At 73.4% G+C, this 49,824-nt stretch carries 49 protein-coding genes, 1 tRNA gene and 1 riboswitch; of the genes, 15 read left to right on the top strand and 35 right to left on the bottom strand.

The window, feature by feature from the left end; genetic code table 11:
• Both ACFU7Y_RS03790 and ACFU7Y_RS03785 read right to left on the bottom strand, forming a co-directional pair.
• A partial coding sequence (locus tag ACFU7Y_RS03790) for an MBL fold metallo-hydrolase (protein WP_380766383.1) occupies window positions 1-730 on the bottom strand: 730 nt, incomplete at its 3' end.
• A 246-nt stretch (window positions 731-976) separates the two neighbouring features.
• A complete protein-coding gene (locus ACFU7Y_RS03785) occupies window positions 977-1,168 on the bottom strand; it encodes a MarR family transcriptional regulator (RefSeq protein ID WP_224284985.1) in 192 nt (63 codons plus the stop codon).
• A 186-nt stretch (window positions 1,169-1,354) separates the two neighbouring features.
• Between ACFU7Y_RS03785 and ACFU7Y_RS03780 the strand changes: the two genes are divergently transcribed.
• Entirely contained in the window at window positions 1,355-1,813 is a 459-nt protein-coding gene (locus ACFU7Y_RS03780) for a type II toxin-antitoxin system PemK/MazF family toxin (protein WP_380766382.1), read from the top strand.
• A gap of 18 nt (window positions 1,814-1,831) precedes the next feature.
• Here the strand turns inward: ACFU7Y_RS03780 and ACFU7Y_RS03775 are convergent, their stop codons facing one another.
• From ACFU7Y_RS03775 to clpS, 7 genes are all read right to left on the bottom strand, one after another.
• Window positions 1,832-2,800 carry a PLP-dependent cysteine synthase family protein gene (locus ACFU7Y_RS03775; RefSeq protein ID WP_380766381.1) on the bottom strand — a complete coding sequence of 323 codons (969 nt, stop codon included), beginning with the start codon at window positions 2,798-2,800 and terminating at the stop codon, window positions 1,832-1,834.
• A gap of 75 nt (window positions 2,801-2,875) precedes the next feature.
• Window positions 2,876-3,154, bottom strand: coding sequence for a MoaD/ThiS family protein (locus ACFU7Y_RS03770; protein ID WP_224282816.1), 279 nt, complete (start codon window positions 3,152-3,154; stop codon window positions 2,876-2,878).
• A 119-nt stretch (window positions 3,155-3,273) separates the two neighbouring features.
• Window positions 3,274-3,393: a putative leader peptide gene (locus ACFU7Y_RS03765; protein ID WP_374120048.1), complete on the bottom strand. Its 120-nt coding sequence runs from the start codon at window positions 3,391-3,393 to the stop codon at window positions 3,274-3,276.
• 139 nt (window positions 3,394-3,532) lie between these two features.
• The gene (locus ACFU7Y_RS03760) at window positions 3,533-3,964 is read right to left on the bottom strand and encodes a Mov34/MPN/PAD-1 family protein (protein ID WP_224282815.1); all 432 of its coding nucleotides are present in this window, start codon (window positions 3,962-3,964) and stop codon (window positions 3,533-3,535) included.
• A 77-nt stretch (window positions 3,965-4,041) separates the two neighbouring features.
• Window positions 4,042-5,496 carry an amino acid permease gene (locus ACFU7Y_RS03755; RefSeq protein ID WP_224282814.1) on the bottom strand — a complete coding sequence of 485 codons (1,455 nt, stop codon included), beginning with the start codon at window positions 5,494-5,496 and terminating at the stop codon, window positions 4,042-4,044.
• A 199-nt stretch (window positions 5,497-5,695) separates the two neighbouring features.
• Complete coding sequence (locus ACFU7Y_RS03750; protein ID WP_224282813.1) at window positions 5,696-6,268, bottom strand: DUF2017 domain-containing protein; 573 nt, start codon at window positions 6,266-6,268, stop codon at window positions 5,696-5,698.
• Between the two features lie 145 nt (window positions 6,269-6,413).
• Window positions 6,414-6,707, bottom strand: coding sequence for an ATP-dependent Clp protease adapter ClpS (clpS, locus tag ACFU7Y_RS03745; RefSeq protein WP_224282812.1), 294 nt, complete (start codon window positions 6,705-6,707; stop codon window positions 6,414-6,416).
• Window positions 6,708-6,847: 140 nt separating this feature from the next.
• Between clpS and ACFU7Y_RS03740 the strand changes: the two genes are divergently transcribed.
• Both ACFU7Y_RS03740 and ACFU7Y_RS03735 read left to right on the top strand, forming a co-directional pair.
• Entirely contained in the window at window positions 6,848-8,182 is a 1,335-nt protein-coding gene (locus tag ACFU7Y_RS03740; RefSeq protein ID WP_380766380.1) for a nicotinate phosphoribosyltransferase, read from the top strand.
• A 207-nt stretch (window positions 8,183-8,389) separates the two neighbouring features.
• Window positions 8,390-8,980, top strand: a complete 591-nt coding sequence (locus ACFU7Y_RS03735) for an isochorismatase family protein (protein ID WP_380766379.1) — start codon at window positions 8,390-8,392, stop codon at window positions 8,978-8,980.
• Between the two features lie 138 nt (window positions 8,981-9,118).
• On the opposite strand, the gene ACFU7Y_RS03730 is transcribed toward ACFU7Y_RS03735, so the two are convergent.
• On the bottom strand, window positions 9,119-10,123 hold the full coding sequence (locus ACFU7Y_RS03730) for a hypothetical protein (protein ID WP_380766378.1): 1,005 nt from the start codon (window positions 10,121-10,123) through the stop codon (window positions 9,119-9,121).
• Window positions 10,124-10,379: 256 nt separating this feature from the next.
• Here ACFU7Y_RS03730 and ACFU7Y_RS03725 point away from each other — a divergent pair, with 256 nt between their 5' ends.
• Both ACFU7Y_RS03725 and ACFU7Y_RS03720 read left to right on the top strand, forming a co-directional pair.
• Entirely contained in the window at window positions 10,380-10,979 is a 600-nt protein-coding gene (locus ACFU7Y_RS03725) for a hypothetical protein (protein ID WP_380766377.1), read from the top strand.
• A 616-nt stretch (window positions 10,980-11,595) separates the two neighbouring features.
• Window positions 11,596-12,036, top strand: coding sequence for a hypothetical protein (locus ACFU7Y_RS03720; RefSeq protein ID WP_224283119.1), 441 nt, complete (start codon window positions 11,596-11,598; stop codon window positions 12,034-12,036).
• Between the two features lie 75 nt (window positions 12,037-12,111).
• On the opposite strand, the gene ACFU7Y_RS03715 is transcribed toward ACFU7Y_RS03720, so the two are convergent.
• The gene (locus ACFU7Y_RS03715) at window positions 12,112-12,702 is read right to left on the bottom strand and encodes a DinB family protein (protein WP_380766376.1); all 591 of its coding nucleotides are present in this window, start codon (window positions 12,700-12,702) and stop codon (window positions 12,112-12,114) included.
• Window positions 12,703-12,930: 228 nt separating this feature from the next.
• Here ACFU7Y_RS03715 and ACFU7Y_RS03710 point away from each other — a divergent pair, with 228 nt between their 5' ends.
• Window positions 12,931-13,512 carry a GNAT family N-acetyltransferase gene (locus ACFU7Y_RS03710; RefSeq protein WP_224283121.1) on the top strand — a complete coding sequence of 194 codons (582 nt, stop codon included), beginning with the start codon at window positions 12,931-12,933 and terminating at the stop codon, window positions 13,510-13,512.
• Here the strand turns inward: ACFU7Y_RS03710 and mycP are convergent.
• The 4 genes from mycP to ACFU7Y_RS03690 all read right to left on the bottom strand — a co-directional run bounded on the left by mycP (window position 13,506) and on the right by ACFU7Y_RS03690 (window position 17,608).
• Window positions 13,506-14,747: a type VII secretion-associated serine protease mycosin gene (gene mycP / locus ACFU7Y_RS03705; RefSeq protein ID WP_380766374.1), complete on the bottom strand. Its 1,242-nt coding sequence runs from the start codon at window positions 14,745-14,747 to the stop codon at window positions 13,506-13,508. The genes ACFU7Y_RS03710 and mycP overlap by 7 nt on opposite strands.
• 140 nt (window positions 14,748-14,887) lie before the next feature.
• A complete protein-coding gene (locus ACFU7Y_RS03700) occupies window positions 14,888-16,309 on the bottom strand; it encodes a hypothetical protein (RefSeq protein WP_380766373.1) in 1,422 nt (473 codons plus the stop codon).
• A gap of 38 nt (window positions 16,310-16,347) precedes the next feature.
• Window positions 16,348-16,797, bottom strand: a complete 450-nt coding sequence (locus tag ACFU7Y_RS03695; protein ID WP_380766372.1) for a hypothetical protein — start codon at window positions 16,795-16,797, stop codon at window positions 16,348-16,350.
• Between the two features lie 97 nt (window positions 16,798-16,894).
• Window positions 16,895-17,608, bottom strand: coding sequence for an endonuclease V (locus tag ACFU7Y_RS03690; protein ID WP_380766371.1), 714 nt, complete (start codon window positions 17,606-17,608; stop codon window positions 16,895-16,897).
• Window positions 17,609-17,831: 223 nt separating this feature from the next.
• Here ACFU7Y_RS03690 and ACFU7Y_RS03685 point away from each other — a divergent pair, with 223 nt between their 5' ends.
• The gene (locus ACFU7Y_RS03685; RefSeq protein WP_380766370.1) at window positions 17,832-18,104 is read left to right on the top strand and encodes a hypothetical protein; all 273 of its coding nucleotides are present in this window, start codon (window positions 17,832-17,834) and stop codon (window positions 18,102-18,104) included.
• Window positions 18,105-18,140: 36 nt separating this feature from the next.
• Here the strand turns inward: ACFU7Y_RS03685 and ACFU7Y_RS03680 are convergent, their stop codons facing one another.
• Together ACFU7Y_RS03680 and ACFU7Y_RS03675 are read right to left on the bottom strand one after the other, a co-directional pair.
• The gene (locus ACFU7Y_RS03680) at window positions 18,141-18,863 is read right to left on the bottom strand and encodes an RDD family protein (RefSeq protein WP_224283127.1); all 723 of its coding nucleotides are present in this window, start codon (window positions 18,861-18,863) and stop codon (window positions 18,141-18,143) included.
• A gap of 72 nt (window positions 18,864-18,935) precedes the next feature.
• On the bottom strand, window positions 18,936-20,576 hold the full coding sequence (locus ACFU7Y_RS03675; RefSeq protein ID WP_380766369.1) for an RDD family protein: 1,641 nt from the start codon (window positions 20,574-20,576) through the stop codon (window positions 18,936-18,938).
• A gap of 400 nt (window positions 20,577-20,976) precedes the next feature.
• On the opposite strand from ACFU7Y_RS03675, the gene ACFU7Y_RS03670 reads away from it, so the two are divergent.
• A complete protein-coding gene (locus tag ACFU7Y_RS03670) occupies window positions 20,977-21,393 on the top strand; it encodes an SsgA family sporulation/cell division regulator (RefSeq protein WP_224285073.1) in 417 nt (138 codons plus the stop codon).
• A gap of 128 nt (window positions 21,394-21,521) precedes the next feature.
• Here the strand turns inward: ACFU7Y_RS03670 and ACFU7Y_RS03665 are convergent, their stop codons facing one another.
• From ACFU7Y_RS03665 to ACFU7Y_RS03655, 3 genes are all read right to left on the bottom strand, one after another.
• A complete protein-coding gene (locus tag ACFU7Y_RS03665) occupies window positions 21,522-22,922 on the bottom strand; it encodes a glycosyltransferase 87 family protein (protein WP_380766368.1) in 1,401 nt (466 codons plus the stop codon).
• A 150-nt stretch (window positions 22,923-23,072) separates the two neighbouring features.
• Window positions 23,073-24,581, bottom strand: a complete 1,509-nt coding sequence (locus ACFU7Y_RS03660) for a sensor histidine kinase (RefSeq protein ID WP_380766367.1) — start codon at window positions 24,579-24,581, stop codon at window positions 23,073-23,075.
• On the bottom strand, window positions 24,578-25,282 hold the full coding sequence (locus ACFU7Y_RS03655; RefSeq protein WP_224285531.1) for a response regulator transcription factor: 705 nt from the start codon (window positions 25,280-25,282) through the stop codon (window positions 24,578-24,580). The genes ACFU7Y_RS03660 and ACFU7Y_RS03655 overlap by 4 nt, the downstream gene beginning before the upstream one ends.
• A gap of 134 nt (window positions 25,283-25,416) precedes the next feature.
• Between ACFU7Y_RS03655 and ACFU7Y_RS03650 the strand changes: the two genes are divergently transcribed.
• Window positions 25,417-25,950, top strand: coding sequence for a hypothetical protein (locus tag ACFU7Y_RS03650; RefSeq protein WP_380766366.1), 534 nt, complete (start codon window positions 25,417-25,419; stop codon window positions 25,948-25,950).
• Between the two features lie 27 nt (window positions 25,951-25,977).
• Here ACFU7Y_RS03650 and ACFU7Y_RS03645 read toward each other — a convergent pair whose 3' ends face one another.
• The gene (locus tag ACFU7Y_RS03645) at window positions 25,978-26,520 is read right to left on the bottom strand and encodes a VOC family protein (protein ID WP_224282880.1); all 543 of its coding nucleotides are present in this window, start codon (window positions 26,518-26,520) and stop codon (window positions 25,978-25,980) included.
• 204 nt (window positions 26,521-26,724) lie between these two features.
• On the opposite strand from ACFU7Y_RS03645, the gene ACFU7Y_RS03640 reads away from it, so the two are divergent.
• The gene (locus tag ACFU7Y_RS03640) at window positions 26,725-27,282 is read left to right on the top strand and encodes an Lrp/AsnC family transcriptional regulator (RefSeq protein ID WP_224282879.1); all 558 of its coding nucleotides are present in this window, start codon (window positions 26,725-26,727) and stop codon (window positions 27,280-27,282) included.
• Window positions 27,283-27,519: 237 nt separating this feature from the next.
• Complete coding sequence (locus tag ACFU7Y_RS03635; RefSeq protein WP_380766365.1) at window positions 27,520-27,732, top strand: hypothetical protein; 213 nt, start codon at window positions 27,520-27,522, stop codon at window positions 27,730-27,732.
• On the opposite strand, the gene ACFU7Y_RS03630 is transcribed toward ACFU7Y_RS03635, so the two are convergent.
• The 3 genes from ACFU7Y_RS03630 to ACFU7Y_RS03620 all read right to left on the bottom strand — a co-directional run bounded on the left by ACFU7Y_RS03630 (window position 27,701) and on the right by ACFU7Y_RS03620 (window position 31,452).
• Window positions 27,701-28,507, bottom strand: a complete 807-nt coding sequence (locus ACFU7Y_RS03630) for a S16 family serine protease (protein ID WP_224282878.1) — start codon at window positions 28,505-28,507, stop codon at window positions 27,701-27,703. The two genes, ACFU7Y_RS03635 and ACFU7Y_RS03630, sit on opposite strands and share 32 nt — an antisense overlap.
• Window positions 28,508-28,545: 38 nt before the next feature.
• Window positions 28,546-29,196, bottom strand: coding sequence for an IclR family transcriptional regulator (locus tag ACFU7Y_RS03625; RefSeq protein WP_049654777.1), 651 nt, complete (start codon window positions 29,194-29,196; stop codon window positions 28,546-28,548).
• A gap of 423 nt (window positions 29,197-29,619) precedes the next feature.
• Window positions 29,620-31,452: a DEAD/DEAH box helicase gene (locus tag ACFU7Y_RS03620; protein WP_224282881.1), complete on the bottom strand. Its 1,833-nt coding sequence runs from the start codon at window positions 31,450-31,452 to the stop codon at window positions 29,620-29,622.
• A 311-nt stretch (window positions 31,453-31,763) separates the two neighbouring features.
• Here ACFU7Y_RS03620 and ACFU7Y_RS03615 point away from each other — a divergent pair, with 311 nt between their 5' ends.
• Complete coding sequence (locus ACFU7Y_RS03615; RefSeq protein WP_380766364.1) at window positions 31,764-32,189, top strand: SsgA family sporulation/cell division regulator; 426 nt, start codon at window positions 31,764-31,766, stop codon at window positions 32,187-32,189.
• Window positions 32,190-32,313: 124 nt separating this feature from the next.
• Here ACFU7Y_RS03615 and ACFU7Y_RS03610 read toward each other — a convergent pair whose 3' ends face one another.
• Genes ACFU7Y_RS03610 through ACFU7Y_RS03600 form a run of 3 tightly spaced genes read right to left on the bottom strand, consistent with a single transcriptional unit; the run spans window position 32,314 to window position 36,850 of the window.
• Window positions 32,314-34,887 carry a phosphatidylglycerol lysyltransferase domain-containing protein gene (locus ACFU7Y_RS03610; RefSeq protein WP_380766363.1) on the bottom strand — a complete coding sequence of 858 codons (2,574 nt, stop codon included), beginning with the start codon at window positions 34,885-34,887 and terminating at the stop codon, window positions 32,314-32,316.
• Window positions 34,884-36,209 carry an esterase family protein gene (locus ACFU7Y_RS03605; protein WP_224283960.1) on the bottom strand — a complete coding sequence of 442 codons (1,326 nt, stop codon included), beginning with the start codon at window positions 36,207-36,209 and terminating at the stop codon, window positions 34,884-34,886. The genes ACFU7Y_RS03610 and ACFU7Y_RS03605 overlap by 4 nt, the downstream gene beginning before the upstream one ends.
• Window positions 36,206-36,850, bottom strand: a complete 645-nt coding sequence (locus ACFU7Y_RS03600; protein ID WP_224283961.1) for a class F sortase — start codon at window positions 36,848-36,850, stop codon at window positions 36,206-36,208. The genes ACFU7Y_RS03605 and ACFU7Y_RS03600 overlap by 4 nt, the downstream gene beginning before the upstream one ends.
• A gap of 404 nt (window positions 36,851-37,254) precedes the next feature.
• On the opposite strand from ACFU7Y_RS03600, the gene ACFU7Y_RS03595 reads away from it, so the two are divergent.
• A complete protein-coding gene (locus ACFU7Y_RS03595; protein WP_224283962.1) occupies window positions 37,255-38,553 on the top strand; it encodes a hypothetical protein in 1,299 nt (432 codons plus the stop codon).
• A gap of 3 nt (window positions 38,554-38,556) precedes the next feature.
• On the opposite strand, the gene ACFU7Y_RS03590 is transcribed toward ACFU7Y_RS03595, so the two are convergent.
• Window positions 38,557-39,996: an MFS transporter gene (locus ACFU7Y_RS03590; protein ID WP_380766361.1), complete on the bottom strand. Its 1,440-nt coding sequence runs from the start codon at window positions 39,994-39,996 to the stop codon at window positions 38,557-38,559.
• 94 nt (window positions 39,997-40,090) lie between these two features.
• Window positions 40,091-40,405 carry a multidrug efflux SMR transporter gene (locus ACFU7Y_RS03585; protein WP_224283964.1) on the bottom strand — a complete coding sequence of 105 codons (315 nt, stop codon included), beginning with the start codon at window positions 40,403-40,405 and terminating at the stop codon, window positions 40,091-40,093.
• Between the two features lie 43 nt (window positions 40,406-40,448).
• A riboswitch (guanidine-III (ykkC-III) riboswitch) is annotated at window positions 40,449-40,514 on the bottom strand.
• Window positions 40,515-40,600: 86 nt separating this feature from the next.
• Between ACFU7Y_RS03585 and ACFU7Y_RS03580 the strand changes: the two genes are divergently transcribed.
• Window positions 40,601-40,672 (top strand) — tRNA-Cys (locus ACFU7Y_RS03580).
• A 93-nt stretch (window positions 40,673-40,765) separates the two neighbouring features.
• Here ACFU7Y_RS03580 and ACFU7Y_RS03575 read toward each other — a convergent pair.
• From ACFU7Y_RS03575 to ACFU7Y_RS03550, 6 genes are all read right to left on the bottom strand, one after another.
• Entirely contained in the window at window positions 40,766-43,093 is a 2,328-nt protein-coding gene (locus ACFU7Y_RS03575; RefSeq protein WP_380766360.1) for a xanthine dehydrogenase family protein molybdopterin-binding subunit, read from the bottom strand.
• A complete protein-coding gene (locus tag ACFU7Y_RS03570; protein WP_380766359.1) occupies window positions 43,090-44,316 on the bottom strand; it encodes a 2Fe-2S iron-sulfur cluster-binding protein in 1,227 nt (408 codons plus the stop codon). Before ACFU7Y_RS03570 ends, ACFU7Y_RS03575 begins: the two co-directional genes overlap by 4 nt.
• Entirely contained in the window at window positions 44,313-45,179 is an 867-nt protein-coding gene (locus ACFU7Y_RS03565; protein WP_380766384.1) for an FAD binding domain-containing protein, read from the bottom strand. The genes ACFU7Y_RS03570 and ACFU7Y_RS03565 overlap by 4 nt, the downstream gene beginning before the upstream one ends.
• A gap of 302 nt (window positions 45,180-45,481) precedes the next feature.
• Window positions 45,482-47,092 carry a beta-N-acetylhexosaminidase gene (locus tag ACFU7Y_RS03560; RefSeq protein ID WP_380766358.1) on the bottom strand — a complete coding sequence of 537 codons (1,611 nt, stop codon included), beginning with the start codon at window positions 47,090-47,092 and terminating at the stop codon, window positions 45,482-45,484.
• A gap of 118 nt (window positions 47,093-47,210) precedes the next feature.
• Window positions 47,211-47,489 carry a DUF3039 domain-containing protein gene (locus ACFU7Y_RS03555; protein ID WP_224282582.1) on the bottom strand — a complete coding sequence of 93 codons (279 nt, stop codon included), beginning with the start codon at window positions 47,487-47,489 and terminating at the stop codon, window positions 47,211-47,213.
• 62 nt (window positions 47,490-47,551) lie between these two features.
• Entirely contained in the window at window positions 47,552-48,136 is a 585-nt protein-coding gene (locus tag ACFU7Y_RS03550) for a YqgE/AlgH family protein (RefSeq protein ID WP_380766357.1), read from the bottom strand.
• A 305-nt stretch (window positions 48,137-48,441) separates the two neighbouring features.
• On the opposite strand from ACFU7Y_RS03550, the gene murA reads away from it, so the two are divergent.
• Window positions 48,442-49,782 (top strand): UDP-N-acetylglucosamine 1-carboxyvinyltransferase, encoded by a 1,341-nt coding sequence (gene murA / locus ACFU7Y_RS03545; protein WP_224282584.1) that lies wholly within the window; start codon window positions 48,442-48,444, stop codon window positions 49,780-49,782.
• Window positions 49,783-49,824: the final 42 nt, after the last annotated feature.

Genomic DNA, 49,824 nt, shown 5'->3' with positions numbered 1-49,824 from the left:
CACCGGCCCGGGCGATCTCGACCGGGCCGGGGTAGACGGCCGCGGCGTCCCGGCGGTTGTGCTCGGCGTCGGTCCACGGGGGGATGTGGGTGAGGACGAGCCGGCGGGCGCCGGCCGCGGCGGCGTGCTCGCCCGCCTCGCGGCCGTTGAGGTGGACGGCCTGGTAGGTGTCGCGTCCGTCGATGTACGCGGCCTCGCAGAGGAAGAGGTCGGTGTCGCGGGCGAGTTCGACGAGTTCGGCGCTCTCGCCGGTGTCCCCGCTGTAGACCAGCGAGCGGCCGCCGTGCTCCAGCCGGAAGGCGAAGGCGTCGACGGGGTGGTTGACCTGGGCGACGGTGATCCGGAACGGGCCGAGTCCGAAGCTGCCGGGGGTGAGGGTGCGGAACTCGAACACCTCCTTCATCCCGGGATTCTCCGGCATGTCGTAGGCGCGGGCGAGCCGCTCGGCGGTGCCGGCCGGACCGTACACGGGCAGCAGTTCGGGGCAGCCCTCGGCGCGGTAGTTGCGGGCCACCCAGTAGGCGCAGAGGTCGACGCAGTGGTCGGCGTGCAGGTGGCTGAGCAGGACGGCGTCGACGTCGTAGAGGCCGGTGTACCTCTGGAGGGCGCCGAGGGCTCCGTTGCCGAGGTCGAGGACGACGCGGTAGCCCTCGGCCTCGACCAGGTAGCTGGAGCAGGGCGAGTCGGCGGACGGGAAGCTCCCCGAGCACCCCACCACGGTCAGTTTCATCCGAGCCCCTCCGCCCCGACACATCCTGGCTGCTGCTGGAAAACGGCATCGCCGTCCTCCACCGGAACCGCGTGGAAAACAGCATGGAAAACGGCAGGCCGGGGCCGGTGGACCGGCCGGTGGCACTGCATTGGTGTGTCGAGGGTAAGGGCGGAGCGGCACTTTGCCCCCGTCTCCGTGCCGGGCTGTGGGCGGAATCACCAGAACGCCCGGGGCGGGAGCGGGGGGCGGTTGACGGGCCGGGGATCAGCGGCGACCGGGCCGATTGCGGGCCCAGCTGCGGATGGTGGAGGGGTACCAGCGCGGGTGGCCGTTGCCGTCGATCACGTCCGGGTCGGGCAGCAGCCGGTGCCTGCGGTAGCTGCGGACGGTCGCGGGCCGGACGTTGATGTGACGGGCGATCTCGGCGCAGGACCACAGCTCGGGGCCACGGGTCACGGGGGCACCTCCGGGGACGGGGGCGGACGTTCGTGACGCAGCCTGGCCGGGCCGGTCGGAGCTCCGGGCACAGAACGGGCATTGTGGCAGTTCCGTGACGAACCGGGGGCAATGCGCGGACAATTGCCCAATCGTCACGGCCGCCGCGGTGGTGGCGTTCACCCTCGGCCCGGTACGGTTCGCCGCATGAACGGCATGACCGCTACCTGGCTCGTCCTGTCGCTGCTGGGCGTCGCGCTGCTGGCCGCCGCCGCGGCGGCGCTGGTGCGGCGCACCCGTCCGGCCCCGCGCCCGGCCGGGCCGACCCGTCCGCGGCCGCGGACGGGGGCCGGCCCGGAACCGCAGGAGATCTGGTGGGCGCAGGTGCCGTTCGAGGACGGGCCCGGGTCCAAGGACCGCCCGTGCCTGGTGCTGCGGGTGCACGGCCGGACCGCCACCGTCGCGAAGATCACCAGCAAGCACCACGCCGAACGCCCGGGCGTGCTGCCGCTGCCGCCCGGTTCGGTGGGCGACCGGCAGGACCGGACCAGTTGGCTGGAGACCGACGAGCTGCGGGAGGTGCCGCTGTCGGCCTTCCGCCGCCGGGCCGGCACGGTGGACCGGCAGGTCTGGGCCCGCACCCGGAAGGTGCTGGAAGGCCGTTAGGGATCTGGCAGGTGCGCCCTACGCCCAGAGCTGGCCCTGCAGCGCCTCGACCGCGGCCTCGGTGGACTCGGCGGTGTAGATGCCGGTGGACAGGTACTTCCACCCTCCGTCGGCGACCACGAAGACGATGTCCGCGCGCTCCCCCGCGGCCGCCGCCTTGCGACCGACGCCGATCGCCGCGTGCAGGATGGCGCCGGTCGAGACGCCCGCGAAGATGCCCTCCTGCTGGAGGAGTTCACGGGTGCGGCGGACGGCGTCCGCGGAGCCGACCGAGAAGCGGGTGGTGAGCACCTCGGCGTCGTACAGCTCGGGGACGAAGCCCTCGTCCAGGTTGCGCAGCCCGTACACCAGGTCGTCGTAGCGCGGCTCGGCGGCGACGATCTTCACGCCGGGGACCTTCTCGCGCAGGTAGCGGCCGACGCCCATCAGGGTGCCGGTGGTGCCGAGGCCGGCCACGAAGTGGGTGACGGTCGGCAGGTCGGCGAGGATCTCGGGGCCGGTGCCGGTGTAGTGGGCGCCCGCGTTGTCGGGGTTGCCGTACTGGTAGAGCATGACCCAGTCGGGGTGCTCGGCGGCGATCTCCTTGGCGATCCGGACGGCGGTGTTGGAGCCGCCGGCGGCCGGGGAGGAGATGATCTCGGCGCCCCACATGCGGAGCAGTTCGCGCCGCTCCTCGCTGGTGTTCTCGGGCATCACGCAGACCATCCGGTAGCCCTTGAGCTTGGCGGCCATGGCCAGCGAGATGCCGGTGTTGCCGCTGGTGGGCTCCAGGACGGTGCAGCCGGGGGTGAGCCGGCCGTCGGCCTCGGCGCGCTCGATCATGTGCAGGGCCGGGCGGTCCTTGATCGAGCCGGTGGGGTTGCGGTCCTCCAGCTTGGCCCACAGGCTGACCAGGCCCTCGGCGTTGCCGGGGAGGGCGGCGGACAGCCTCGGCAGGCGGACCAGCGGGGTGTTGCCGACGGCTTCGAGCGGGCTGTCGTAACGCAAGGGAGGCCTCCGGCCAAGGCGGTGGGGGTGGAGGAGCGGCTCCCCCACCGTGGGCGGCGGGGGGAGCCCGGGACTTCAGCGGGCGCCGCCGGCCACGGCGGGCAGGATGGTGACGCTGTCGCCGTCGGCGACGGCGGTGGAGATGCCCTCCAGGAAGCGGACGTCCTCGTCGTTCAGGTAGACGTTGACGAAGCGGCGCAGCTCGCCGCCCTCGACCAGTCGGGCGGCGATGCCCGGGTGGCGGGCGTCGAGGTCGGTGAAGAGTTCCCCGAGGTTGCTGCCGTTGCCTTCGACGGCCTTGGCACCGTCGGTGTAGGTGCGGAGGATGGTCGGGATGCGGACCTCGATGGCCATGAGTGCGCTCCTGTGCGAGTCGTGGAGTGGGTGGGCCGCAGCGGACGCGGCAGGGCGGGCGCCCGGGGGCTCGGCGGCGCCGGAGGGCGACGGGCCCCGGGTGAGGTGCGAAGCGGCTCTCAGCGCGAGCGCGCGGACGTACCGGGACAGATCGCGCCGGCGTGCCGGCACAGGTCGATGTGCAGGCGCGCCACGAGGCGGGTGCCCGGGGCCTGAGTGCTCACATCGACGGAACGCATGGGTTCATCGTATAGATTCCCGGGCCCGCTCGGACATGCCCGTCTCGGGATCCGGATGTTCGCGTCCCCAGGGCTGAGACGACGGCGGCCCGCCACCCCTTCGCCAGGAGTCGGCGGGCCGGGTCCGCGGGCGCACCGGTCAGGCCGGGTAGGCCTCGACCACCTGCACGTCTTCCTCCGTGATCTCGCCGTCCACGATGCGGAACGAACGGAACTGGTACGGGTCCTCCTCGCCGTTGCCCTCGGCGGTGGAGACCAGGACGTAGTGGGCGAACGGCTCGGAGGCGTAGCGCACGTCGGTGCGCGAGGGGTAGGCCTCGGTGGCGGTGTGCGAGTGGTAGACGATCACCGGCTCCTCGTCCCGGTCGTCCATCTCGCGGTAGAGCTTGAGCAGGTCGCCCGAGTCGAACTCGTAGAAGGTGGGCGAGCGGGCGGCGTTGAGCATCGGGATGAACCGCTCGGGCCGTCCGCTGCCGGCCGGTCCGGCGACCACGCCGCAGGCCTCGTCCGGGTGGTCGGCGCGGGCGTGGGCCACGATCCGGTCGCGGAGTTCTCGGGTGATGGTCAGCATGCGGTCAGGATAGCCACGCCCCGGCGGGCCCAGAACGGGTGTCCGGGCGCCGGGGCGTCCGAGGCGCGGTCAGGCGGTCAGTGGGCGTCCACGTTCCCGTCGCGGGCGGGCGCCCGGTCCGGGGCGGCGCCGCGGACGGCCTGCGGGTCGCGGCGCTTGAGCACCCGGTAGCCGATCACCAACAGCAGGGCCCAGCCCGGGAAGACGAACAGCGAGACCCGGTTGTCCCGGTCCAGGCCGATCAGCACCACGACCAGGGCGAGGAAGGCGAGCGCGGCCCCGCTGACCCAGGCGCCGCCGGGCGCCTTGAAGGTGGGCGGCGGCAGGTGGCCGGCCCGCCAGGCCCGGCGGTAGCGGATCTGGGAGATCAGGATCATCGCCCAGGTCCACAGGCCGCAGACCGTGGCGACCGAGGTGATGTACTCGAACGCCCGTGCCGGGACGACGTAGTTGAGCAACACGCCGACGCCCATCAGCAGGCAGGAGGCGGTGATCGCGAAGGCCGGGGTGCGGCGGGCGTTGAGCCTGGTGAGCCGCCGCGGGGCCTGGCCGCTCAGCGCGAGGTCGCGCAGCATGCGGCCGGTGGAGTACATCCCGGAGTTGCAGGAGGAGAGCGCCGCGGTGAGCACCACGAAGTTGATGATGCCGGCCGCCGCCGGGATGCCGATCTTGCCGAAGGCGGCGACGAACGGGCTGACGCCGGGCTGGAATTCGGTCCACGGCACGAGCGAGAGGATGACCACCAGGGCGCCGATGTAGAACAGCGCGATCCGCCAGGGCAGGGTGTTGATGGCGCGCGGCAGGGTCTTCTCGGGGTTCTCGCTCTCGCCCGCGGTGACGCCGACCAACTCGACGCCCAGGTAGGCGAACATGACGATCTGGAGGGTCATCACGGTGGAGCCGATGCCCTGGGGGAAGAAGCCGCCGTCCTGCCAGAGGTGGCCGATCGACGCGGTGTCACCGGCCTTGCTGAAGCCGAGGGTCAGCACCCCGACGCCGATCAGGATCATGCCGATGATGGCGGTGACCTTGACCATGGAGAACCAGAACTCGATCTCGCCGAACAGCTTCACCGAGATCAGGTTGGCCGCGTAGAGCAGGACCAGGAAGGTCAGCGCACTGATCCACTGCGGTATGTCGGGCGCCCAGAACCGCACGTAGACAGCGGCGGCGGTGGTCTCCGCCATGCCGGTGACGACCCAGAACAGCCAGTACGTCCAGCCGGTCACGTACCCGGCGAAGGGGCCGAGGAACTCGCGGGCGTACTCGGCGAAGCTGCCGGAGACCGGGCGGTAGGTGAGCAGTTCGCCGAGCGCCCGCATGATCACGAAGATCACCAGGCCGGCGACGGCGTAGGAGAGGATCAGGCTCGGGCCGGAGCGGGAGATCGCGGTGCCCGCGCCGAGGAACAGGCCGGTGCCGATCGCGCCGCCGATCGCGATCATCTGGATCTGGCGGCTGCCGAGCCCGCGCTCGTAGCCCTCCGCATCCGGCGTGCTGTCGACGATGTCGTCGTACGACTTCTCGGCCATGGTGCACCGTCCTGGTCGGTCTCGGGGGTGGAGAAGTCGTACCACGCGAAGTTCGTATAACGGTGTCCATCTGAGCGTTATTTGAGCATGACCTGGTATGTTTTGCCCGATTTTCATAAGAAATGCCCCGGCCGATCGTCCATATTCTGGACGAAATGGCCGGGGCTTGCCCGGAATCGGGCAGGATCTCCCGCCGGGCTCAGTCCGCCATCGCCTCCAGCAGCGACTCCTGCAGGGCGCCCAGCCACAGGTAGGCCATCACCAACGGCTTGCGCTCGTCACCGTCCGGCAACTCGTAGAGGCCGTCCTCGTCGTCCTCGGAGACCTCCAGCCGGACGCCGACGGCCAGCCGCAGGTCGTTCAGCGCGCCCAGCCAGCGAAGGCACTCGGGTGCGGCCAGCTTGAGCACCCCGCCGTCGCCGAGGCCGTCCAGCGCCCGGACGACGAACAGCGCGTCGTCCCGCTTGCGGGCCCGCAGGTCCAGCTCGGTGAAGCGACGGAACTCCCCGGACGCGATCCTGGCCTCCTCGCCCTCCGGCTTCTCCGGGTCGCGGTAGGCGTCCGGGAAGAGCCGGGCCAGCACCGGGTCGGCGGGCGCCTCGGTCGGGCCCTCGGCGAACAAGGCGGCCAGCGGGTCGCCGCCCTCCCCGCCCGGGCCGGGGCCGATCAGCTCCAGCAACTGCACTTCCAGCGAGCGCAGGATGGAGGCCTCCCACTCGTCCAGCGCGATCGCCGCGCCGCCACCGCCGGTGCTCTCGAACAACCCAGCCATCTGTATCGGTCAGCCCGTCTTCGTCGTCTTCGGTCGTACGGCCGGCGCTCCGGCACCGGTCCGGTCGGTGCCGGTCGCCCCTGCGCCGGTCGGGTCGGCGTCCGCCGAGCCGGCGCCCGTCCTGCCGGCGCCGGTCGGGTCGGCGTCAGTCGTGCTGCAGCGTCGCCCAGAGGCCGTAGCCGTGCATCGCCTGGACGTCGCGCTCCATCTCCTCGCGGGACCCGCTGGAGACCACCGCCCGACCCTTGGTGTGGACGTCCATCATCAGCTTCCGGGCCTTGTCCTTCGGGTAGCCGAAGTAGGCCTGGAAGACGTACTGGACATAGCTCATCAGGTTGACCGGGTCGTTGTGCACGATGGTCACCCAGGGCGTGTCCGGCTCGGTCGCCGGCAGCCCCTCGACCTCCGGGCGCTCGATCTCCACGGGCGCGACGCTCACGCCGGGTCCTCCTCGCTGCACAGTCGTCCGTAACCCCTCATGCCCCATGCTGCCATCCGGGGGACACCCGAGCGATTCCGGCCCACCGCACTCGACGAGAAATCGTCACTCTGACGCTAAGTGGTAGTAGCATCATCCGTATGGACGCCACTTCCGTGCGAGCGGCCGGCTCGACCGCCCTGCTCACCGACCGCTACGAGCTCACCATGCTGCAGGCCGCCCTGCGCAGCGGGGCCGCACACCGCCGCTCCGTCTTCGAGGTGTTCACCCGCCGCCTGCCGAACGGCCGCCGCTACGGTGTCATGGCCGGCACCGGCCGGGTGCTGGACGCCGTCGAGAACTTCCGCTTCACCACCCCGCAGCTGGACTGGCTGGCCGACCAGGACGTGGTCGACGAGGACACCCTGCGCTTCCTCGCCGACTACCGCTTCCGCGGCGACATCCACGGCTACCCCGAGGGGGAGGTCTACTTCCCCGGCTCGCCGCTGCTCACCATCGAGGGCAGCTTCGCCGAGGCGGTGATCCTGGAGACGGTGATCCTCTCGATCCTCAACCACGACTCGGCCATCGCGGCCGCCGCCTCCCGGATGACCGCCGCCGCCGGCGGCCGCCCGGTGATCGAGATGGGCGCCCGCCGGGCCCACGAGCAGTCCGCCGTCGCCGCCGCCCGGGCGGCCTACGTGGCCGGCTTCGTCGCCACCTCCGACCTGGAGGCCGGCTTCACCCACGGCATCCCGACCACCGGCACCGCCGCGCACGCCTTCACGCTGGTGCACGACAGCGAGCGGGACGCCTTCACGGCGCAGATAGCCTCCATGGGCAAGGGCACCACCCTGCTGGTCGACACCTTCGACCTGCGCGAGGCCGTGCACACCGCGGTCGAGGTGGCCGGCCCCGAACTCGGCGCCGTCCGGATCGACTCCGGCGACCTCACCCTGCTGGCCCACCGGGTCCGCCGCCAGCTGGACGAACTCGGCGCCGACCGGACCAGGATCATCGTCACCTCGGACCTGGACGAGTACGCGATCGCCGCCCTGGCCGCCGCCCCCGTGGACGGCTACGGCGTCGGCACCAGCCTCGTCACCGGCAGCGGACACCCGACCTGCGCGATGGTCTACAAGCTGGTCGCCCGGGCCGGGGCCGACGGCGGCCCGATGGTGCCGGTGGCCAAGCGCGCGGCCGGCGGCAAGACCAGCATCGGCGGCCGCAAGTGGGCGGCCCGCCGACCCGACACCGACGGCGTGGCCGAGGCCGAGGTGGTCGGCACCGGGCCCGTCCCGGACGAACTGCGGCCGCACCTGATGCAGGTGCCGCTGGTGCTGTCCGGCGAGACCGTCGGCCGGGAACCGCTGAGCGCCGCCCGCGACCGGCACGTGCGCGCCCGCGCCGCGCTGCCGCTGTCCGCCACCCAGCTGTCCAAGGGCGACCCGGTCCTGCCGACCGAACTGCTCCTGCCCGCCGGGCCGGCCCACTGAGCGGAGCCCGGGGCCGGGCCACCGGACCGGCTCCGGGGCTTCCGCCCCCGCCCGCCACTCCCTAGAGTCAGCCGTAGAGTTCCCCGAGTTCCCCCGGAGCTCCCCGAGGACCCCCCGCGCCCGGCACGGCCGGGCCGCGCACTCCCGAGGGCTCCCTCCACCGGGGCGCCGCCTCCCGCGGGCCCCCGAGATCCGAGGATGCAAGCCATGCACCGGGCACTGATCGTCGTCGACGTGCAGAACGACTTCTGCGAGGGCGGCAGCCTGGCCGTCGCCGGCGGCGCCGAGGTGGCCGCCGACATCACCGACCTGATCGCCGAGTCCTCCCCCGGCTACCAGCACATCCTCGCCACCCGCGACCACCACATCGACCCGGGCGACCACTTCTCCGCCGAGCCGGACTACGTCGACAGCTGGCCACCGCACTGCGTGGCCGGCACCGAGGGCGTGGGCTTCCACCCCAACTTCGCGCCCGCCGTCATCTCCGGCGCGGTCGAGGCGGTCTTCGACAAGGGCGCCCACTCGGCGGCGTACAGCGGCTTCGAGGGGCTGGACGAGAACAACCGCGGCCTGGTGGAGTGGCTGCGCGAACGGCAGGTCGACGAGGTCGACGTGGTCGGCATCGCCACCGACCACTGCGTCCGGGCAACCGCGCTGGACGCCGCCCGGGCGGGCTTCACCACCCGGGTGCTGCTGGACCTCACCGCCGGGGTGCACCCGGAGACCACCGCCGCCGCGCTGGCGGAGCTGAGGGCGGCCGGGGTCGAGCTGGTCGGCACACCGGTGGTCCGTTCGTAGCGGATTCCGGGGCCGTGCTGCGGCTCCGCGGTCGCGGGACCGTGGGTGCGGTGCCGTCGGTGCGGCTCCGCGGTCGCCGGAGCGTGCTCACGGTGCCGTCGGGTGCGGCTCCACGGTCCGGTCGGGCTCCGGGCCGGCTCAGACCACCAGCAGCTCCACCATGTCCGTCCCGCCGACCCGGTACGCCTCACGCAGTTCGCCGCCGACCGCGTCCGGGTCGGCTGCCAGCCCGGCCCCGGAGACGTACACCACCCGGATGCCCAGGTACTCCATCCGGTGCTGGCCGCCGCGCACCCAGGCGGCCTCGCCCTCGCTCACGCAGCGCAGCTCCGAGTCCACCTCCACCGCGACGCCCCGCTCCGGCCAGTAGAGGTCCGGGACGGCGATGTACGTGCCGCCGCGCATCCGCAGCTCGGGGGCGTTCAGCGGGGCGGGCAGCAGCCACTCGTCCACCAGGCGACCGAGTTGATCCAGCACCAGGTCGCGCTCTGCGGCGAGCAGTTCGTCCAGTGCGGCTCGCACCCGGGGCTCGCCGGTCAGCCCGGAATCGGTGAGCTCGACCACCAACTCCCGTGCGGTGCAGAGGTTGTCGGGCAGGGCGACGGCCTCCCGCAGCACCTCGCGCACCGGCGCCGAGTGCCCCGGCTCCGCCGTCCACTCGGCCAACGCGTCGGCGACCGCCCGGGCCACCGGCGCACAGGCCAGCCCGTGCACCGAGCGGGCCACCAACTCCCGTTCGGTGCGCCGGATCCGCACCTCGCCGACGTCCTTCAGCCGGCGCTGCCGGGGCACCAGGACGTCCACCTCGGTCACCGCGGGCAGCCGGGGCACGACGGTGAAGCCGTACAGGGCCAGCGCGGCCGCGCCGGTGATCACCGCGCCCTCCCGGCGACCCTCCTCGCGGCCGTTCTGCGCGGCGTACAGCAGCGCGACCCACATCCGCTGCTCCGGGGTGGGCTCGGCGGACTGCAGCAGGTAGACCCGGGGCAGCATCCGCCGCCAGGGGCCGCCCCGGCGGCAGTGCTCGGTGATGATCCGGGCCGGCACGCCCCGGGCGCGCAGCTGGCTCGCGGTGACGACGTTCTGCTGACGCTTCGCCAGTTCCTCCAGGGACGGCGGCGGCGACGGAATCCGGTAGCTCATGCCGACACCATCCCCAACCGCCCGGACCGGCGACCGGGGGCCTGATGCACTGTTACTCAACCGTCGCGAAACCGGGATCAGCCCGCACTAAAGTCCTCATACCCTCACTCATTTGGAGTAATTGACGCTCATCAGGTTGTCATATGTGATCGAGAACGATCGCCAACCTGGTCGCCTGACCCAGAGTGACCAAGGGCATACGGCGAGGGACCCCCAAGGCGTCAATCGCACCCCGGGAATTGCCTAGGCTTACGTCATGTCACGTGACGAGACCGCCGGCCTCCGCGCGGCCCAGCTCCGCCTCGGCCGCCTGCCCGGATACGTCCGCCGCCCGGACCCCGCCCGTCGCAGCGGCGAGAAGGGCCATACGTACAAGAAGGGCTGGGAGGTCCGCTTCACCGCCCGCAGTGAGGCCGAGATAGCAGAGATCCGCGACCTCGTGGTCGCCGCCGGGTTCGCCCCGGCCAGACCCTTCTTCAAGGGGCACCAACTCATCCAGCCCGTCTACGGCATGGCGGCCGTGCAGGCCTACCTGGCCGCGAGACAGGCCGCCGAGGAACACGCCGCCCGGGCCACGCTCGGCCGCCGACGACGAGCGGCAGGACCGACCACCGGGGGGCGCGCCTCCGGGGCGCTCACGGGCGGCGGGCACGCCCCCGGAGCACGCGCCACGGGCGCGGCGCACCGGTGCGAGCGCGAGGAGGCCGCCGCCGGAGCAGCTGCGGCGGCTGCGGCCGCGGCTGCCGCAGCGGCACAGGCGGTCCGGCGACGGGCCGTCGAGGCGTTCCCCACCCAGGTCGAGCGGGACACCGCCGCCGACCGGATCTCCTCCACGGAGGCCCGGACGACCTCCTGACGGGCGGCCGCTCCGCCCGTCCTCCCGCCCCGGCCGGTCCGGTCCAGACCGCCGGGGCGCGGTCGATGTGCACGGTGACCGCCGGCAGTCGCGGGGCCACCCGGACCGGCGCCCGCTCCGCCGCCCCGGGGCGCGGCAAGCGCCCGTCCGGCACGTCCGCAGCGCGCCCGTCCCGCCCACGCCGTCCACCCGCGCAGCGCGGCGTCACCGTGGTGACGACCATGACCCCGTCCGTGGTGATCTTCGCGATGATCGTGAGTACGGTTGTGCGGGTGGTTGTGCGGGCACAGGTTCACGCCCTGAGCGTGGACGCCAGCCTCCTCAGGGCCTACGGTGGCACATCAACTGCCTTGCAGTCACAGCCGTCCCACACCGGCTGACCAGCTGCGACGCGCTCGCACCTACGACTCTCCCGCCACTGTGCAGCACCGCCCCGCCGGCCCCCGCCCGGCCGTCCCGCCGCCGTGCCCGACGCCGGTCGCCACCGGAACCGGCCTGGCGGCGGCGGGTTCCGGGCATTCCATCGGATTGGTCACCCAGCGCACCTAGGGCCTACCGTAGAGTGAGCACAGATGATCGACCGCCAGAAACCCATCTCCCTTTCCGAGAAGCCGAGATGACCAACCGTCACGAGAGTTCAGCCGAGCCGCCCCCGGGGCCCGGCGAGCCGGCGGACGTACCACTGGAGTTCACCGCGTTCTGCGAACTCCACCGCCCCCGGTACCTCAGCTACGCGCGCGTGTGGCTGACCGAGCACAGCGCCGCGGCCATCGCCGTCCAGCAGGCCTTCGCGGAAATCGCGGTGAACTGGCGGGAGTTGATGGGCAGCTCCAACCCGACCGCGCACGCCTGGGAGATCCTGCGCGGCACCGTCGCCGAACACACCCGCCAGGTGACCGCCGACCCGGACCGCCACCCGGCCGACGACGACCTGGCGATCCTGCACTACGTCGTCGGCCTCGCCGCCCCCGAGATCGCCGACGTCATCGGCACCGACGCCGCCAGCGTCGCCGGACGACTGCGCCGCACCATGCTGCGGGAGGCCTCCGGCTGGTGACCCCGCAGCCCGGCCCTTCCGGGGACGGCCCTTCCGGGGACGGCCGTTCCGGGGGCGGCCCTTCCGGGGAGGGCCTCAGGCCCGCTCGCCCGTCACGTCGAACAGATGGTGCACCGGGTCGTGGATCAGGTACCGGGAGAACGACTCGACCGTGAACCGCGCCCCGTCGCTGCGGTTCCCGGTCCGCCCCCACTGCGCGCCGGCCACCCGCTCGAAGGCCGCGGCAAGCGTCTCGGCGGCCTCCTCCAGCTCCCCGGCCACCACCCGCGGGTCCTGCTCGCCGTAGCGCTCGGCGACGGCCGTCTCGTCCTGGTCCCAGTTGGGGAACAGCGGGCCGTCCTGGTCCAGCATCAGGTTCAGCCGGACGTGGAACAGCCGGAAGACGTCCCGGACGTGGCACGCGTACTCCAGGTCCGACCACACCCCCGGGGCCGGCCGCCCGCGCAGCCCGTCCGCGTCCCCCGCCAGCACCGTCAGCCAGCCCTCCGCATTGGCCCGGACCATCCCGGCGACGTCCTCCCGGACCACCTTCGGGGTGTCCAACCCGCAGTCGGGGCAGGGGCGTTCCAGCACCCAGGTCCAGTCCTTGGTGTCCGGGACGATCCCGTCGGTGGTGGTGGTGGCGATCGGCGCGTTCTCGACCGGCGTGCTCTCAGGAGTGCTCATGGGCCCAGCATCTCCGCCGCCCGGGGACCCCCACCAGCGGCAATGACGCCAGCCGTCGCCGAAATGCTGCCACCCCCGGCGCACTCACCCGGCGCAGTCCCCCATCACGCGCCCCCATCTCCGCGCGCACACCAGCCCGGTGCACGCCCGCACACCACCCGCCACCCACCACCCGCCGGGCCGAAAATGCATGGACGAACCGGAAACCGACCGTCCACCCTGACTACCATGACCGCCGACGCCGCCGATCGCACCGATCTCGCCGCCCTCGCCGTGAAGCCCACCCTGCACGGCCCCACCATCCGGCTCGTCCCCCTCGACGAACGGCACACCGACCCGATGTGGGAACTCTGCGCCGACGAGGCGACCAACCGGCTCACCGGCACCCGCACCGTCTTCACCCGCGACCGGATCCACCAGTGGTGCACCACCCGCCCCGAACAGCCCGACCGCCTCGACCTCGCCGTCGAAGACCCCGCCACCGGTCGCTTCCTCGGCGAGACCGCCCTCACCGACGTCGACCCGGACAACTCCTCAGCCAGCTTCCGGATCGCCCTCGCCCCGGACTGCACCGGCCGCGGCATCGGCACCGAGACCACCCTCCTGGTCCTGCGCCACGCCTTCGAGACCATCCGCCTCAACCGCGTCCACCTCGAAGTCTTCGAGTACAACGAACGCGCCGCCCACTCCTACCGCAAGTCCGGCTTCACCCTCGAAGGCCGCGCCCGCCAGGCCCACCACTGGGACGACCGCTACTGGGACGTCCTCCAGATGGCCGCCCTACGCGACGAATGGCTCGCCACTCACTGATACGGCCCCCCGCGCGGCGGCTGCTGATACGGCCCCGGCCCGTACGCCCCCGCCGCCGGCCGCCGCCGTGCCCGCACGACGAACACCACGACGAGCACCACAACACCGATCAGCAGGCCCGCCAGCCCCACCAGGACCCAGACCCCGATCGCACTGCTGCTGCCCGCGCTGTCCCCCTCAGGGACCATGGGCTCCACGGAGGGCTCGTCGGTCTCCTCATCCACCGGAGGCGGCGTGCCCTTCGCTTCCATCCGCCCGATCAGAGGGTTCTCCCGGGGCCCGTTGTCCACGGCGGGATTCACTTCCAGAGCCTTCGCCGGCGCGACGAGCCCGTAGCCGTAATGGTTGTTGGGCACCACAGCCCCGTTGGCTGGCGGAGTGGCCGATTTGATCATCCGATTGATTACCTGCCCGGCCGACAGGTTTGGATACTTCGCCCTGATCAGCGCGGCAGTGGCGGAGACATAGGCGGTTGAATCCGAGGTCCCGCTTCCGGTTCCATAGGCTGTCGGAGACTTCGCGGCCGCGTGGTTGATACTCACCCCGGGCGCGACAAGTGTCGTCTCGGGCCCCGACGTGGACCGATCCCACACAACGCCCTTGGAGTCCGCTGCCCCCACAGCCACCACTCCCGGGAAGGCGGCTGGGTATTCGACCCCCATGTCCAATCCGCTGTTACCTGAACCCGCCACCAATACGACGTCCTTCGACACCGCGTAGTTGACAGCCTTTCGCAGCTGCGAGTCGAAGCGGTAGGACCCGGAAAGGGAGATGTTGACGACCTTCGCACCGTGATCCACTGCAAAACGGATCGCCTCCGCGAAGCCGTTCTGATTCGCATCCGGGCTCTCCGAAGAATCAGGGTCCGGCAAAGGACTGGACTTGTCAGCGTCCGTTCTCACCTTCACCGGAAGGATCTTCGTCTTCGGTGCCAGCCCCATCACCCCTGCCTGATCGCCGTGTCCGTGCCCGGCAATCAGGCTCGCCATTGCGGTGCCATGGCCATCACTGTCCACACGCCCGTCCGTTTTGCCATCAGAGAAGTCGGCGCCGGGAAGCACCTGCCCGGTCAGGTCCTGGTGGTCCTGGTTCACACCGGTGTCGATCACTCCGACGATCACGCCGTCGCCTTGACTGACCGGCCAGACCTTCGCTTCCGCTTCGAAGGATTTCAACGCCCACTGCTGATCTCTGGTCTGGTCAGCCGATGCCACCGGCACGGCCAAGCCCAGCATCAGTACTCCGGCAGCCAGAGCCGCCGCACCGCGCGCCAACCGGCGGCTCGTCAAACCTGGTCACCCCACTCAGCGAGGCATCCCGCAGGCCACCGACCTGCGGGATGCGATCAGATCACCCGTCCGTTCACGGACCGGTTTCATTCCACCACGTTCGGATTCCTGGGCTCGTCCGACGCCCAGGTCCCCTCGTCCTCGACAAGATAGTCCGGCCGCTTGCCGTCCTTCTCCCGGTCCCTCTTGCGTCCTTGTGCTCCGCTCAGCGGGACACCGGACGTCATGCCGTTCGCGCTCGCGACGCCCGACTCACCCCTGAGCCGGTTTCGCGCTCCCAGCCCGGAGCCGCCTTCCGTGAATGCCTGCTTGCCCTGTGCTCCACCAGGCTTCGCCGCTTCTCCGGCAGCCCCTCCGGGTCGGGCCAGAGATCCCCCGGACTGCTTTCCGCCAGACACTCCGCGACCTCCGGCACCGATGCCCGGGTAGACCTCACCGGAGCCGCCGAGAGCCCGGCCACCACGCTGTCCAGAACCCTCGACCGGCGTCACACCAGCCGAGATCTCCTTACCTCCTGGGCCTGCCTTGCCCTGACCGACGATCGGCCCGATCGGGGAAATGGTCGTCGGGCCCGCAGCCCGAGGGGCCTCCGGCCCGCTGCCGCCCCCGAAGGGCCCGCCAGTGGGACCTCCGGTCGGCACGGGATCCAGTCCGGAGGTTTGGATCCCGGCAAGTGACGGACCCGGCACACTTCCAGTCGAAGGTGGCATTGGTCTGCCGTAGATACCTTCACCGGAACCGCGACTCGGGGAAACCAACGGCTTTGGTGGGGTTTGCGCCGTACCGCCCTTGATCCCCGAGTCGGTCGGAGCCGGCGCGCTCCTCGCCACGGACCGAGCCGTCATCGGCGGCTGGGAAGGCTTGTGCTGAGGAGGCGGGACGGTCGTCGCCCGTGTCGGTGATCCCGCCGCTCCCACCGAGGTGCCTGACACCATCGCCGCTGCCGCTGCCGCAGTCGGGTCGTCCTTCGATCCAGTGTCGGGAGACTCAATCTTTCCCGGGTTCTTCGGGTCGTACGGCGGCGGGGACTTCAGGGCCGGGGTGGCGATGCGGTAGTGCATGGCGAGGGTTTGCATGATGGCGGCCGCTTCGGCCTTCTTGCGGTCGGCGAGGGGGATGTGTTCGTCGTCGTCGCCGAAGAAGGCGTCGCCGACGGTGTCCTTGACCTTGTCCCAGTTGCCGGGTTCCTCGGGCATGTCGCGCTTGGCCTTGGCCATGGCCTCGGAGGTGTTGTGGAGGATGTTGGCCGCGTCGTTGGCATAGGCGGCGGCGTTGTTGATGCTGGCGGCCAGGGCGAGCATGCGGGTGTGGAAGGCGTCGCTGGTGGTGCCTTCCCAGGAGGTGGCGGCTTCGGTGCTGGCCTTGGTGAGGGTCAGGCGGATCTGCTTGAGGGTGTCGGCGGCCCTGCGCCAGGGGTCGCCGGCGGCCATCACCGCGCCGGGGTCGAGGGCCTGCGCCATCTTCCGGAGCTGGGCGTGGCTGTACTTGGTGAAGTCGGTGTAGACCACGGGCGGTCGGCCTCCGTTCGGGTCCGGGCGGGCGGCGGTCAGACGGTGGCGTTGCCGCGGTTGGAGGGGGTGTGGTTCTGCTGGGCCGCGGCCTGGCTGCTCGCGGAGGGGTGGGCGACGGACCAGCCGTCCTCGCCGAGCTTGAGTTTGGCGGCGGTGTGCTGGTCCTGCTCCTCGTAGTTGGTGGCGGTGAGGTCGGCCTTCTGCTGGGCCTCGTTCACGGCTTCCTGGAGCTGGTTGAGGACGTCGCGCAGCGCGTCCCGCATGGTGCCGTAGCGGCCGTGGATCTCGGTGGCCTCGGCGAAGGTCCCGAAGGCGTTCTTGCCGATGCCGCTGCGGCCGTACGCGTCGGTGCCGTCGGCGTGCTTCTGGAAGTCGGCGAGCAGCAGCCGTACTTGGCCGGCGAAGGTGCGGAGCTGTTCGACCTCGATGCGGTAGCCCTGTCCGGCTCCGCCGGTAGAACCGGTACCGGTGGTCCCTGATCCCATTTCGGCGCCTCCCCCGTGCGTCCGTCCCTGGCGGTCGGGGCCGGGCCCCGGTGTCTCATGTCTAACACACCGGGCCCGAATCCCGCCCGGGGCATGGTCAGTTCGCGGTCGTCCCGGTCCGCTGGGCGTCTGCGAGGGCGCGCCGGCAGAGGGAGTCCGCGTGCCTGGTGGTTTCGGGGAGGCGGTAGTGACGGGCGAGGTCGAGGGTGGTGCGGACGGCGGTGTCGAGGCCGGTCCGGTGTCCGACGGAGACGAAGACGGGCTTCACGCCGGCCCTGGTGCGTACGGCGCGGCCGACCTCCTCGCCGGTGGCGGGGTCGGTGAGCGGGGTCCAGGAGCCGCGTGCCGCGCCGGGTTCGTGGTGCTCGAAGGTGAAGGGGGTCTTGGCGACGCCGAGGGTGCGCAGCCCGGTGAGGACGCCGAGGTGGCTGGCGAGGCCGAGGCGGCGGGGGTGGGCGAGGCCGTAGCCGTCGCAGACGACGGTGTCGGGGGTGCGGGTGAGTGCGGCCAACGCGTCGAGGACGGCGGGGAGTTCGCGGAAGGCGAGCAGCCCGGGGACGTACGGGAAGGCGATCCGGCCGACGGCGGTGGCCTGTTCCACCACGTCCAGGGTGTCCCGGTCGAGCAGGACGGCCGCGGCGGCGACGAGGTCGCGGTTGTCGTCGTAGGCGACGTCCACGCCCGCGATCAACCGGCCGGGCCCCTCGTCGTCGCGCCCTTCGTCGTCGTGGGCCTGGACGAGCGGGCGCAGCCGCTCCTGTTCGGCGAGCGCCTCGGCCTCGGTGGTGGGCCAGTCGGCGGGGATGGGCATGGTCGGTTCCCCCGGGTGTGGTGGTGTGCGGTGGTGCGTGGTGTCGACATGGTTCCGGTTCACCGTACCGACCGGGCCGGACGACCCCGGGATGAGACCGTGCGCCCCCTGTGCCCCCGCGCCCGGCGTCTAGCCTGGACGTACCCGCTTCCCCCGCGGGGTAGGACCACCGGAACCGTCACCACTCCCGCCCGTTTCCCCCGACGTGCGAAGGACCTCTGCCATGCCGCGCCCCTCCGTCGCCCAGGCCTGCCTCGGCTCGTTCACCGTCGTCGCCACCACGGTGGCACTGCTGGCCGTCTCGGGCGCCTCGGGCGTGCTGGCGGTCTCGGTGCTGGTGGGGTTCGCACTGGCGCTCGGCACCGTGGTGACGCTGCTCTCGATGTCAGCCGCCGCGGCCGGGGCCGGAGCCGTGGAGGCGGGCCCCGCGGACCCGGCCGGGCCGGCCGGACCCGCTCCGGCCGCGGCCGGACACGCGTACGCCCGGCAGCGCTGATCCGCCGCCGGGCGCAGGCGCGTCCCGCGTCGCCGCTCAGACCTCCGTGGTGACGACCACGGTCTTCGCGGCCTTGTCGTGCAGGCACTGCCGGTAGGGCGTGTCGAAGACGCCGAAGAGTCCGTCGATGATCCACCAGAGCGCGGCGCAGCAGAGCACGGCCGGGACGATGAAGACCGCGGCGCGGGTCCAGGCGGCGGACTGGGTGGGCTTGTTCCCGTCGACGAGCATGGCGACGCGGATCTTCATCGCCTTCTTGCCGAGGGTCTGGCCGTCCCGGCTGAGCATCAGGGCCTCGTAGACGAAGTAGATGGTGCAGCCGAGCCAGAACGCCTCGGTGGAGCCGTTGCGCGCGCCGAGGTCGACGAAGGGCCCCACGATGATCACGGCGACGGCCTGCACCAGGACGTAGTCGATCAGCCGGGCGAGGATCCGCCTGGGCCAGGTGCCGATCGGCGGCATGCCGGGGACGGGGCCTGCGCCGGGGGTGCCGTACGCGCCGGGGCCGTAGCCGGGCGGCGGCTGGTCGTACGGAGGCCGGCCGTACGGGTTCCGGTAGGGGTCCTGACCGGGGGTCGGGCCGCCGCTCCCGCCGTAGGTGCCCTGGTAGGCGCCGGGGCCGCCGGACGTGTCGCTGGACGGGGTCGGGCCCGACGGCTCGCCTTCCGGCGTGCCGCCGCCCGGCTGCGGGGGCTGCTTGTCGAAGGAGGGCTTGCCGCCCCCCTCCGGCTGGGGGCCTGAGGGGTCGTGGGTGCTCATGCCCCCGAGTAGAACATCGCACATTCTGGATGTTCGGGACATTTTGTCCGTTTTGCACGGGCCCTGCGGGCCTCAGCCGCGCACCACCCGGGTACGGGCCGCGCGGTCCTGCCAGCCCCGCCGCGCCGTACGGTCGAACACCGGCCAGACCAGGCCGAGCAGCAGCACCGCACCCAGTTGCCGCACGGCCCACCGGAGCAGTGAACGGCCGAGGCTCAGCCGGGTCCGGGTGGCCGGGGCGGCGGCGTCCACCACGCGGATCCGGGCCAGCCGCTTGCCGAAGGTCTGGCCGGTGCGGGCGACCGGCAGCACCTCGTAGAGCAGGCTGACGAACAGCAGGATGCCGATCAGCACGGCGATCTTGCCCAGCACCACGTCGTCCACCAGCCAGACCTGGACCTGGCGCCGAGTGAGGGCGCTGGCCATCCGGGCCTGGTCGAGCTTCCGGTGGAGGTGGTCGGAGACCGAGCGGCCGAGCGGAATCCCGGCGGCGACCGCGACCACCAGCAGCACGGCGGTGTCCACCGTCCGCGCCGCCAGCCTACGGCCGAGACCGGCCGGCCTGGCGACCCGGGCGACCCGGGCGGTCCGGGCCGCCCGGGAGGGCGCGGGGGCGGGGCCGGCGGCGGACGGGCGGGGCTGGACGGCGGTCTCCCGGACCGTGCGCACGGCGGGCAGCGGGGCGGCGGGGCCGGAGGTGGTCACCGCGGCCGCAGCCGTGGGCTTCGAGGCGACCGTGACAGCGGCCGGGCCCGGGGCCGGGACGGACGCCGGGGCCGGAACCGCCTCCTCACCGACCACTGGCACCGGGCCCGAGGCCAGCACGGCCGGCACCGGCACCTCCCGCACCCCCACCCCCACGGCGGGAGCGCCGGCGGCGGCCAGTTCCACGGCAACCGCAGCACACTCGGGCTCCGCAAGCCCGTCCTCCGCTTCGGGCGCCTCCGGAAGCACCCCCCAGGAGACCCAACGCGGCGCGCCGCCCGTCTCCGTCAGGCCCCGCTGCGCCCGCGGATCGGCCTGCCACCCGGACTCCCCGGCGACCGGCACCGGGACCGGACCCGGCCCCGAAGCCAGGACCGGACCCGAAGCCGGAAGCGGGCCCGCCTCGGGCACCGCGCCGACCGCCACCGGACCGTCCGCCGCCCCGGGCAGCCCGGCGCCGGCGAAGCCCGACGACATTCCCGACGGCACCCCCGACGAAGCCCCCGGTCCGTCGACCGTCCGGAACACCGGCCCGCCGATCACCTCCGCCACCCGCGGCCCGAGCACGAAGGACGCCCCGCCCGAGGTCTGGTCGAAGTACACCGGCCCGGTGTCACCCCCACCCGCCGGCAGCCCGACCTGCACGTCCGCCATCGCCCCCGAGGCCACCGATTCCAGGGCCACCAGCCCCGGGGCCACCGCCTCCGCGGCCGCCATCCCGGGCGCCGCTGCCGCCGCCCCCTCCGGCAGCACCTCCCCCAGCAGCGCCGCCTCCGGCACCACCGGCGGCGGCACCACCCGTGCCGCTCCGTCCGGGGCGGACCGCCGGGTCGCGTACCGGGGCGGTGCCAGCAGCTCGCCCTCGGCGGGCGCGGGCCGGCTGGTGCCGGGCACCCAGGCCGAGCCGCCCCAGTACCGGACGAAGCCGGGAACGGAGGGGTCGGGGTAGTAGCCGGGCTCGGGTGCGACGGCCGGGTCGCCGTCGGCGGCGAAGGGGCGGTCCGTCATGGGGTCTTCTTTCCTGGCAGGTCCTGACGAGGTCGGTGCGGGCCGACCGGGCCCGACCACCGCAGACGCGTCCGCCCGCGCGCACGACCAGGCGCGCCCGGCACTCGGCGCGCGGGGGCACCACCGATGGGCGGACAGTCGCCGGGTAGTCACAAAGGGTAGTGCCTCACCGGAGCCGCGGCGGAAAGTTCGCGATTCCCCGGACGCCGAAGGGTCGTCCGAGGTAAGGAACGCAGCGCACGACGATTGCCGGCGCGCCGCGCCGCCCTCCGTTCACCACCCCTCACCGAACTTCCCGAAGAAATCCCGGAAACGTGTGTAAGAGCCGGTGCGGACCGCCCTCTCAAAAGTCACAGGGCCCGGAACCGGGCACCGCCCGAAGGCAGAGAGGAAGACGATCATGGAGCGTCCCGTCAGCGTCGTCGAGCACGAGCTGGAGCTCAACCTGGTGCTCTCGCCGGAGCAGAGCATCCCCGTCCCGGCCCGGCTGTCCTACGGCAGCCACGACCCGTACGCGGTCTACATCACCTTCCACCTGGACACCGGCTCCCCCGTGACCTGGGTGTTCGCCCGCGAGCTGCTGGTCGAGGGCACCTTCCGCCCGTGCGGCCAGGGCGACGTGCGGATCTGGCCGACCCGTTCGGGCCGGCGCAGCGTGCTCTGCCTGGCGCTGAGCTCGCCCGCCGGGGACGCGCTGCTGGAGGCCCCGCTGCCGGCGGTCGCGGCCTGGCTGGAGCGGGCGCACCGGCTGGTCCCGCCGGGCAGCGAGCTGGCCGCGCTGGACATGGACGGCTCGCTCGCCGAGCTGCTCGCGTAGGCGTGCGCCGCAGCGTGTACCGGCACGTACAGCAGCACGGGCACGACCGCCCGCGGGAACACGGGGACGATCAGCGGGCTCGGGGGCAGGAGCAGGAGCGGGAAGACAGGAGCGGCACCCCCGCCGGCTCAGCGGGCCGCGGGGGCCTGCTGACGACCGCGGGTGGCGTCCGGGCCGCCCGCGTCCCGCTGTCCGGGCAGCCGGACCAGCGGCGCGCCGGCCGAACGCCGTCGGGCCCTTATCCGGACGGCGGCCGCGATCAGGAAGCAGAGTCCGACCCACGGATAGACCGAGGTCGGCAGCTGGCGCCACGGTGACATGTCGAGGACGGCCAGGCCGACCGGCTTCGCGGCCCACATCGCGAAGGAGAGGAAGGCGACCAGCGTGGCCCAGAAGACGGCCCGCCAACGCAGCCGGCGGACACCGGCCGGGCGGGCGCGCTCGACCGAGGCCTCGGCGGCGAGCAGGACGAGCATCGGCACGCACCAGACCCAGTGGTGGGTCCAGCTGATCGGGGAGATCAGTACGGCGGTGACGGCCGCGCAGCAGACGCCCCAGGCCTCGGCCCGGGGCAGCCAGCGGCCGCTGCGCACGGCCCAGGCGGAGACGGCGAGGCCGGCCAGCGCGATCAGGCCTGCCCCGACGGTGGCGACGGTGCCGGGGTCGGTGGTGTGCAGCAGTCGGGCGAAGGCGCCGCGCATCGACTGGTTGTCGACGATCCAGGTCTTGCCGACCCGGGAGGAGTCGTAGAGGTACTTGGTCCAGAAGCCCCAGGTGGCGTCGGGCAGGACCAGGGCGCCGAGCAGGAAGGTGCCGAGGAAGGTGAGGCCCGCCACGAAGGCGGCCCGGACCCGGCCGGTGATCAGCAGGTAGACCGCGAACAGGCCGGGGGTGAGCTTGATGCCGGCGGCGATGCCGATCGCCACGCCCTTGCTCCGCCGGCTGTCCGGACGGGTGAGGTCCCACAGGATCAGGCAGGCCAGCGCGAGGTTGATCTGGCCGTAGCGGAGCGTGGTGAAGACCGGTTCGAGCCAGACCCCGAGGCCGGTCACCAGGACGACGCCGATCGGCCGCAGCTCGCGGCGCGGCCAGCCGACCAGCTTGAAGGACAGGTGGGTCAGCAGGGCGAGCAGCCCGATGTTGCCGAGAGTGATCGCCACCCGGAGGAAGGGGACCGGGAACCAGGTGGTCGGGACGAACAGCATCGCCGCGAACGGCGGGTAGGTCGCGGGCAGGTTCCACTCGGTGACGCGCAGCGCGTACAGGTCGGTGCCGTTGGCCACGGCGGCGCCCTCGGCCCGGTAGACGATCATGTCCACCATCGAGGTGTGGACGAAGTGGCGGACCACCGCGTACACCAGCAGCGACAGCAGCGCCACGGCGGAGGCGGCCAGCAGCGGGCGGCGGGGGGCCTCGCGCAGCGCCCGGACGGGGGCGCCGAGGGCCCGGCGCAGCCGGTCCGACAGGGGGGCGGGCGAGGGGTCGGGTGCGGTCCGCACCGGGCTGCGCTCGTCTTGCACCGCTGTCACTGTCCACTCCGTCCACGGCTGGGCCAACCAGCGACGATACCGGATGCCGCCCGGGCGGGACCGGACACGACCAACTACCCAGCGTGACAGATCGGCCCTGACCGGCCCTTCCGCCGGGCGGCCGTGTCGTCCACCACCCCCGGTCCGCCGTCACTTCTGGAACAGCGCGCCCATGGTCCGCCGTCGGCCGCCCCGCGCGGGCTCCGCCTCCTGCGGCCGGGTGCGCAGCCGCAGCCGGGTCTCGGCGCCGCCGAGCACCGCGGAGCGGCCGAGCGCGACGTCGCCGCCGGTGGACTCGGCGAGCTTGCGGACGATGTCCAGGCCGAGACCGGTGGAACCCTCCCCGCCGTGCCCCTCGCCGCGCTTGAGGGCGGCGGCCGGGTCGCTGTACCCCGGTCCGGCGTCCCCGACCAGCACGATCACCGAGCAGTCGGTGGCCAGCACGTCCACCGAGAAGGCGGTGCCGACCGCGGTGTGCCGGAAGACGTTGCCGAGCAGCGCGTCGACGGCGGCCGCCAGGTCCCCGCGCTGGACGGGCACCGGCGAGGCCCGCTCGGCGCCGGCCAGCTGCCAGCGGCGCCCCTCGTCCTCGGCCAGCGCCGACCAGAAGGCGACCCGCTCCCGGATCACCTCGGCCGCGTCGCAGCCGACGGCGACGGCGGGCGCGTCCTCGGGGGCGCGGCGGGCCGAGCGGATGATCTGGTCGACCTCGCGCTCCAGCTGGGCGACCGCGTGCCGGGTGGCGTCGGCCGCGTCGCCCTCGCCGAGCGAGGCGGCGTTGAGCCGCAGCACGGTCAGCGGGGTGCGCAGCCGGTGCGACAGGTCGGCGGCCAGTTCCCGTTCGGCGGCGAGGAGTTGGACCACCCGGTCGGCCATGGTGTTGAACGCGTAACCGGCCTCGCGCAGCTCCTCGGGGCTGCCCTCGACCTGCTTGCCCTCCACCGGGACCCGCACCGAGAGGTTCCCGGCGCCGAGCGAGCGGGCGGCGGCGGCCAGCTTCCGCGCGGAGGCGACGATGCGGCTGCCCATCCGGTCGGCGACCAGCACCGAGATGGCGACCAGGCCGAGCGCCACGGCGGAGAGCACCTGCCAGGCCGTGGCGACGCCCCGGGTGAGGTCGCTCTCGGCCACGAACACCTCGACCACCGCGGTCCGCCCGGTGTCCACCGCGACCGGCTGGAGCAGGGCGTACCCGCCGGCCACCTTCACGGTGAACGAACGGCCCTGCCCGCCGGCCGTGGCCACGTCGGCCGCGGTGGCGCGTCCCTCCCCCAGCGTCGGCCCCCCGGGCTCGCCGGTCCCGGCGGCCGCGGCCGTCCCGGGGCCGTTCCCGCCGCCATCGGCCGCGTCGCCGCCGCCCGCCCCGGCCGCACCCGCTCCGGCGGGCTGCCCGGCCGCCGGAAGGTGCACCGCCATCCGCCCCTGCCCGCCGGCGTCCGTACTGGCCAGGGCCCGGTTGATCGCGTCCTCGTCGGTGGTGATCGCCAGGGCCGGCCCGAGCGCCGCGGCCTGCCGCTCGGCGGCGGTGAACGCCCGGTCCCGCGCGGTCTGCTGGACCATCATCCCGAGCGGGATCAGGAAGGCCAGCGCGACCATGGTGGTCCCGGCCACGGCGGCCTTGATCAGGGCCCAGCGCAGCGAGCGCCCGAACCGCCTCATGTCCGGTGCTCCGCCAGGCCTCCGGCGGCTTCCAGCCGGACCCCGACGCCCCGGACGGTGTGCAGGTAGCGGGGGTTGGAGGCGGTCTCGCCGAGCTTGCGGCGCAGCCAGGAGAGGTGGACGTCGATGGTCTGGTCGCCGCCGTAGGTCTGCTGCCAGACCTCGGCGAGGATCTCCTTGCGGGGCACCACCACGCCGGGGCGGGCCGCCAGGAAGGCCAGCAGGTCGAACTCACGGCGGGTCAGGTCGAGCGGCCGCCCGTCCAGCGCGGCCTCCCGCCGCTGGAGGTCGATCGCGAGTCCGCCGACCCGCAGCACCTGGGCGACGGGCGCCGCGCCGTTGCCGAACCGGCGCAGCACGGCGGTCATCCGGGCGCTGAGGTGCTCTCCGGAGAAAGGTTTCACCAGGTAGTCGTCAGCGCCGTCGTTGAGCAGCCGGATGATCTCGGCCTCGTCGTCCCGGGCGGTGGAGATGATCACCGGCACGTCGGTCAGGCCCCGGATCATCTTGAGCGCCTCGCTGCCGTCCAGGTCGGGCAGGCCCAGGTCGAGGATCACCAGGTCGCAGCCGACCTGGGCGACCTCCCGCAGCGCCTCCAGAGCCGTGCCCACACTGCGCACCGCGTGACCGGTGTCGGTCAGGTGGCGGATGAGGGCGGAACGCACGAAGGGGTCGTCCTCGACCACGAGCACTGTTGCCATGGGCCTGCACGGTACGCCATCGCCGGTCAGTGGTCTGTACCTCGGGGGTGGGTCCGGACATTGTGCAACTGCCCTGCTGAATACCGGGGGTGCCGGTCTCCGTCCGTTTGGAAATACGGCAGGATGTGCGGACGATGCGGAACGGACTGGTACAGCTCGGCGCCTGGGCGGCGGCCACCGGGGCGGCGGTGGCGCTGTCCTGGCTCGGCGTGCACGCGGTGCTGACCGGCGCCGCGTTCGAGCAGCCCACGGCGCTGCCGCTGCCGTCCCCGAAGGCCGACGGCACGCCGCACTCCGCGCCCGCCGCCCCCGACCAGGCGCGCTCCGCCGCACAGTCCCCGATCCCCTCCCCGCCGGCCGCCCCGACCACCGCCCCGCACGGCCCGGCGCCCGTCACCACCGCCGCGCCGCCCACCCGCCGGCCCGCCCCCACCGCCACCGCGACGTCCACGGTGAGGAGTTACCCGATCCCGGGCGGCAAGGTCGCGCTGGACCTGAAGCCGGACCGGGCCACCCTGGTCTCCGCCACCCCGGACCCGGGCTGGCAGATGCAGGTGTGGACCGACGGCCAGTGGCTGCGGGTCGACTTCACCCGGGGCGACGAGGCCAACTCGGTCTTCGCCTCCTGGAACGGCCACCCGCCGATCGTGGAGACGGCGATCCGTTAGCGGGCCGTCCCGCCCCCAGGCGATCCGTCAGAGGCCGTCGCACGGGACGTATCCCGGCAGGTACGGCCCCACGTACCCCGCCCGGTCCACCAGCGTGTGCCGGGTCCCGCCCGGCACCCCGATGGTGGCCAGCACCACCGCGCCGTAGTCGTCCCGCACCTCGTGCGGCTCGGCCAGCGACAGCGCGCCCCGGTCCACCGCGTAGTCGTAGGCGTAGTAGGCGTCCGGCACGCTCACCGCGAGGTCCAGCACCCCGTCCCCGTACCGGTCCAGGTACGCGGCCAGTTCCCGGCCGCGCGGGCCGGTGGTCCGCACCGGGGAGGTGAGCACGATCCGCGTCCCCGGCGCGGCGAGCACGTACGAGAGCGTCTCCGGCTCACCGGTCTCCGGCCCGGCGTACGCGGTGCAGCGCAGCCCGAGCGCGGCGCAGTAGCGGCGGGCCGCCCGCTCGGCGTCGGCGACCGCGAAGACCACCGCGTCGGCGCGGCCCATCGGCAGCGGCCCCGCCTCCGCCGGGTCCGGTACGAGGCCTGCCCCGAACAGGGTGACTTCGGCGGCGGTGTCGGTCATGACTGCCCTCCCGGTAGGCGTACGGACCATCGTGGCCGCCCCCGGGCACCCGGGACGGGGCCCTGCGCACGGGGGTGTGGCTGGAGGGTGGCGCCGGGCCGACCTGCGCGCAACTGTTCCGTTTCCTCCTGGTCAAGCTGTGCCCCGGAGCGGAAGAATCGGCCGCGCCGCTGTACAGAATGCCCACCACAGGACGGTGCCGCGATGCCCCCCGCCCACGTTCCGAGCTCCCCCGGCTCGCCCAACTCCGCCACCCCGCAAGGCGCTTCCACCTCCCCGGCGGGCAGCACCAACGACGCCATCGACGCCCTCGACGGCCGGCTGATCCGGCTGCTCGCCGAGGAGCCCCGGATCGGGGTGCTGGAGTGCTCGCGCCGGCTGCAGGTCGCCCGGGGCACCGTGCAGGCCCGGCTGGACCGGCTCCAGGCCAAGGGTGTGATCGGCGGCTTCGGCCCGGAGGTGGACCCGGCGGCGATCGGTTACCCGGTGACGGCCTTCGCCACCCTGGAGATCTCCCAGGGCCAGGGCGCGGACGTACGGGCGCACCTGGCGAGCGTGCCGGAGGTGCTGGAGCTGCACACCATCACCGGGATCGGGGACATGCTGGTGCGGATCGTGGCCCGGTCCAACGCCGATCTGCAGCGGGTGATCGACCGGGTGCTGGGCTTCGACGGGATCGTCCGCTCGTCCACCGCGATCGTGCTGGAGAACCCGGTGCCGTACCGGATCCTGCCGCTGGTGGACCAGGCCGCCGCCGAGTAGCAGGATCCGGGCGGCCGGCAAGACCCTGCCGGCCCTGATGACCGCCGGGGAGCGCCGGGCCCACCTGGCCCGCTACCCGATGGTGCCGTTCACCCCGTACGCCCTGCGGGACCCGGCACGCCTGCCGCTGCTGCCGCGCCAGGGCCCGCGGCGGGCCGTCCCGATCACCCGGTTCCCGGGGGCACCTCCCGGCCGAAGGCCGGGGGAGAGTACGCGCTCGGCACGGCGGGGGCGGCGGTGCCGATCGTCGAGGGCAACGGCATCGGCGCGATCTCGGTCTCCCTGCCGATGGCCCAGGCCCACCGGCCGGCCGGGATCGCCGCCCAGCTGCGCACCCGGACGGGCGACGACTTCGCCGCGGCGGCCTTCGGGATCCGACCCCGCCGGCCGGGCCGACTTCGTGCGGGGGGAGGCCCGGTCAGCAGGAGGGAACGCTGCCGCCGCTGTTGAGCGCCTGGAGGGCGGAGACCGCCTCGCTCAGGGTGCCGACCGGCACCAGCTGCAGCGACTTCGGGGTGTTCACCCTGGCGTCCGTGCACTCGTCCTTGGGCAGCAGGAACACCGTCGCACCGTCCCGGGCGGCCGCCTGCGTCTTCAGGGGGACGCCGCCGACCGGGCCGACGGTGCCGTCCGGGTCGATGGTGCCGGTGCCGGCGACGGTGCGCCCACCGGTGAGGTCGCCGCCCTTGCCGTCGCCGGCCAGCTTGTCGACGATGCCCAGCGCCAGCATCTGGCCGGCGCTCGGGCCGCCGACCGCGCCCAGGTCGATCTTGACCTTCACCTGGTCCGGCGACAGGTGGAGGTAGTTCAGCGCGGCCGCGGTGGCGGCGTCCTGCGACTCGGCCATCTGCAGGGCGGTCGCCTCGTCGGCCTTCACCGGGTTGCTCTCCGGGTAGACCGTCTCGGTCGGGCGCACCGCCTCCTTCGGGTCGAACCACGCCTGCATCGAGCGCCAGAAGGAGTTCTTCTGCCCCGCGTTGGTCGCCGTGATGGTGACCATCCGCAGCTCGCCCTCGGTGGTACGCAGCGGCGCCCCGGTGATGGTGATCACCGGCCTGTCCTCGAACGTGCCCAGGGTGTCCGCGGTCAGGCCCGGCCAGGTGATGGTGTACGGCAGCGGGACGAAGGCGGCCACGCCGAACAGCGCGGCGACCAGCGCGCCGCACAGCGTGAGCGCGCGGGTCCGCGGGGAGGTGAGGGCCTTGGGGAGCTTGGTGTCGGACACAAGGGGAATCCAAACACACCCGACACCGTGCGCGGGCGCTACCTCAGGGCGTCGGCCACCTCGGTCGCCGCCTCCACCACGCGGGGGCCGACCCGCTCGGGCACCATGCCGTTCAGCATCACCACGCCGACACTGCCCTCGATGCCGCTCAGTCCGACCAGCGCGGCGGCCGCCCCACTCGCTCCGGACTGCTCCTCCGCGCGGGTGATGACGAAGCCCTGCTCGGGCCGGCGCTGGCTGGGGAAGGTGCGCGCCTCCAGGATCGCCCGGCCGGCCGCGCTCTCGGTGAGCGGGTGGCGCAGGCCGGTCCGGTAGGCGACGTGGAAGTCCGTCCAGCTGGGCTCGACCACGGCGACGGCCAGCGCCTCGTTGCCGTCTACCAGGGTCAGGTGGGCGGTGGCGCCGAGGTCCTCGGCGAGGCTGCGCAGGGCCGGCAGCGCGGCCTCGCGCAGCAGCGGGTGCACCCGGTGCGCCAGCCGCAGCACGCCGAGGCCCACCCGGGCGCGTCCGCCGATGTCCCGGCGGACCAGGCCGTGCTGCTCCAGGGTGGCCAGCAGCCGGTAGACCACGGTCCGGTTGACGGCCAGCCGGGCGGCCAGCTCGGTCACGGTGAGCCCCCGCTCGGAGTCGGCGAGGAGCTTGAGGACCCGGACGCCGCGGTCCAGGGTCTGGGAGGTCTCGGCAGTCACGACGGGCAATCCTTTCCGCGGCGCTCGCGGCGGGCGGCGCCGTTCCAAGGCCGGTGTCGCGCGCAGGTGGGGGTGGCCGCGCTCGGGCCGCACTGCGTCGCCCTTGACGCGCACGGCCCTGCGGCGCCGTCCCGCGGGGGTTACCCGGCGGAAGAGCGTGGGGGAAAGCTAGTGAAGGAAATGACGCGACGGAAGTGGTTGTCCAAAATTCGGGCGTGATCGGCTTCAACGCCGCCTCGGATTCCGGACAAACCCCCGCGATCCACCGGGTGCGTCAGGGTGCGGGCGCGCCCTCGGTCCGATGTCCGGACGCGCCGGAGCGGACGGGGCGTCCGGACACGACCGGGGGCGCGCCGTCCGCCGGAGCGTCCCTTCGCCGCCTTCCGGCTCCGCCGGGCGCCCCTTCGCCCGCTTCCGGCTCCGCTACTTGGCCCACTCCCGGATCTTCGCGATCCGCGCCTTGAGCTGGTTCGCGGTGGCCTGCGCGGTGAGCGGCCCGCCGCACTGGCGGCGCAGCTCGTTGTGGATGGTGCCGTGCGGCTGGCTGGTGCGGTGGTGCCAGGCGGCCACCAGCGCGTTCAGCTCCTTGCGCAGCTCCCGCAGCTCCTGGTGGGTGACCACCGGCCGCTGTTCGGCCGGCAGCTCCAGCAGGTCGGCCTCCTCGGCGGGCTTGGTCTTGCTGCGCTGGATCTGCCGGTGCTGGCGCTTCTGGAGCAGCATCTGCACCTGGTCCGGCTCCAGCAGGCCCGGGATGCCGAGGTAGTCCTCCTCCTCCTCGCTCCCCGGGTGGGCCTGCATGCCGAACTCCATGGCGTTGTACAGCACCCGGTCGAAGACCGCGTCGGAGCCCAGCGCCTCGTAGGAGAACTCCTCGCCGCCCGCGCCGTCCGGCCCGTCGTTGGCGCGCTCGGCCTCGGCGAGCAGCCGGTCCTCCTCGTCGAAGAGGCCCTCGCCCTCCTTCTTCGGCCGGTCCAGCACGTGGTCGCGCTGGAGCTCCATCTCGTTGGCGAAGCCCAGCAGCAGCGGGATGGTCGGCAGGAACACCGAGGCGGTCTCGCCGCGCTTGCGGGCACGCACGAAGCGGCCGACGGCCTGGGCGAAGAACAGCGGGGTGGAGATCGAGGTCGCGTACACCCCGACGCAGAGACGGGGCACGTCGACGCCCTCGGACACCATGCGGACCGCGACCATCCAGCGCGAGGTCCCCTCCGCGTAGTCGGAGATCCGCTTGGACGCCTCGGCCTCGTCCGAGAGCACCAGGGTGACCTTCTCGCCGCTGATCTCGCGCAGCATCTTGGCGTACGCGCGGGCCACGTTCTGGTCGGTGGCGATGACCAGGCCCCCGGCGTCCGGGATCGCCTTGCGGACCTCGGTGAGGCGCCGGTCGGCGGCCTGGAGCACGGCCGGGATCCACTCGCCCTGCGGGGACAGCGCGGTGCGCCAGGCCTGGGCGATCAGGTCCTTGGTCATCGGCTCGCCGAGCCGGGCCTCCAGCTCGTCGCCGGACTTGGTGCGCCAGCGCATGTTGCCGCTGTAGCTGAGGAAGATCACCGGGCGGACGACGTGGTCGGCCAGCGCGTGCCCGTACCCGTAGGTGTAGTCGGCGACGGACTTGCGGATGCCGTCGCCGCCCGCCTCGTAGGCCACGAACGGGATCGGGTTGGTGTCCGAGCGGAACGGCGTCCCGGTCAGCGCCAGCCGGCGGGTGGCCGGCTCGAAGGCCTCGAAGCAGGCCTCGCCCCAGGACTTGGAGTCACCGGCGTGGTGGATCTCGTCCATGATCACGAGGGTCTTGCGGGCCTCGGTCCGGTTGCGGTGCAGCATCGGGTTGACCCCGACGCCCGCGTAGGTGACCACGATGCCGTGGTAGTCCCGGGACAGCGGCCCGGAGGAGTACGCCGGGTCCAGCCGGATGCCTATCCGCGCGGCGGCCTCGGCCCACTGCTTCTTCAGGTGCTCGGTCGGCGCGACCACGGTCACCTGCTGCACCAGGTGGTTGTGCAGCAGGTACGAGGCCAGGGTGAGCGCGAAGGTGGTCTTGCCTGCGCCCGGGGTGGCGACCGCGAGGAAGTCGCGCGGCTGCGTCTCGATGTACTTGTCCAGCGCACCCTGCTGCCAGGCCCGCAGCTTGCCCGCGGTGCCCCAGGGGGCGCGGCCGGGGAAGGCCGGGGAGAGGTGGTGCGAGCCGGCGGGCGCGGCGTGGCCGACGGACCGGACGGGCGCCTGCGGCTCCGATACGTCGGAGAACAGCGGCATCGAGGAGGCGGCGGCAGTACTCACGGTCTCCGAGGGGGATCATCGCAGGTCAGAGGCGGTTTTTCGGCCTCGCCCCGCGGTCGGGCGGCGATCGGGCAACCCGCCCAGCGTACCGGCCCGGCGCCGCTCGGACCTCCAGGCGAGGCTCCGAGCCGGGCCCGCACGGCCGGAAATCGATGTGACCCGGATCACGTCGAATACCTCGTGGAACCGGGTAATCACCGCGGGCCCCGGGACTCTCACCAGGGTGAGGCCGCACCAACCCCCACCTGCCCTAGCGCGGCCTCGCACCGAACCGAAGGGACCCGCCCGTGCGCACCGCCGAAGAGACCGTCCAGGCCCGCCTGATCCTCTCCGCCCACCGCTCCGTCCGGCTGCGGGTGGTGCTGTCCTACCTGACGGAGGACCCGCTGGCCGTCCGGATGGCCTTCCCCGCCGAGTTCTCCCTGGACGACGCCGCCCAGCACCGGGACAGCGAGGACATCGTCTGGATCTTCGCGCGCCAGCTGCTCTCGGCCGGCATCGAGCTGCCGGCCGGCGTCGGCGACGTCCACGTCCGACCCGCGGTCGGCCGGCGGACCATGATCGAGCTGCGGGCCCCCGAGGGCACCGCGCTGCTCCAGTTCGACACCGCCGACCTGCGCCGCTTCCTGTGGCGCAGCCGGCTGCTCGTCCCCGAGGGCGAGGAGCACCTGCACCTGGACGCCGACCGCGCGCTCGCCCAGCTGCTCGGCTGACGGGCGCAGGCGTCCGGGAGCGCCCCCGCGCTTCCGGGCTGCCGTTCGCCCACTCGGTGACTCCTCGGCAACCCGGGTCCGGGGCCCGGGAAGCCCGTACGGTCGCCCGCCCGCCCCGGGCGGTTCAGCCCGAGAGCTTGCGCATCAGCCGGACGCCCTGTGCCGCCGTCAGGTGCGGCAGGTACGCCTTGCCGATCGCCCTGGTGATGCCGGGCAGCGCGGCCGGGTCGGGGTACGCCATGTACATCGGCCGGTACTCCGGCTGGAACTTCGCCTTGAACGCCAGCAGCGACCGGAAGCCGTACACCGGCTCCAGCACCTTGCCCATCCAGTCCAGCATCCGCTGCAGCCCGGTGGGCTCCTCGCCCTGCCCGGTGCGGGCCAGCGGCGCGCCCGACAGCGACAGGAAGCGCGCGCCCTCCTCCTTGAAACCGAGCGCGGCCGAGGCGATCAGGAACTCGCTGACGCCGCGGAACCCGTCCGAGCGCCGGCGCATGAAGTCCAGCGTCCAGCCGATCGGCACGCCGTCCTCGTACACCGGCATCCAGCTGGTCAGCCCGTGCACCGTCCGCTGCTCGTCCACCGCGACCAGCACCCGCACGTCCGGGTCGTCCAGCTCCTCCAGCCCGCCGAGCGTGAAGCCCATCTCCGGTAGGCCCTTCTCGGAGACCCACTCCTCGGAGATCGCCCGGATCTGCTCCCGCAGCGCGAGCGGCGCCTCGTGGTACGACCACCACTCCGCGGAGATGCCCTGCTTGCCGGCCTTGTTGAGGGCGGTGCGGATGTCCTGCCACTTGCGGCCGGTGAAGGCCAGCTCGGGCAGCGGCACCACGGTGTCCTCGGCGACCTGCACCGAGCGCCAGCCGAGCTGCGCGGCGGCGGCCCTGGTCTCGCCGCAGACGCTGTAGAAGCACGGCGTCCAGCCGCGCGCGTCGCAGTACCGGGCGAAGCCGGCCACGGCCCGGGCCCGGTCCTCCGGCGCGCCGAACGGGTCGCCGGTGGTCAGCGCGACGGTGCCCACCACCCGGTAGGCGACGGCCGTCCGGCCCTGCTCGTCGAACCAGTAGTGGTTGCCGTCCCAGGTGGCGATGAACGAGAGCGTCCCGCCGCCGTGCTCGGTCAGCAGCGCCCGCGCCCGGCCGGCCGCCGCCGCGTCGGTGTGCAGCACCGGACGCCGGAAGACCGACAGCAGCACGGCCAGCGCGACCGCCCAGAACGCCAGCCCGCAGTACGTCTCCAGGAAGCGCGCCACCGGCCCGACCGCGATCGGGTAGTCCGGCAGCAGGTCGTTGTACGCGGGCGGCAGGAACTGGGCCGGCAGCCCGGCCACCAGCCGGCGGGCGGTCGCCCCCGGCTCGAACTGCCCGGCCACCAGCCGCCCGAGCCCCACGTAGGCGGCCGCGGAGGCGAGCGCCGCGCCGCCGAGCACCAGGGCCAGCCGGCGCACCGAGCGGCCGGACAGCCGCAGCAGGAACCGCTTGCGGGTGGCCACCAGCAGGACGGTGGTCAGCAGGGGCAGCAGCAGCGCCTCGACGAAGTACTGCACCACGTCCCGGCTGACCGGCCCGGCGTCCAGGTACAGCCAGCACAGCAGCGCCGCCCAGAGCAGCTCGGTGGCCACGGTGACCAGCCAGGCGAACCGCAGTCCCCGGCGCAGCCCCTCGGCGAGCACCAGCAGCAGCGCCGGGAACAGCGCGGCCATCATCCGGCCCGGGGTGTCGAAGATCCGGACGACGGCGTGCGCGCGGGCGCAGTCGTGCGCCGACAGCGCGCAGAAGTCGGCCACCTCGTCCGGGCTGAGCCGGTGGGAGAAGTACAGCTCGGAGAAGGTGTTGAACGGCCCGGTGGCGTTGTCGTACAGCGAGGCGAGCAGGGGCCCGAAGGCGGCGGCGACCAGGCAGAGCGCGACCAGCACCCGGGTCTCGGAGTGCGAGGAGCGGTGCGTGCGCAGGTGCGGGCGGCCCCGGCTGACCAGCGCGCCCAGGCCGAGCCCGACCAGCGCGGCGGCGCACCGCTGGACGCTCTGCAGGTGGCCCACGTACAACGTCATCACCAGCGGACCGAGCAGCACCAGCAGGTGCAGCCGGCGGCGCCAGAGCACGGTGAGCCGGTACCCGAGCACCCCGGCCAGCGCGAACACGCCGACGCCGGGGCCGACCGAGATCTGGTCGGCCACCGAGGCGGTCCACTGCTCCCCCGCCGAGGAGCCGAACGCGACCAGCGCGGTGCCCAGCAGCGTGCCGACGACCTGCCCGCCGACCAGCACCGCGAGGGTGCGCGGCCACCCGAGCCGGTGCTCGGCGGCCGGGCCGACCAGGAGCAGCAGCAGGCTGGTGAACACGTACGAGCCGCTGCCCGAGCACCAGAACATCGAGGTGACCGGCGTCCACCAGTGGCCCTCGGCCAGCGTGGACAGGCCGATCCCGGCCCTCTCCAGCAGCCGGTCGGACGGGCCGTGGCCCAGGCTGTCGGTGGCCGCGCCGAGCAGCCAGAGCCCGGCCAGCAGGGTCAGCGTCAGCGGCGCCGAGCGCAGCCGGGAGCCGAGCACCCGGGCCGCCCGCCGGACCCGCTGCGGGCCCGGCTCCGGCGTCCGGGTGACCGGGGCCGGGTCGGTGCCGCGCTCGGCCGCGCGCTCCGCGTCCGGCCCCGGCCCGCGGTCCTCGCCGACGGCCACCAGGGCGGTCCCCGCCCCGGTCACCGGGTCAGCCCGGTCTGCTGGGCGAGCCACGGGAGCTGTTGGGCGATGCCGGGGCGGAAGACGACCCAGCCGTGGCCGCCCGGCATCAGTTCGAACTTGGACTTCATTCCGGCCGCCTGCACGGCCTGGTAGACCTTCTCCATCTGCGGTCTGAACTCCTCGTCGGTCTCGCCGACGACCAACGCGACGTTGGTGTCCGGGAACTTCTTGTGGGCCATCACCTGGAGCGGATCGACTGCGTCGAACTTCTTCTCGTCACCACCGAACGCGGCCTTGACCGTCTGTTCCCGGCTGCCCAGGGTCGGTTCCTCCTGCCCGGACATGTCGAGGACGGTGCCGTACACCTCGGGCGCGTTGACGCCGAGCTGGAGCGCGCAGGTGCCGCCCATCGAGGCACCCCCGATCGCCCAGGAGTTCCGGCTGGTCGCGGCCTGGAGGTTCTGGTGGACCCAGTTGGGGACGTCCACCGCCAGGTAGGTCTGGGTCTTGGCGATCTTCGAGTCCAGGCAGAGCGTGTTGGCCCAGGTGGAGCCGAGCTGGTCGGGCATCACCACGATCGGCGCGAGGCCGCCGTGGTCCGCCGCGTAGGCGTCCAGCGCCTCGTTGATCTGGGCGGAGAGCACCCAGTCCCCCGGGACGCCGGGCTGACCGGTGATCATCACGACCACCGGCAGCAGCGGCCGCGGGGTGGCCTGGTAGGCGGGCGGGAGGTAGACGTACGCGTCGCGGGCCTTGAAGCCCGACTTGGTGCCGGGGATCGGCACCACCGAGACGGTGCCCTTCTCGGGCAGGTCCGCCGGGGGCTGCCAGACCTCCTCCAGCGACTTGCCCGGCGGGGCGGCCACGACCTGGCCCGTCTTGGTGGCGTCCAGCCCGTCGGTCTTGGTCAGCCACGGCGCCAGCATCACGCGCCCGCTCGGGAACTGGCCGAAGCCGATGTTGACCTCGGAGGACGCCATCAGCACCACCAGGCCGCTCAGGCCCAGCGCGAGCCCCCGCCGCCGCCAGTCGAGCCGGCGCATCCGGTAGCCGGCCAGGCAGAGCCCGAGCAGGGCGACGGCTATCCACCAGGTGACGTACCGGGGCGTGCCCTCCGGGAAGGGGTGCCACCAGCCGTCGACCACCGCGTCCAGCAGCCAGCTGAGCACCGCCGCGGTGAGCAGTGCGGCGGGCAGGCGCACCCGCCACCAGCTCCGGCCGCGGCCGACGGCGAGCGCGAACAGCGCCGCCCAGCCGACTGTCAGCACGGCGTGCGGGATCAGGCCCTCGGTGAGCGGCCAGTCGATCGGGTTCCAGCGGGAGGCAAGGGTCAACGTGCTCATGCGGCTTTGCCCGGCGGGGTGGTGTCGGCCAGGAACCCGTAGGCGACGACGTTGCCGTCGTAGCCGTGTTCCTCGCTGTACGAGCCGCCACAGGTGATCACCCGCAGCTGCGCGTCAGTGGCCTGACGGTAGACCCGATCGTCCGGGAAGTCCTTTCGGTCGTGCACTTCGATGGCGTAGAGCTGGTAGACGGCGGTGGCGCCGTCCGCCCGGGCGATCTCGATCCGGTCCCCCCGACGGAGCGCGCCCAGATGATAGAAGACCGCGGGGCCGGCCTTGTTGTCGACGTGTCCCACCAGGATCGCGGTGCCGCGCTGTCCGGGCCCTGCCCCGCCGCGGTACCAGCCCGCGAGGTTCCGGTCCGCCTCGGGCGGGGTCTGGAGGTGGCCGTCGGCGTCCAGTCCGAGCGCGGCGACCGGAGCGTCCAGCCGCACCGCCGGGATGCGGATCCGGGTCGGCACGGACGGGCCCAGCGGCGGGACGACCGAGACCGGCGCGATCCCGGCCTGGGCCTGGCCTGCCCCCGGTGTGGGCGGCGGCACCGACGAACCTCCGTCGTGCAGCAGCCAGGCACCGAGCACCAGCGCGGCTCCGGCCGCCAGGGTGCCCGGCCAGGGCCCCCTGCTCTGCTGGACGCCCATGGGCGCTCCCCTCTGCCGACGGAACCCCGCTTCCTGGGAGTTTCCTGGGAACAATTCAACCGGAACGGACTGTAAAGCACGTCCGTACGACGGTCGTATCGGCACCCGCCGATCGGCAGGGCCGATGGCCTCTTCCCTGCACCGTGTGGGCGTCCGGTCGCGCAGCGCAACGGCCGCCTCCCGCATGCGATCGCCGCGGGAACACACCCGCACACGAGCTACCGACGGTTCAACGGGTCCGATCGGTTGCGTCGTTCGAGCGATCGCTCACGACCGCGCGCCGCGCTTCTTCGACCGACCTCACCCCCGTGCCATGCTGACCCGGTTACGGGTTCGATCACCCACGTGCCCGGCCGGACTCCGCACTCCCCCACGCTGCCCACCGCCCCACGAACGGAGTGACCATGGAAGCCCTCTCCCGCCGTACCCTGCTGACGGCCGGCGCCGTCACCGCCGCAACCCTGGCGGCCGGCTGCGGCAGCAACCACGCCACCGGCGGAGAGCGGGTGAGCGGCACCGCCGTCCCGGCCACCGGCACGGCCGAGGAGCAGGGCAGCATCGCCACCCCGGCCCCGGCCCCGATCCCCCCGCCGAAGGCCGTCCTGATCGGCGACGGCTCCACCTCGGACACCGGCGCCCAGCCGCACCAGCCCGTCCCCGAGCAGCTGCGGCCCGGCCGGCGCCCGCCGCAGTTCGTGGTCTTCTCCTGGGACGGCGCCGGCGAGCTCGACAACGGCCTGTTCGCCCGCTTCCGCCGGCTGGCCCGGGAACACGGCGCGAAGATGACCTTCTTCCTCAGCGGCCTCTACCTGCTGCCCGAGTCCAAGAAGGACCTCTACCGCCCGCCGCAGCACCAGGCCGGCGCCTCCGACATCGGCTACCTGAGCGACCGGCACATCCGCGACACCCTGGAGAACGTGCACGCGGCCTGGCTGGAGGGCCACGAGATCGGGACCCACTTCAACGGCCACTTCTGCGGCTCCACCGGCGTCGGCCAGTGGTCGCCGGAGGAGTGGGACAGCGAGATCGAGCAGGCGATGGACTTCGTGACGAACTGGCGCACCAACACCGGCTTCACCGACCTGCCGGCGCTGCCCTTCGACTACCGCAAGGAACTGATCGGCAGCCGCACCCCGTGCCTGGAGGGCCAGCGCAACCTGCTGCCCACCGCGGTCAAGCGCGGCTGGCGCTACGACAGCAGCGGCAACGGCACCCAGGTGTGGCCGCAGAAGATCCAGGGCGGCGCGCTCTGGGACCTCCCGCTGCAGTCCATCCCGTTCCCCGGGCACACCTTCCAGGTGCTCTCGATGGACTACAACATCATGTACAACCAGTGCGGCCCCGACACCAAGGCCGACCCGGCGCTCCGCCCCGGCTTCCAGGCCCAGGCCCGCGACGCCTACCTGATGGGCTTCGAGCGCACCTACAACGGCAACCGGGCGCCGTACGTCATCGGCAACCACTTCGAGGAGTGGAACGGCGGCATCTACATGAACGCCGTCGAGGAGGTCCTCAAGGCCATCGCGGACAAGCCGGAGGTCCGGCTGGTCTCCTTCCGGCAGCTGGTCGACTGGCTGGACGCCCAGGACCCGGCGGTGCTGCGCAAGCTCCGGACCCTCGCCCCGGGCCAGTCCCCGGCCGGCGGCTGGGAGTCCTTCCTCGGCGCCCCGGCGGGGGCCAGGGCCCCCGCCGCCGCCGGCTGACCGTCAGGTCCGGGTGCGGACCCGGCCGGAGAGCAGTGCCCCCAGCAGCGACACCCCGATGCTGGTCAGGAACACCACCGCGAAGGCGCCGGGCGACCCGGCGCCTTCCGCCGTGTCGTGGAGGGCCGCCACCGAGCCACCGCCCAGCGCCGCGAACAGCACCCCGGCCAGGCCGGTGAGCAGCACGTTGCCCAGCGCGTCGCTCATCTGGAGCGCGGCCGAGTTGGCGCCGGCGTCCTCCGGCCTGGAGAGCTTCATCATCAGCACGCTGACGGACGCGATGGTCAGCCCCATCCCGAGGCCGCCGACGCCCCAGGCGACCGCGGCCACCCAGGCCGGCACCGCCGGGACGAGCACCAGCGCGGCGCCCCCGATCGCCACCACGGTCAGCACGAAGCCGCCCCGGATCATCGGCACCCGGAAGCGCTCGGCGGCCGGCCGGCCCTGGAGCCACGAGCCCAGCGCCCAGGTGAGGCCGCCGCTGGTCAGGGTCAGCCCGGCCAGCGTCGGCGAGAGGCCTCGCTGGCTGGTCATCATCAGCGGGATGAACACCTCGGCGGAGAAGAACGCCCCCGCCGACACCCCGCGCAGCAGGATCACCGCCGGCAGTCCGCGCACCGCGCGCAGCGTCCCGGCGGGCAGCAGCCCCAGCACGGCCGGCACCAGCAGCGCCGCCCCGGCCGCCCCGGGGATCAGCCCGATCGGGTCGAGGCGCTGGCCGGCGTACTGCACCAGGCCGGCGCCGACCGCCGCAGCCGCGGCCAGCCGGGTGCGGCGGCGGTCGAAACCGCCGCCCTTGGCCACCGGGTGCTCGCGCTCGGAGCGGGCCAGCGCCGGGCCCATCACGGCCAGCGGCAGCAGGATCAGCACCGGCACGGCCAGGAACACCCAGCGCCAGCCCAGGTGCTGGGTGACGGCACCGGCGACCAGCGGGCCGACGATCGAGGGCAGCACCCAGGCCGAGGAGAAGGCCGCGAACACGGACGGCCGCAAGCGCTCCGGATAGGCCCGGCCGACCACCACGTACAGCGCGACGATCACCAGCCCGCCGCCCAGCCCCTGGATCGACCGCCCGGCCACGAACACCCACATCCCGGGCGCCGTCCCGGCCACCACCAGGCCGACGCCGAACACCGCGATGCCGGTGAACAGCGGTTGCAGCGGGCCGCGCCGGTCGCACCACTGACCGGAGACGACCAGGGCGAACAGCGTGCTGGTGAAGTACCCGGAGAAGGCGAAGGCGTACAGCGAGACGCCGTCCAGCTGGCGGGCCGCCGTCGGCATCGCGGTGTTGACGGCGGTCGCCTCGAAGGCGATCACCAGGACCACCGAGACGATCCCCAGCGTCAGCGCGCGGTAGCGGCCGCCGAGCACCCCGCCACCGGGGTCGTCGTCGAGGGGTATCGGCACGGGGTCGACCGAGGTGGGGGAGGCAGTGGTCATACGTAACATCGTAAGAGCCGTCTGCTTCGATGACCCCTGACCCCGGTCGGTGACCGGCTCGGTCCCGGGTCCTAGGACGGCGGCGCGGCGCAGGTCAGTGCAGCACCTTGAGGCCCACCACGCCGGAGACGATCAGCAGCAGGCAGACGATCCGGGCCATGGTCACCGGATCCCCCAGGACGGCCATGCCGTAGACCGCGGTGCCGACCGCGCCGATGCCGACCCAGGCGGCGTAGCCGGTGCCGATCGGAATGGTGCGCATCGCGTACGCCAGACCACCCATGCTCAACAGCAGCGCGACGCCGAAGACGAGGCTGGGGACGAGGCGGGTGAAGCCCTTGGACGATTCCAGGGCGACCGCCCACACGGTCTCCAGGAAACCCGAGACGATCAGAACGAGCCAGGCCACGACGTGACACCTCCGCAGTCCACAGCGGCCGGATTGCCGCTGAACTGCGTCGTCTTGTCGTCACCGGGTACGACGCGCTCGTCCGGGGTGGCGGAAATGCCGCCACCTGCCCCCGACGGTAGCACACACTTGCCATGCAGAATTTACAAAGGGGCGTTGACCCCTCTCCCCCGGATCGGCCACTATGAATTCACTGGCCGTGTGCCCGAGTGGCTTAGGGAACCGTCTGCAAAGCGGTGCACGCGGGTTCGATTCCCGCCATGGCCTCACCGGAAAAGGAATTGCCGGTCGACTCCGAAAGTCGTCCGGCAATTCCTTTTCGCTGTTTCCGTCGTTTCCGTCGCCGTCCGGGGAATCCGGTCAGGCCGTGACGGCGTCCTCCGCCCGGATCGGCAGCCGGCCGACCGGCAGGCCGGTGGCGGCGCGCACGGCCGCGGCGACGGCCGCCGGGGCGACCACCGCGGGGACGGCGCCCACCGCCTTGGCGCCGAACGGGGCCACCACGTCGCGCTCCTCCAGCAGCGTGGCGATCCGCACCTCCGGGGTGTCCAGCGCGGTGGGCAGCCGGTAGCCGGTGAGCGAGGGGTTCTGGAGCACCCCGCCCTCCGTCCGCAGGTCCTCCAGCAGCGCCAGGCCCACGCCCTGGGCCACCCCCGCCTCGATCCGGTCCTCGATCTGGCGCGGGTTCAGCGCCCGGCCGACGTCCTGGGCGACCGTCATCTCGACCACCCGCACGGCGCCCAGCTCGATGTCCACGTCCACCACCGCGCGCATGGCGCAGAACGAGATGGAGACGAAGGCGTCGCCCTGCCCGGCCTCGTCCAGCGGCTCGGTGGGGTGCGGGCGGCACTGCGCGGTGGCCCACAGCTCCTTGCCCTCCAGCGCCTCGGCGACCGGCATGCCGAGCACCCCGTCGTACGAGGTGATCTTGCCGTCGGCGATCTGGAGCAGCTCAGCCGACATCCCGAAGTTCGCCGCGATCGGCTGCAGCAGCTGGTGGCGGACCATCAGCGCGGCCCGCTCGACGGCGCCGCCGGAGACCCAGGTGTGCCGGCCGCGGGCGGACGGCCCGGCGATCGACTGGTCGCTGTCGGCCGGCGCGATGTAGACCTCGCTGACGCCCAACACGGTCTGCACGATCTGCCGGGCCAGCGTGGCGAAGCCCTGTCCGGCGTCGACCGCCGCGCAGATCACCGTGGCGTGGTCGCCGCTGACCCGCACGGTCGCCGTGGAGACCTCGTCCTCGCCCTCGGCGCCCAGCATGTGCACCATGCCGACGGCGTAGCCGATGCCGCGCCGCACCGCCGCCGGGTCGCCCGCGCCGCCGGGCCCGCCGGGCAGCAGCCACTCGGCGTCCGGGTCGTCCACCGGCAGGGCCGGCAGCGGCTCGGCGGCGACCGCGTCGAGCAGGGCGCGCACCGGTGCCGGGCAGGTGACGGCCTGTCCGGTGGGCAGCGGGTCGCCGGTCGACATCGCGTTGCGGCGGCGGATCTCCACCGGGTCCACACCGATCCGGGCGGCCAGCTGGTCCAGCTGCGACTCGTACGCGAAGCAGGCCTGCAGGGCGCCCTCACCGCGCATCCGGCCGGCCGGCGGGTTGTTGGTGCGCACCGCCCAGGCGTCCACGAAGACGTTCGGGCAGACGTACGGGCCGGCCGAGAAGGCCGTCACGGCGGCCAGCGCCTCGGCGGAGACGTCCGCGTAGGCGCCGCCGTCCAGCAGGATCTGCGCCTCGACCTTCACCAAGGTGCCCTCGGCGTCGGCGTGGTGGCGGTACCGCAGGAGCGCGGGGTGGCGCGAGGTGTGGGTCTGGAAGGACTCCTCGCGGGTGAGCGTCATCTTCACCGGGCGGCCGGTGCGCAGCGCCAGCAGGGCCAGGGTGACCTGGAAGGAGAGGTCCTCGCGGTCGGTGGTGGCGCCGGGCACGCCGGTGACCACCAGCCGGACCCGGTCCGGCTCCAGGCCGAGGCAGGCGGCGGTGCGGTCGCGGTCGCCGTGCGGGTCGGTGGAGGACAGGTGCAGCTCGACGCCGCCGTCCGGGCGCGGCACGGCCAGCCCGGCCTCGGCGCCGAGCGGGGCCGGGTCCTGCCGGCCGACCTGGTAGAGGCCCTCGACGACGATCTCGCCCACCGCGTCCGGGTCGCCGCAACGCAGCGGCAGGTGGCGGAACAGGTTGCCGTCCGGGTGCAGCGGCGGCGCGGTGAAGGACTGCTCGGGGTCGGTGACGGCCTCCAGCGGCTCGTAGTCGACCGCGATCAGCCCGACCGCCAGCCGGGCGGTGTCCGGGTGGTCGGCGGCCACCGCGGCGATCGGCTCGCCGTGGTGGCGCACCACACCGGCGGCCAGCACCGGCCGGTCGGCGACGATCGGCCCGGCCGGGGCGCCGTCGGGGGTGCCGTCCGGGCCGGGCGGCAGGTCTGCGGCGGTGACCACGGCGTGCACCCCGGGCAGCGCCAGCGCGGCCGAGGTGTCGATCCCGCGGATCCGGGCGTGCGGGTGCGGTGAGCGCAGCACCGCGCCCCACAGCAGCCCCTCGGCCCACAGGTCGGCCGCGTACGGGTAGATGCCGAGCGCCTTGGGCAGCGCGTCGTTGCGCAGCGGGGAGCTGCCCAGGCCGGTCGGCTCCGGTGCGCCGCCCTCGCCGCCGTCCTGCTGGAGTGCTGCGCCGATGTCGGTAGGCGACGTCATGATGCGTGGTCGTCCTCGGGGAGCCGGATGCCGTGGGCGGGGGTGGCGCCGTACGGGACACCGGCCGGGGCGGCGCCCTCGACCGGGGCACCGTGCGGGTGCGGGGCGGCGTACGGGGTGCCGTGCGGCGGGGTGCCGTCGTAGGCGGCGCCGGGCAGCGGGGTGCCGTGCGCGGGGGTGGGCTCGTAGACCGGGGCGTCGTACCCGGTGTCGTAGCCGTTCTGCTGCTGGTGGCCGTCCTGGTAGGGCACGTAGGTGCCGTGGGCGGGGGTGGCCTGGTACGGCTGCTCGGGGTACCCCTGCGGCGGGTAGTACACCTGGTCGTCGGCGGCCTGGGCGGGGATGCCGTCCCGGATCGGGGCCAGCACGGTGGTGTCGTACACGCCGGTGTCGTAGCCGCCCTGGGGGTCGCCGTACGGCAGCCCGGCCGGGGCCTGCTCGACGGCGTGCGGCGCGGCGGGGTGCGGCTCGACGGGGTGCTGCGCCGCGGCGTGGGCGGCCGGGTGGGGCTCGACGGGCTGCTGCGGGACGTGCTCGATCCAGGCCTCGGCGTCGGTGTAGACCGGCGGCTCGACGGCCTGCCCGGGGTCGACGGGCAGGTCCACCGGCAGCTCGGCGGCCGGCTCGGCCGGCGCCTCGGGAGCGGGCTCGACGGCCTCCTCCGCCTGCTCGGCCTCCAGCGCGCGGGCGTCCGCGACGGTCTGGACGGCGGCCAGCACGCCCCGGTAGCCGGTGCAGCGGCAGAGGTTGCCGCAGAGCGCCTGGCGGGCCTCCACCTCGGTGGGCCGGTGGTTGCGCTGGAGCAGGTCGTGCACCGCCATCGCCATGCCGGGGGTGCAGTAGCCGCACTGGACGGCGCCGGAGGCGGCCAGCGCCTGCTGGACGTCGCTCGCGCCGCCGGCGGCCGACAGGCCCTCGACGGTGTTGATCTCGCTGTCGGCGGCCAGGGCGGCGGGCACCAGGCAGCCGGCCACCAGCTGGCCGTCCACCTGCACCGAGCAGGCCCCGCACTCGCCCTGCTCGCAGCCGTCCTTGGCGCCGGCCAGGCCGAGCCGCTCGCGCAGCACGTAGAGCAGGCTCTCGCCGATCCACGCGTCGGTGACGGGCCGTTCGAAACCGTTGACCCGCAGCGTGTACGAGGCGCACGGGCGCAGCTCGCGGCTGACCTGCGGGGAGGGGCCGAGCGGGTCGGCGTCCAGGGTCTCGATGGGGTCTGTGGTCACTTCAGCGCCCTTCCCAGTGCCCGTCGGGCCAGCACCGATACGGTACGCCGCAGCCGAACGGCGGCCGCGGTCGGCCCCTCGGTCACGGCCTCCCAGGCGCCCTCGGCGCCGTAGTTGTCGGGGACGCAGGCGGCGGCCACGTACTCGCCGAAGGCGGCGGTCGCGGCCGGGTCGATCTCCCGGCTGCCGTCCCAGTCGATGCAGCCGGCCACCCAGGCCTCGGCCTCCAGCGGGCGCAGCGGCACCGGCGCGACGGCCCCGACGGCGCAGCGCACCGCGCGCCGGGCCGGGTCGAGGACGAGCGCGACGGAGGCGGTGGCGCGGGCCGGGCCGCTGCGGCCGGTGGCCTTGAGGAAGACCTGCGGGGCGTGCAGCAGCGGGACGCGCACCCAGGTGAGCAGTTCGCCGGGGCGCACCGGGTCGAGTCCGGTGAGCAGGTGACTGACCGGCACCTCGCGGGTGCCGTCGGCCCTGGCCAGGGTGACGCTGGCCTCCAGCGCGGTGAGCACCGGGAGGGTGTCGCCGGCCGGAGCGGCGCTGACGATGTTCCCGCCGAGGGTGCCGACGTTGCGGACCTGCGGCGGGCCGGCGGTGCGGGCGGCGTCCGCGAGCGCGGGGATGAGCGCGGCGAAGTCGGGGCGGTCCATCCGGGCGTGGGTGAGTCCGGCGCCGAGCACGGCGGTGCCGCCGTCCTCGTAGCGCCAGCCGCGCAGTTCGGTGATCCGGCCGAGGCCGACCAGGGCGGCGGGGCGCAGCCGTCCGGCGTTGACGGCCTCCATCAGGTCGGTGGCTCCGGCCACCGGTACCGCGGCCGGGGCGGCGGCCAGCGCGTCGACGGCCTCGTCGAGGGAGGCCGGCAGCATGATCGTCCGGTTCACCTGGGTCCCACCGTGCTCCACTTGCTCATCGATCGCCTGCCGCCCGCCGGCCTTCGGCCGTGCTGTCCTGCGTCAGCAGCCCGGCCTGGCCCGTAGGGTACGGGCGATCGGGCCGGGTTGGGCAACTCTGGCACACAATGCTCGATGATCATTTCGGGGCCGGTGAACGGGACTGCCCGATTGGGACTGATACCGGGCGGTATCTGCCCCGACCCGCCTCGGGCCAGGGCAGATGTTCATCTGTTCTTGACGTCGGATGACCGCTCAGAAGTTCCCGATGAGTAGGACTAACGGACCGGCGGCGGCCCCTCGATCGGCCGGCCGGCCACCCCGGGCCAACGCTGCCAGGGGTGCGGCCCGCCGGCCGGGCGGTACTCGACACCGAGCGCGTCCAACGCCTTCAGGTATGTCGTCAGCCGCTGCTCGAAACCGGCGAAGTCCCGCTCGGCCGGCTCGGTGGGCAGCTCGGACCAGGCGACCTCGGCGAAGGCGACCAACCGGGGGAAGGCCCGGTAGTCGATGTCCCGGGCACTGTCCATGAACTCGCTCCACAGGTTGGCCTGGGTGCCGATCACGTGCCGGGCGGCGGCCGCGTCCAGTTGCCTCGGGACCGGCTCGAACCGGTAGACGTCCTCCAGCGTACGCACGAAGCCGACCGGGATCGGCTCGTCCGGCCCGTCCGCCTGCCGGTGGTCGAAGTAGACGTGCTGCTCGGGGCACATCACCACGTCGTGGCCGGCCTGCGCGGCGGCGATCCCGCCGCCGAAGCCGCGCCAGGAGGAGACCGCGGCGCCCGGAGCGAGGCCGCCCTCCAGGATCTCGTCCCAGCCGATCAGCCGGCGGCCGCGCTCGGCCAGCCAGCGGTCGAAGTGCCGGATGAGGTGGCTCTGCAGTTCGTCCTCGTTGGCCAGGCCCAGCTCGCGTATCCGCGCCTGCGCGGCGGCGCTGTCCTTCCACTGCTCCTTGGGGCACTCGTCGCCGCCGAGGTGGACGAACTCCGAGGGGAAGATCTCCAGGACCTCCTCCAGCACCGCCTCGAAGAAGCGCAGGGTCTCCTCGGAGGCGTTGAGCACGTTGTGGCTCACCCCCCAGTCGGTCCAGACCCCGAGCGCGGCGGTGTCCACCACGTCGGTGTTGCCCAGCTCGGGGTAGGCGGCGACGGCGGCCTGGGTGTGGCCGGGCAGGTCGATCTCCGGGACGACGGTGACCCCGCGGGCGGCCGCGTAGGCGACGATCTCGCGCAGGTCGTCCTGGGTGTAGTAGCCGCCGTGCGGACGGTCGTCGCGGCGCTGCCCGGCCCGATAGCCCACCATCGAGCGATCCCGCCAGGCGCCGCGCCCGGTCAGCCTCGGGTAGCGCTTGATCTCCACCCGCCAGCCCTGGTCGTCGGTCAGGTGCAGGTGCAGCACGTTGAGCTTGTGCGCGGCCAGCAGGTCGACGAAGCGCAGCACGTCCGACTTGGGCAGGAAGTGCCGGGCGACGTCGAGCAGCACGCCGCGCCAGCCGAACCGGGGGGCGTCCGCGATGTCGGCACCGGGCAGCACCCAGCCCTCGCGGCGCAGCGGCGAGCGGCGGTAGGCGTCCGGCCCGAGCAGCTGCCGCAGGGTCTGCGCACCCCACAGCGCGCCGGCCGGGCCGCCCGCGGCGAGCAGGGCGTGGCCGGGGCGCACCGTGATCCGGTACGCCTCGGCGGCGAGCGCCCCGTCCTGGACCAGCTCGATGCCCGCACCCGGCCGGCCCGGGCCGAGCGGCAGCCCGGTGGCGGCGGTCAGCGCGGCCCGCAGCCAGAGCTCGGCGTCGGCCAGCGCGGGGGGTGCGGTCAGCGTGGTGGCGGCATCGAGCGGATAGTCCTCGTCCGGGCGGCGCACGGCACTCGAAGGTGCGGGAATGAGGTCCATTCCGACATCCTGCCCACGCCCCGGACGATTGGCATAGACCACCGGGGAAACCGGGTGCTATGCAAAACGGCGTTGTGCGGGGCGCCGCGCAAAACGGTGTTGCGCGGGGCGCCGCGGACTACTTGTTGTCGCCGTCGCCGCCCTGCGGCTTGCCGATGCCGTCGTAGATCTCCTTGCACATCGGACAGACCGGGTACTTCTTCGGGTCGCGCCCGGGCACCCACACCTTGCCGCAGAGCGCCACCACGGGAGACCCGGAGAGCGCGCTCTCCATGATCTTGTCCTTCTGGACGTAGTGCGCGAAGCGCTCGTGGTCGCCGTCCCCGTTGGACACCTGCGGGACGGGCTCGACCAGGGTGCCGGTGCCGAGGCCGCGCTCGGGCTCAAGAGTGCTCATGGGTGCCAAGTCTATGGGCGCCTCCGGAAACCCGGCCAGTGTCGCGCCGCCGGGCCGGTGGCTCAGTTCATCGTCGGGTCGTCCGGGTAGGTCGCCAGCAGGGCGAGCGGACCGCGCTGGCGGCGCAGCACCGAGCGCCACAGCCGCTCCGGCTCGGGGCTGGAGACGTCCCCGGGCTCGCAGTCCACCAGGTACCAGGCGCCGCTCTCCAGCTCGGTCTCCAGCTGCCCCGGCGACCAGCCGGCGTACCCGGCGAAGATCCGCAGGCTGCCCAGCTCGCCGGCCAGCACCTCGGGCGGCGCCTCCAGGTCGACCAGGCCGATCGCACCGTGCACCCGGCGCCAGCCGAGCGGCTCGCCGGTGCCCGGCTCCCCCGGCGCCACCGCGAGGCCGAGCGCCGAGTCCAGCGCCACCGGGCCGCCCTGGAACACCACGGCCGGCTGCCCGACGAGTCTGTTCCAGCCGTCCAGCACACTGCCCACCTCGACCGGCGTCGGCCGGTTGAGGACCACGCCGAGCGCCCCCTCGGCGTCGTGGTCGAGGAGCAGCACCACCGCCCGCGCGAAGTTCGGGTCGGTGAGCAGGGGCGTCGCGACGAGCAGACGGCCGGTGTGGGACCGGCCTCCGTTGGAATGGGCCGCCGTCATGCCCACATGATCCCGCAGAACGGCACCGCTCGGACACCGCAACGCCAGGAAACCCGCCACGCCGGACGAACACCCGTACGGCCGTACCGGGGAAGCGGGTACGGGCCCCGAGAGAGCACCATCACGGGAGAGGCTCACGGGAACCGACCGCACGCCTACTACCATCTACGTCTGGTGGACGCCCTTATACGGTGCCGACTCGGTTTCGCCGGGGGCCCGAACGCGCCCGTACGACCGGCCCACCACCGGCTCTCTCCCGGAGCCCACTCCCCCCGACTCCTCTGGCACCCCGGATTGCGAGAACGATGACCGACGACGTCCTGCTGGTCCATGGCGGAAACCCGCTCGAAGGCGAGATCCGCGTCCGCGGTGCGAAGAACCTGGTACCCAAGGCCATGGTCGCCGCCCTCCTCGGCCAGGGCCCCAGCAGACTGCGCAACGTCCCGGACATCCGCGACGTCAAGGTGGTCCGCGGCCTGCTGCAGCTGCACGGCGTGACCGTGCGCGCCGGCGACGAGGACGGCGAGCTGATCCTCGACCCCTCGCACGTCGAGAGCGCCAACGTCGCCGACATCGACGCGCACGCCGGCTCCTCGCGGATCCCGATCCTGTTCTGCGGCCCGCTGCTGCACCGCCTCGGCCACGCCTTCATCCCCGGCCTGGGCGGCTGCGACATCGGCGGCCGCCCGGTCGACTTCCACTTCGAGGTGCTGCGCCAGTTCGGCGCCACCATCGAGAAGCACCCGCAGGGCACCTACCTGGTCGCGCCGCAGCGCCTGCGCGGCACCAGGATCGAGCTGCCCTACCCCTCGGTCGGCGCGACCGAGCAGGTGCTGCTCACCGCGGTGCTCGCCGAGGGCGTCACCGAGCTGCGCAACGCGGCCATCGAGCCGGAGATCGTCGACCTGATCTGCGTCCTGCAGAAGATGGGCGCGATCATCACGCTGGGCACCGACCGGACCATCCTGATCACCGGCGTGGACGAGCTGAACGGCTACAACCACCGCGCGCTGCCGGACCGCCTGGAGGCCGCCTCCTGGGCCTGCGCGGCGCTCGCCACCAAGGGCGACATCTACGTCCGCGGCGCCCGCCAGCTGGAGATGATGACCTTCCTGAACACCTTCCGGAAGGTCGGCGGCGCCTTCGAGGTGGACGACGAGGGCATCCGCTTCTGGCACCCGGGCGGCGAGCTCAAGGCGATCGCCCTGGAGACCGACGTGCACCCGGGCTTCCAGACCGACTGGCAGCAGCCGCTGGTGGTCGCGCTGACCCAGGCCACCGGCCTGTCCATCATCCACGAGACGGTGTACGAGTCGCGGCTCGGCTTCACCGGCGCGCTGAACCAGATGGGCGCGCACATCCAGCTCTACCGCGAGTGCCTGGGCGCCACCCCGTGCCGCTTCGGCGCCCGCAACTTCCTGCACTCCGCGGTCGTCTCCGGCCCGTCCAAGCTGATCGGCTCCGAGCTGGTCATCCCGGACCTGCGCGGCGGCTTCTCGTACCTGATCGCGGCGCTGGCGGCCGAGGGCACCTCGACCGTGCACGGCATCGACCTGATCAACCGCGGCTACGAGAACTTCATGGACAAGCTGCGCGACCTGGGCGCCCACGTCGAGCTGCCCAGCGAGCAGCTGGTCGACGCCTGACGGTCCGGTCACGACGGCGAGAGGCCGGGCTCCCCAGCGGGG

This window comes from Kitasatospora sp. NPDC057542, assembly GCF_042801945.1.
GTDB lineage: Bacteria > Actinomycetota > Actinomycetes > Streptomycetales > Streptomycetaceae > Kitasatospora.
This window is presented reverse-complemented; position numbering and strand designations above follow the sequence as displayed.

Coding starts and splice junctions, on each gene's coding strand:
- ACFU7Y_RS03575 (WP_380766360.1), bottom strand. CDS start 43,093: ATGACGTCGCCTACCGACATCGGCGCAGCACTCCAGCAGGACGGCGGC.
- ACFU7Y_RS03740 (WP_380766380.1), top strand. CDS start 6,848: ATGGACGCCACTTCCGTGCGAGCGGCCGGCTCGACCGCCCTGCTCACC.
- ACFU7Y_RS03595 (WP_224283962.1), top strand. CDS start 37,255: ATGGAAGCCCTCTCCCGCCGTACCCTGCTGACGGCCGGCGCCGTCACC.
- ACFU7Y_RS03695 (WP_380766372.1), bottom strand. CDS start 16,797: ATGGGATCAGGGACCACCGGTACCGGTTCTACCGGCGGAGCCGGACAG.
- ACFU7Y_RS03680 (WP_224283127.1), bottom strand. CDS start 18,863: ATGAGCACCCACGACCCCTCAGGCCCCCAGCCGGAGGGGGGCGGCAAG.
- ACFU7Y_RS03555 (WP_224282582.1), bottom strand. CDS start 47,489: ATGAGCACTCTTGAGCCCGAGCGCGGCCTCGGCACCGGCACCCTGGTC.
- ACFU7Y_RS03550 (WP_380766357.1), bottom strand. CDS start 48,136: ATGACGGCGGCCCATTCCAACGGAGGCCGGTCCCACACCGGCCGTCTG.
- ACFU7Y_RS03685 (WP_380766370.1), top strand. CDS start 17,832: ATGCCGCGCCCCTCCGTCGCCCAGGCCTGCCTCGGCTCGTTCACCGTC.
- ACFU7Y_RS03725 (WP_380766377.1), top strand. CDS start 10,380: ATGTCACGTGACGAGACCGCCGGCCTCCGCGCGGCCCAGCTCCGCCTC.
- ACFU7Y_RS03590 (WP_380766361.1), bottom strand. CDS start 39,996: ATGACCACTGCCTCCCCCACCTCGGTCGACCCCGTGCCGATACCCCTC.
- ACFU7Y_RS03620 (WP_224282881.1), bottom strand. CDS start 31,452: ATGCCGCTGTTCTCCGACGTATCGGAGCCGCAGGCGCCCGTCCGGTCC.
- ACFU7Y_RS03765 (WP_374120048.1), bottom strand. CDS start 3,393: ATGCGTTCCGTCGATGTGAGCACTCAGGCCCCGGGCACCCGCCTCGTG.
- ACFU7Y_RS03560 (WP_380766358.1), bottom strand. CDS start 47,092: ATGGACCTCATTCCCGCACCTTCGAGTGCCGTGCGCCGCCCGGACGAG.
- ACFU7Y_RS03730 (WP_380766378.1), bottom strand. CDS start 10,123: ATGAGCTACCGGATTCCGTCGCCGCCGCCGTCCCTGGAGGAACTGGCG.
- ACFU7Y_RS03690 (WP_380766371.1), bottom strand. CDS start 17,608: ATGCCCATCCCCGCCGACTGGCCCACCACCGAGGCCGAGGCGCTCGCC.
- ACFU7Y_RS03565 (WP_380766384.1), bottom strand. CDS start 45,179: ATGCTGCCGGCCTCCCTCGACGAGGCCGTCGACGCGCTGGCCGCCGCC.
- ACFU7Y_RS03675 (WP_380766369.1), bottom strand. CDS start 20,576: ATGACGGACCGCCCCTTCGCCGCCGACGGCGACCCGGCCGTCGCACCC.
- ACFU7Y_RS03660 (WP_380766367.1), bottom strand. CDS start 24,581: ATGAGGCGGTTCGGGCGCTCGCTGCGCTGGGCCCTGATCAAGGCCGCC.
- ACFU7Y_RS03645 (WP_224282880.1), bottom strand. CDS start 26,520: ATGACCGACACCGCCGCCGAAGTCACCCTGTTCGGGGCAGGCCTCGTA.
- murA (WP_224282584.1), top strand. CDS start 48,442: ATGACCGACGACGTCCTGCTGGTCCATGGCGGAAACCCGCTCGAAGGC.
- ACFU7Y_RS03735 (WP_380766379.1), top strand. CDS start 8,390: ATGCACCGGGCACTGATCGTCGTCGACGTGCAGAACGACTTCTGCGAG.
- ACFU7Y_RS03600 (WP_224283961.1), bottom strand. CDS start 36,850: ATGGGCGTCCAGCAGAGCAGGGGGCCCTGGCCGGGCACCCTGGCGGCC.
- ACFU7Y_RS03780 (WP_380766382.1), top strand. CDS start 1,355: ATGAACGGCATGACCGCTACCTGGCTCGTCCTGTCGCTGCTGGGCGTC.
- ACFU7Y_RS03720 (WP_224283119.1), top strand. CDS start 11,596: ATGACCAACCGTCACGAGAGTTCAGCCGAGCCGCCCCCGGGGCCCGGC.
- ACFU7Y_RS03750 (WP_224282813.1), bottom strand. CDS start 6,268: ATGGCTGGGTTGTTCGAGAGCACCGGCGGTGGCGGCGCGGCGATCGCG.
- ACFU7Y_RS03760 (WP_224282815.1), bottom strand. CDS start 3,964: ATGCTGACCATCACCCGAGAACTCCGCGACCGGATCGTGGCCCACGCC.
- ACFU7Y_RS03670 (WP_224285073.1), top strand. CDS start 20,977: ATGGAGCGTCCCGTCAGCGTCGTCGAGCACGAGCTGGAGCTCAACCTG.
- ACFU7Y_RS03650 (WP_380766366.1), top strand. CDS start 25,417: ATGCGGAACGGACTGGTACAGCTCGGCGCCTGGGCGGCGGCCACCGGG.
- ACFU7Y_RS03715 (WP_380766376.1), bottom strand. CDS start 12,702: ATGAGCACTCCTGAGAGCACGCCGGTCGAGAACGCGCCGATCGCCACC.
- ACFU7Y_RS03770 (WP_224282816.1), bottom strand. CDS start 3,154: ATGGCCATCGAGGTCCGCATCCCGACCATCCTCCGCACCTACACCGAC.
- ACFU7Y_RS03640 (WP_224282879.1), top strand. CDS start 26,725: ATGCCCCCCGCCCACGTTCCGAGCTCCCCCGGCTCGCCCAACTCCGCC.
- ACFU7Y_RS03710 (WP_224283121.1), top strand. CDS start 12,931: ATGACCGCCGACGCCGCCGATCGCACCGATCTCGCCGCCCTCGCCGTG.
- mycP (WP_380766374.1), bottom strand. CDS start 14,747: ATGCTGGGCTTGGCCGTGCCGGTGGCATCGGCTGACCAGACCAGAGAT.
- ACFU7Y_RS03755 (WP_224282814.1), bottom strand. CDS start 5,496: ATGGCCGAGAAGTCGTACGACGACATCGTCGACAGCACGCCGGATGCG.
- ACFU7Y_RS03605 (WP_224283960.1), bottom strand. CDS start 36,209: ATGAGCACGTTGACCCTTGCCTCCCGCTGGAACCCGATCGACTGGCCG.
- ACFU7Y_RS03655 (WP_224285531.1), bottom strand. CDS start 25,282: ATGGCAACAGTGCTCGTGGTCGAGGACGACCCCTTCGTGCGTTCCGCC.